Here is a 56,502-nt window from a genome sequence, read left to right on the forward strand (position 1 = left end):
CGCAGTACGGCATCCGGGTGTGCACCATCGCCCCGGGCATCGTGGAGACGCCGATGCTGGCCACCGTGTCGGAGGAGTTCCGCGCCGGGCTCGCGGCCGGGGTGCCCTTCCCGCGCCGGCTGGCCCGGCCCGAGGAGTACGCCCGGCTGGCGCTGTCGATCGTCGACCACGACTACCTCAACGGGGAGACCATCCGGATGGACGGCGCGCTGCGCATGGCGCCGAGGTAGGTCCCGGGGCCCGGACGAGCCCTCAGGGTCTGACCAGCAGCTGGAAGTCGAACGCGTACCGGGACGCGCGGTAGATGTGCGTCCCGTACTCGACCGGCCGGCCGGTGTCGTCGTACGCCGTGCGCTGCATGGTCAGCACGGCCGCCCCCTCCTGCTCCGCGAGCAGGGCGGCCTCCTCGGCGGTGGCGGAGCGGGCGCCGATGGTCTGGCGGGCGCTGTGCAGGGTGATGCCCGCCGCGCGCAGCAGCCGGTACAGGCCGGTCGACTCCAGGCGTTCCGTGTCGAGGTCCAGCAGGGCCGGCGGCAGGTAGTTGCACAGGAACGCCACCGGCTGCCCGTGCGTGGCGCGCAGCCGCTCCAGCACGGTGACCTCGCTGCCCTCCGCGATGCCGAGCGCGGCCGCGACGTCCGCGGTCGCCGGCACCCGTTCGTTGCGCACGACGTCCGTGGTGGGTCCCTGTCCGGCCGCCTCCAGATCGTCGTACAGGCTGCTGAGCTCCAGCGGCCGCTTCACCTGGCTGTGCACGACCTGCGTGCCCACCCCGCGGCGGCGCACCAGCAGGCCCTTGTCGACGAGCGACTGGATCGCCTGGCGGACCGTCGGGCGGGACAGCCCGAGGCGCGTCGACAGGTCGATCTCGTTGCCCAGGAGGTTGCCCGGCGCGAGCGCCCCCTGCTCGATCGCCGCCTCCAACTGCTGGGCGAGCTGGTAGTAGAGCGGCACCGGGCTGGTGCGGTCCAGCGCGAAGTGCAGCGCGTCGAGCGCGGAGCCGGGCACCGCACGGGCACGGCCGCTGGTCCTCGCCATCGGGGCGCCTCCTCGGTTCGGTGGGGTGGGGGAGCGGGCGGCGGGCGTCAGGCGCGGGCGAGGTGCTCCTCGACCTCGGCCTCGCCGGGCATCCCCCGCTCGGGTGCGCGACGGGCGGCGGCGAGGGCGGCGGCCGCGTCGGCATAGCGCAGGATCCGGGTCAACTCCCAGCCGGACAGCAGCCCGTGGACCAGCCCGCCGCCGAACGCCTCACCCGCGCCCACAGCGCCCGCGGCCCCGGTCGGCGTCGCGGCCGGCGCCGCCGCGACCTCGGCGCGCCCGCCGTCCCGGCGCACGGCCAGCACGCCGCCCGCGCGGCCCTGCCGGACGACGGCCAGCTCGACGCCGGCCGCGAGCAACTCCTCGGCGCACGCGCGGGGTTCGCGCACCCCGGTGGCGGTCTCGCACGCGTCGAGGTCGCAGACCGCCACCGTGGAGTGCCGCAGCGCCTCCGCGTAGTAGGGGCGCAGTTCGTGCGGGTCCGGGCGGGCGGCCGGGTGCCGGCCGAGGTCGAAGACCGTGGTGGCCGCCCGGTCGCGGACCTTGAGGGCGGCCAGCATGGCGGAGCGGGTGGGCTCCCCGCCCAGGCCGGCGCCGTCGATCCACAGGAGGCGGGCCGCGCGCAGGGCGAAGAAGTCCAGGTCCTCGGCGCGGGTGACCACGGCGGCGGTGCGGCCGAGGCCGGCCGCCGCGATCGCCACGTCGAGGGCCGGAGCGCCGGAGAACGCGTCGGACGTTTCCGCGCGCGCGAGGGGTACGTCCGTTCGGAGGGGGTAGAGATCGTTCCCGATGTGCCCCATCGTGATCAGGTCCAGTGGCTGGGCCGACTCGGCCATGCGCGACACTCCTCACGGTGGTCGGGGGGTCTGGCGTCTCCCAGGTGTAGGTCCAGGGAGCCCTCAGTGTCAATACTTTGTTCTAACATTCGGACCTGATTGTGAAATGATGTCTTAACAAAGTATTGACAGTGGGCCCGTCAAGGGATTGGATCCCGTCCCAGCAGAGCAGGCCGGGCCCGGGACTCCTGAACAGTCGCGGACCCGGCCCCATGGCCCCAATCTGATGAGAAGCAGGGCCCCGGATCACCGCGATCGCCTTCCCCCCTTCCCCGTCGTCTCCCCCGTAGCACAGTGAGGTGCAGGAAAGATGGACAGCTCTTCCCCCTCCCGCTCGCGCCGCATCGCGCCGGTCGTGGCCATGGCCGCGACGGTGGCCCTGACCCTCGCAGGCTGCTCCAGCAGCTCCGGCGGAAAGAAGTCCGAGGAGAGCGCGGGCGGCGCCTCAGCGGGCAAGGCGAGCACCCCGCAGATGACGGTCGCCCTGGTGACCCATCAGTCGCCCGGCGACACCTTCTGGGACATCGTCCGCAAGGGGGCCGAGGCCGCGGCGGCCAAGGACAACGTCAAGCTGATCTACTCCAACGACCCCAGCGCGGGCGGGCAGGCCAACCTCGTGCAGAACGCGGTCGACCAGAAGGTCGACGGCATCGCGGTCACCCTCGCCAAGCCCGACGCCCTCAAGGACGTCATCGGGCGGGCGACGGCCGCGAAGATACCGGTGGTCGGTCTCAACTCCGGGGTCAGCGAATGGAAGAAGCTCGGCCTGCTGGAGTTCTTCGGCCAGGACGAGACGGTGGCCGGTGAGGCCCTCGGCAACAAGCTGAACTCGCTCGGCTCCAAGAAGGCGATCTGCGTCATCCAGGAGCAGGGCAACATCGGCCTGACCCAGCGGTGCGCCGGCGTGAAGAAGACCTTCTCCGGATCCGTCGAGAACCTGTACGTCAACGGCACCGACATGCCGTCGGTGAAGTCGACCATCACCGCCAAGCTCAGCCAGGACAAGGCCGTCGACCACGTCGTCACGCTCGGCGCCCCCATCGCGCTGACCGCCTCGCAGTCGGTCTCCGAAGCGGGCAGCAAGGCCAAGATCGCCACGTTCGACCTCAACAAGGACCTGACCGGCGCCATCAGCAAGGGCACCGTCGAGCTGGCGGTCGATCAGCAGCCGTACCTGCAGGGCTACCTGGCGATCGACTCGCTCTGGCTCTACAAGAACAACGGCAACTACATGGGCGGCGGGGAGCAGCCGGTGCTGACCGGTCCGGCCTTCGTGGACAAGTCCAACGTCGAAGCGGTGGCCGCGTACGCGGCGAAGGGCACCCGGTGATGAGCATGACCCGGCATGCCGAGCCGGCGGTGGGCACACCGCCGGCCCCCGGCCGCAAGGACAGCGACGGCCGGACCACGCAACGCCCGCTGGCCCTGCGCCTGTTGGCCCGCCCCGAGGTGGGCGTGTTCCTCGGCGCCGTCGCGGTGTACGTCTTCTTCCTGATCTCCGCGCCTCCGGTGCGCGAGGGCAGCTCGATGGCGAACATCCTGTACCAGTCGTCGACCATCGGGATCATGGCGCTGCCGGTGGCGCTACTGATGATCGGCGGCGAGTTCGACCTCTCGTCCGGCGTCGCCGTGATCACCTCGGCGCTCACCGCGAGCATGCTCAGCTACCAGCTCACCATGAACGTGTGGGTGGGCGTGTTCGTCGCGCTCCTGGTCTCCCTCGGGATCGGATTCCTCAACGGCTGGATGGTGGTCAGGACCGGGCTGCCGAGCTTCCTGATCACGCTGGGCACGTTCCTGATCCTGCAGGGCGTCAACCTCGCGGTGACCAAGCTGGTCACCACCAACGTGGCCACCGACGACATCAGCGACATGGACGGCTTCGGCCAGGCGAAGAAGATCTTCGCCTCCTCGTTCGAGGTCGGCGGCGTCCAGGTGAAGATCACGATCGTCTACTGGCTGGTCTTCGCGGCGCTGGCCACCTGGGTGCTGCTGCGCACCAGGTACGGCAACTGGATCTTCGCCGTGGGCGGCAACAAGGAGAGCGCCCGGGCGGTCGGCGTGCCCGTGAACTTCACGAAGATCTCGCTGTTCATGCTGGTCGGCTTCGGCGCCTGGTTCGTCGGCATGCACCAGCTGTTCACCTTCAACACCGTGCAGTCCGGCGAGGGCGTGGGCCAGGAGCTGATCTACATCTCGGCGGCCGTGATCGGCGGCTGTCTGCTGACCGGCGGCGCCGGCTCCGCGATCGGCCCGGTCTTCGGCGCGTTCATGTTCGGCATGGTGCAGCAGGGCATCGTCTACGCCAACTGGAACCCCGACTGGTTCAAGGCCTTCCTCGGCGTGATGCTCCTCGGCGCCGTCCTGATCAATCTGTGGGTCAGCCGCACGGCGACCCGGAGGTGACCCCCATGACATCCAGCAACAACGCCGGCACCCACGGGGCCGTCATCGCCGACACCGCCCCCGACGGCGCGGACGGGGCGATCGTCGAACTGCGCAACGCGGGCAAGTCCTACGGCAACATCCGCGCCCTGCACGGGGTCAGTCTGGCCGTCCACCCGGGCCAGGTGACCTGCGTCCTCGGCGACAACGGCGCCGGCAAGTCCACCCTGATCAAAATCATCTCCGGGCTGCACCAGCACACCGAGGGCGAGTTCCTCGTCGACGGCGCCCCGGTGCGTTTCTCCACCCCGCGCGAGGCCCTCGACAAGGGCATCGCCACCGTCTACCAGGACCTCGCCACGGTCCCGCTGATGCCGGTGTGGCGCAACTTCTTCCTCGGCTCCGAGCTGACCAAGGGCCCCTGGCCGCTGCGCCGGCTCGACATCGAGACGATGAAGAAGACCGCCGACGAGGAACTGCGCGAGATGGGCATCGTCCTCGACGACCTCGAACAGCCCATCGGCACCCTCTCCGGCGGCCAGCGCCAGTGCGTCGCCATCGCCCGCGCCGTCCACTTCGGCGCCCGGGTGCTCATCCTGGACGAGCCGACCGCCGCCCTGGGCGTCAAGCAGTCCGGCGTGGTCCTGAAGTACATCGCCGCCGCCCGCGACCGCGGGCTCGGCGTCATCTTCATCACCCACAACCCCCACCACGCCTACATGGTCGGCGACCATTTCAGCGTCCTGCGCCTGGGCACCATGGAGCTCACCGCCTCCCGCGACCGGGTCAGCCTGGAGGAACTCACCAACCACATGGCCGGCGGCGCCGAACTCGCCGCGCTCAAGCACGAGTTGTCCCAGGTGCGCGGGGTCGACGTCGACGAGCTGCCGGACGAGAAGGACCTCACCGCTCCGGTGTCGACCCCGGGCGAAGGGAAGGCGTGAGATGGCCGACGCGCTGGACCGCATCAGGGTGGGGTCGGCTCCCGACTCCTGGGGCGTGTGGTTCGCCGACGACCCCCGGCAGGTGCCCTGGGAACGCTTCCTGGACGAGGTCGCAGAGGCCGGCTACTCCTGGATCGAACTCGGCCCCTACGGCTACCTGCCGACCGATGCGGCCCGCCTCGCCGACGAGGTGGGCCGGCGCGACCTGAAGGTGTCGGCGGGCACGGTCTTCACCGGCATGCACCGCGGACCGTCCGTCTGGGACGCCACCTGGGCCCATGTGAGCCAGGTGGCCGCGCTCACCCGGGCGATGGGCGCGAGGCACCTCGTGGTCGTCCCGTCCTTCTGGCGGGACGACAGGACGGCCGAGATCCTGGAGCCGCCGGAGCTGACGGGCGAGCAGTGGGCCCACCTCACCAAGGGCATGGAGCGCCTGGGACACGAGGTGAAGGAGACCTACGGCCTGGACCTCGTCGTCCATCCGCACGCCGACACGCACATCGACACCGAGGACCACGTCGAACGCTTCCTGGACTCCACCGACACCGAACTGGTCAACCTCTGCCTGGACACCGGTCACTACGCCTACTGCGGCGGCGACAGCGTCCAGCTGATCGAGACCTACGGCGAACGCATCGGCTACCTGCACCTGAAGCAGGTCGACCCGGGGATCCTCGCCGACGTCGTCAGGGACGAAGTGCCGTTCGGTCCCGCCGTCCAGCGTGGGGTGATGTGCGAACCGCCGTCCGGGGTACCGGAGTTGGAGCCGGTCCTGATCGCCGCCCAGCGGCTCGGCGTCGAACTGTTCGCGATCGTCGAACAGGACATGTACCCGTGCGAGCCGGACAGGCCGCTGCCCGTCGCGGTGCGCACCCGGAAGTTCCTGCGGTCCTGCGGGGCCTGACCGGTCGCCGACCGCGCGCCTCACGCCGTCGCGGACCGGCCCGTGGAACTCGCCGCGAGGTGAGGACGTTCAACGGGACACGGAGTGCGCGGCAGTCGACAGGGAGGGTGAGATGCAGGAGGAAGAGCAGACCGGGTCCGAGGAGTCCCGGCGCAGGGCGCGGTTCGGGTCGCTGCCCGAGCGGGTGCGGTTGCAGGACACGGTGGAGGAGCGGCCGGCCACCCCGCGGGATCCGGCGCGGGACGCCTACGACCCGGACGAGTCGGCGCTGCGCTACGGGCTGTGAAACGGGCCGGGGCGGCCGGGGACCGACGTCCCCGGCCGCCCCGGCCCCGAGCCGGTTCAGCAGGCCCGGGCCTCCGCGATCGTCACCGGCCGGCGCTCGCGCAGCGACAGGGTGCACGCCTCGGCGATCCAGCCCGCCTCCAGAGCGTCCTCGATCGTGCAGGGCGAGGGGCGGGAGCCGGTCACCACCTCGGTGAACGCGGTGAGTTCGGCGCGGTAGGCGGCGGTGAAGCGGTCCATGAAGAAGTCGTGCGGCGTACCGGCCGGGAACGTGACGCCGGGTTCCACCGAGCGCAGCGGAAGCTTGTCCTCCAGGCCCACGGCGATCGAGTCGGCGAACCCGTGCAGCTCCATCCGGACGTCGTACCCACGGGCGTTGTGGCGGGAGTTGGAGACCACCGCGATCGTGCCGTCGTCGAGCGTGAGGATCGCACCGGTGGTGTCCGCGTCGCCCGCCTCCTTGATGTAGTCGGCGCCCCGGTTGCCGCCGACCGCGTACACCTCGGTCACCTCGCGGCCCGTCACCCAGCGGATGATGTCGAAGTCGTGCACGGAACAGTCCCGGAAGATGCCCCCGGACGCGGCGACGTAGGCGGCAGGCGGCGGCGCCGGGTCCAGCGTGGTCGAGCGGACGGTGTGCAGTTTGCCCAGCTCGCCGGCTCGCACGGCCGCCCGCGCGGCGACGAAGCCCGCGTCGAAGCGCCGGTTGTAGCCGATCTGGATGGGCACCGCGCTGCCCTGGACGGCCTTGAGCACCTCGACGCCCTCGGCCATGGTCCTGGCGACGGGCTTCTCGCAGAAGACGGGGACGCCCGCCTCGACGGCGGCGAGGATCAGACCCGGGTGGGCATCGGTCGCCGCGGCGACCACCACCGCGTCCACCCCGGCGGCCAGCACGGCCTCGGGGGAGTCCGCGACCTCCGCGCCGAACCGCTCGGCGGCGTTCTTGGCGGCCTCAGCGAAGGGGTCGGCCACGACGAGCGACTCGACGGCGTCGAGTCCGAAGAGGGTCTCGGCGTGAAAGGCGCCGATGCGGCCGAGGCCGAGGATTCCGATGCGCATGGGGAGTGCAGCTCCTTGAGGGTCTTGCCGGGGCGGGGGAGAGCGGTTTGAAGGTCTAGTCGAGTCCGCCGAGCACGTTCTGGTCCCAGTCGATCACCGAACCGGTGACCACGCCCGACCGCTCGGACAGCAGGAACACGACGAAGTCGGCGATCTCGTCCGGCCGGCCGAGCCTGCCCATCGGCAGCCGTGCGGCGGCCTGCTCGCGCCAGTCGTCGCCGGCGGCGTGGAACGCCCTCTGCGTCGTGTCCTCGCCCTCGGTGTCCGTCCACCCGATGTTCAGGCCGTTGATCCGGATCCGGTCGAAGCGGTGGGCGTGCGCGGCGTTGCGGGTCAGGCCGGCCAGTCCGGCCTTGGCGGCGACGTACGGCGCGAGGAAGGGCTGGCCGCCGTGCGCCGAGGACGTGATGACGTTGACGATCGTGCCGGGCGCTTCACGGGCCAGCATGTCCGCGACCGCCGCCTGCATGGCGAAGAACGGCGCCCTGAGGTTGATCGCGACGTGCTGGTCGAACAGCTCGGGCGTGGTGTCCAGCAGCGTGCCCCGGGAGGTCAGCCCCGCTGAGTTGACCAGGCAGTCCACCCGGCCGTACGCGGCCGCCGTCTCGGTGACCGACCGTCTCGCCTGTTCGGCGTCCGCGAGGTCGGCCCGGACGAACAGCGCCCTGCCGCCCGCGGCGGTCAGCTCCGCCACCAGCGCCTCGCCCGGCTCCGGCCGTCGCCCCGCGACGGCGACGAGCGCGCCCTCGCGGACCGCGGCCCGGGCGACGGCCGCGCCGACGCCCTGGCTTCCGCCGTTGACGAGGACGGCCTTGTCGTCGAGAAGTCCCATGTGCACAGAGCCCTTTCAGCTGGTGCGACGCTCGGCGCCGGCGCGCAGCGCGCAGCGCAGCGCCCGCGGGGTCCACTCCTCGCGCAGCGCCTGGCGCACCAGGTCCGCCTGCGAGGGCGGGGCGAGACCGTCGACCGGCGGGTCGGCGTCGAGGTTGGTGGGGAAGGGGTAGCCCTCGGCGCTCGCGGCCACGACCCGCTCCAGCCACTCCTCGCCCACGCCCTGCGCCCGGCGCCGCAGCAGCACGGGGTAGACCGCGTCCGCCACCGCCTCCCGGTCCACCGTCTCCATCGCCCGCCCGAAGGCCGAGGACACCTGGAGCAGGTTGGCCGTCCGGCGCACGTCGGCGGTGCGGTTGTGGCCGGCGGCGTGCAGGACGGCCGGGTTGAAGAAGACCGCGTCGCCCTTGGACAGCGGCAGTTGCACGTGCCGCTCGTCGAAGTACGCCTGGAACTCGGGCAGTCGCCACGCCAGATAGCCCGGCTCGTACGTCTGCGAGTAGGGCAGGTACAGCGTGGGGCCGGAATCCACCGGCATGTCGCAGTGCGCGACCGCGCCCTGGAGGGTGAGCACGGGGGAGAGCCGGTGGACGTGCGCCGGGTAGGCGGCGGCACGGTCGCCGGAGAGGAACCCGAGGTGGTAGTCGCGGTGCGCGCGCTGCGCGGCGCCGCCCGGGTTGACCACGTTGACCTGGGAGGTCACCTGGTAGCCGGGGCCCAGCCAGGCCCGTGAGGCCAGCGCGAGGACGTCGTTGGCGTAGTAGTCGGCGAACGTCTCCGGGTCGTACAGGGCGGTCTTCTCCAGGGCGTTCCAGACGCGGTCGTTGGCGCCCGGCACGGCGAAGTGGTCACCCGCGGCGGTCCCCGAGGCGCGCTGCTCGGCGATCAGCGCGTCGAACACGGCGGTGGCGCGGTCGACGACCGACGGGTCGGGGAAGGCGCCCCGGAAGACCACCACGCCGGGACCGTCGGCGAAGGCGCGCACCAGCTCGGCCCGCACCGCCCGGCCGGCTCCCGCCGCGCGCAGCCGCTCGCTGTCGTAGACGAGGACGTCGCCCTCGACCGAGGCGGCGTGCGGATAGGCGGCGAGGTCGGTGGTGCGCTCGACGAGGGAGCGCAGGGCGTCGATGTCGCAGTCCTGCTCGGTCAGCCATGCACGGTCTCGGACGGAGGTGAAGGACATCGTCGTCCCTTCGGTGACAGCGGCGGCTCAGTGCTGTCATTGTTGTCAGTACAAACCCGTCGAACAACCAGCAGGCGCCCGTCAAAAACCCCTCAAGCCGACTCCCAGGAGCCTTCCGTGGGTCATCCCTTCCCCCTCCGTGAGATCGCACGTCAGGCCGGTCTGAGCGAGGCCACCGTGGACCGGGTCCTCAACGGAAGGGGCGGTGTGCGGGAGTCCACCGCGCAGGAGGTGCGGCGGGCCATCGTCGATCTGGACCGGCAGCGCACCCAGGTCCGGCTCGTCGGCCGCACCTTCATGATCGACATCGTGATGCAGGCGCCGGAACGGTTCACCACGGCCGTCCGCTCCGCCCTGGAGGCCGAGCTGCCGTCACTGCATCCGGCCGTGCTGCGCTCCCGCTTCCACTTCCGCGAGACCGGACCGGTCCAGGAACTCGTCGCGACCCTGGACCGGACGGCCCGGCGCGGCTCGCAGGGCGTGATCCTCAAGGCGCCGGACGTCCCCGAGGTCACCGCCGCCGTGGGCCGGCTCGTGGCCGCCGGCATCCCCGTCGTCACCCTGGTCACCGACCTGCCCGCCAGCGCCCGTCTCGCGTACGTCGGCATCGACGACCGGGCCGCCGGCGCCACCGCCGCCTACCTCATGGGCCAGTGGCTCGGCGACCGCCCCGGCAACGTGCTCACCAGCCTGAGCAGCGGCTTCTTCCGCAACGAGGAGGAACGCGAGATGGGCTTCCGCGGCCTGATGCGTGCCCGGCACCCCGAGCGCGCGCTCGTCGAGATCGCCGAGGGGCAGGGTCTGGACGCCACCCAGTACGACCTGGTCCGCGCCGCGCTGGAGCGCGACCCGCAGATCCGCGCCGTGTACTCCATCGGCGGCGGCAACATCGCCACCCTGCGCGCCTTCGCCGACCTGGGCCGCGACTGCGCCGTGTTCGTCGCGCACGACCTCGACCACGACAACACCCGGCTGCTGCGCGAGCACCGGCTGTCCGCCGTCCTCCACCACGACCTGCGGCACGACGTGCGCGAGGCCTGCCACACCGTGATGCGGGCGCACGGCGCGCTGCCCCCGGCGGGGCCCCGGCTGCCGTCCGCGATCCAGGTGGTCACCCCGTACAACATGCCGCCCCAGACGGCGGCCGGCTGACGCGGACCACTCCCGGGGCGGGGCGCACGGCGGCCGGGTCGGCTCCGGCCGCCGCGGGCACCTGGTCAGTGGCGCGGTGCGGGTGACGGGCTCACCGGGGCGACGCGGGCCGCGCTGCGGTACGTCGAGACGCCCAGCGCCAGCAGCCAGTAGCTGAGGACGGCTCCCATCAGCGCGGTCGTGCCCCAGCCGTTCGCCGCGTAGAAGAACGCGGGGTCGTTGCCGAAGAACAGCGACGGCACGAAGGCCAGGCCGGCGCCCGCCAGGACGTACGCCGAACGGCCGGTCCAGCGGGGCAGGGCACGGGTGCGGGAGACGGCGTGGCCGAACGCCGCCAGGAACAGCGCCAGCATCAGTCGGGAGATCGACCCGTACAGGATGTAGGTGCCGCTGACGTCGATCGTCGGGTCGATCGGGTGGTCGGCGGCGATGACCGCGCCGGCCTCCAGGCCCATCGAGACCAGGGTGACGGTGGCGTACACCAGGCCGGCGGAGAGGGCCAGGGAGCCGATCCATCCGTGGTCGGGAGCGACGCGGGCGATCAGTTCCCGGAACGCCGTGACGAACACGACCAGGGACGCGAGCGCGACGATCCCGAGCAGCAGCCGGGACAGCACGTTCGCGTCCGGCGGCGGGCCCGAGTAGACGAAGTACAGCGGCACTTCGACGATGAGGGCGATCGCGGCGACGAGGGCGGCGAGGCCGGTCAGGCGACGGGCGGTGGCTTCGGACATGGGGTCCCCCGAGTTCTCGGTGCGGCGGATTCGGCGTCGGCGTGCGTGTGCCGGCCGACCCCTGAAGCCTGCCGTCGCCGGGGCCCGCCGTCCCTGGGCCTGGGCGCCGGATCGGGGGTGGTCCCACCCTCACCCCTACGGGTGGACGTCCGCCCAGGCGCCGCTGTGCGCGGACCGGGTCATCGCCTCCAGCACGCTCGCGCTGTGCACCGCGTCGGCGAGCGTCGTCCCGTGCGGGACGCCCTCGGCGACCGAGCGCAGGAAGCGGTACGCCTCCACGACCTTGAGGTCGTCGTAGCCCATGGCGTTCGCCGCGCCGGGCTGGAAGGCGCCGAACTCGCCGTCGCCCGGTCCCACGTACACCGTGCTGACGGGCTGGTCCTGGTAGGCCGTGCCGCGGCAGACGCCCAGCTCGTTCATCCGCCTGAAGTCCCAGAACACCGCGCCCCTGGTGCCGTGCACCTCGAAGCCGTAGTTGTTCTGCTCGCCGACGGAGACCCGGCAGGCCTCCAGCACGCCCCGCGCCCCGGAGGCGAAGCGCAGCAGGCAGTTGACGTAGTCCTCGTTCTCGACCGGGCCGAGTTCGCCGCCGGCGGCGCGGCTGTGGCCGGCCGTCGCTCCGGTGGGGCGGGCCCGCTCCGGGACGAAGACCGCGGTGTCCGCCGTCAGCGCGGTGATCTCCCCGAGCAGGAACCGGGCCAGGTCGGCGCCGTGCGAGGCCAGGTCGCCCAGCACCCCGCTGCCGCCGCGCTCCCGCTCGTACCGCCAGGTCAGGGCGCCGTCCGGGTGGGCCGCGTAGTCGCTGAAGAGCCGGATGCGGACATGGGTGACCGTGCCGAGCTCGCCGGAGGCGATCAGGTCGCGGGCCGTCTCGACGGCGGGGGCGTTGCGGTAGTTGAAGCCGACCGTGCCCTGCACCCCGGTCCGGGCCACCGCGTCCGCCACCGCGCGGGCGTCCTCGGCCGTGAGGCCCACCGGCTTCTCGATCCAGATGTGCTTGCCGGCCTCGGCCATCGCGACGCCGATCTCGCGGTGCAGGAAGTTCGGCGCGGTGATGCTGACGGCCCGCACCCGCGGGTCGGCGGCCACCTCACGCCAGTCCCGGGTGGTCGTGGCGAAGCCGAACCGGTCGGCGGCCTCCTCGGCCCGGCCGGGGACCTCCTCGGCGACGGCCACCAGCTCCGGACGCAGGGCGAGCCGCGGGTAGTGGTGCCGGACGCGGGCGTACGCCTGGGTGTGCACGCGGCCCATCCAGCCGAACCCGACGACGGCGACACCGAGCGCGTCCACCATGACGGCCCCTCTCAGCCCTCCGCGGTCCTTTTGGACCGGTCCATTTCCTGTCCAGGCCACCCTGGAGGCGGTCGACCGAGGGTGTCAAGGCTTTCGGGACCCTTTGACAACCGGTCAGCCGCATGGAACGGTCCACCCCATGAGACCGCCCACCATCCGTGACGTCGCCGACCGCGCGGGCGTGTCCAAATCCCTGGTCTCCCTCGTGCTGCGCGGCTCCCAGCAGGTGCGCGCGGAGAAGCGGGACGCCGTCCTGCGCGCCGTGCGCGAGCTCGGCTACCGGCCCAACGCGGCGGCCCGCAGCCTCAGCGAGCAACGCACCCGGACCGTCGGCGTCCTCCTGCACGACCTGCGCAACCCCTGGTACGTCGATCTCCTGGACGGCCTCAACTCCCTGTTGCACGCGAGCGGTCTGCACATGCTGCTCGCCGACGCCCGCCTGAACCGCCGCGTCGGCCAAGACCCGGCCGGTCCGTTCCTGGACCTGGGGGCGGACGGGCTGGTGGTCGTCGGCACCCTGCCCGATCCGGCGGCGCTCGGGGCGGTCGCGGAGCGGATCCCGGTCGTCGTCGCGGGCGCCCGGGAGGCCGTCCCGCCGGGGGTCGACGTGGTCGCGGGCGACGACGAGCAGGGCGCTCGGCTGGCCACCGAGCACCTGCTCGGGCTCGGCCACCGCAGGATCGCGCACATCGCGGGCTACGGCGCGGTCGGCGAGCTGCGCCGGCGCAGCTTCGAGGCGGTGATGCGGGCGCACGGCGTGGAGCGGCCCGCGGTCGAGGCCAGCGACATGACCGAGGAGGGCGGCCACCGCGCCGCCGTACGGCTGCTGGGCCGCCCGGACCGGCCCACCGCCGTGTTCGCCGTCAACGACATCGCCTGCGTGGGCGCGCTGTCGGCGGCCGAGGAGCTGGGCCTGCGGGTGCCGGGGGACCTGTCCGTGGTCGGCTACGACAACACGAGCATCTCGCGGCTGCGGCACCTGTGGCTGACCACCGTGGACCACGCCGGCCACGAGGTCGGACGCCGGGCGGCCCGCTGCCTCCTCGACCGGTTCGAGGGGCGCGGGGGAGCGGGGCGGGTGCAGCTGGCCGCGCCGCTGCTGGAGATCCGGGGGACGACGGCGCCCGCGGTCCCGCTCAGCGGTTGATCGCGTAGGCCTTCCGCAGCGTCTCGTGGACCGTCCAGGTCGTGCGGTCGCCCTCGCGCAGCACGGCCATGTCGCCGGGGCCCACCGTCAGCGTGGGTCCGCCCTCGACCTCGATGGTCGCCGACCCGCTGATCACGACGAACAGTTCGTCCGCCTCGGTGTCGGTGACCACGCCCGGGGTGATCTGCCAGATCCCCCGGATCTGCCGGCCGTCCTCGGACTCCCACACCACCCTGCCGCTGACCTCGGGGGCGCCGGAGACGATCTGCGCCGGATCGAGCGGGTCGGGCCGCAGGTCGGCGTCGGGGATGTGCAGGGCGAAGGTGTGGGTCATGCGGCGACCCTAGCGAGGCGGTCCCGTTGTTCGGGGCGGACACCATGTGTGGCGCAGGCCCGGTCGGGGCGGCAGTTCGTCGAGGCCGGCGGCGCCGCCGCGAGGGGCACGGGCGCTGCGGGAGGCGTGTCGACGGCGGCGCCACCTGGCTGCCCACCCCGGTGCACGGCGAGGGCCAGGCGCTCGGTTCCGCCCTGTCCTTCGTGGTCGGCTTCGACTTCGGCGGCATCGTGGACATGCTGGTCGCCGGGCGTCGAACGAGCGCCGCGCGGACGGTTCACCGGCACCAGGGCGGACGCCGCTCGGGGTGCGGCCGGGCGCGGACGGCGGCACGCTCGAGGTATGGGTGAGCGCTGGGAGGTCCGCCGGGCGGGTGCGACGAACGCCTCGTACCGGGTGCTGATGATCCCGGGCGGCCTGTGCACGACCGAGTTCTACGCGGACGTCATGGCCGAACCGGCGGTGGCGGGGCTGGGAATGGTGGCGGTGACCCAGCCGGGGTTCGGCCGCACCGAGGCCCCGGGGGACGTGTCCATGGAGCACTATGCGCGGCTGATGGCGGACTTCGCCGCCGAGGCCGGCTGCGAGGCCGTCGTCGGGCACAGCCTGGGCGCGAACGTGGCGCTCGAGATGGCCGCGCTGGGCCTGTTCAAGGGGCCGGTCGTGCTGCTGTCGCCGACCTTCTCGCGCGGCGACGAGGCCAGGTTCCTGACCGTGCTGGACGCCGTGGGCCGGGTGCCCGGGCTGGGGGGCCTGGCCTGGACGGCCATGCTCCGCCTGCTGCCCCGGGCCCTGAAACGCGAACTGCCGCCGCACCGCGCCGAGGCGCTGGCGGCGGTCATGGCCAGCAACGACCCGACGGCCTGCCGGCGGATCGTGCGGGGCTACTACGCCTACCTGGACCGGTATCCCTCGCTGGCGCCGAGACTGTGCGCGGCCGGGGTCCCCGCCTGGGTGGTGCGCGGCGACCGCGACTCGATCGGGCTGACCGACGGCGAGCGGCGTGACCTGCGGGCCTGCCCGCACGTGCGCATGGTCACCGTCCCCGACGCGGGACATCTCCTCCTCGTCGAACAGCCGGCCGCGGTCGCCGAGATCGTCGCGGAGGCGGCCACGGCGGCGGTGCGCTGACCGCGGGCCCCGGGCGGCGCGGCCCGTCGGCCGGACCGGTCCTCGGCCGCGGCTTCCCGGTCGTCGCGGCTCCTCGGCCGTCGGAGGGCATCCGGGCCTCGGGCGCTCCGGGCGGGCGAGCCCCGGCCGTGGCGACGGCGCCCTGTCAGGAGGCGGCGGGCGTCGTCCCGGCGCCGGTGGCCCGCCTGAGGTGCCGGGCGATGAGCGCGTACACCGCGCGCGCCTTCACCTCGTCCTGGGTGTCGTAGGCGTGGTCGGCTCCGGCGACGTCGTGGTGCTCGACGAGGGCGCCGGCCGCGCCGAGCCGCTCGGCGTAGCGCGTCGCCTCGTTCCTGAGCCGGTCGTACTCGGCCGTGATCACCAGCGCCGGGGCGATGCCCGTCAGGTCGGCGGTGTCCGAGGCGCCGGCGGGGGAGACGAGGCGATGGGCGCGCTCGCGGGCGTCCGGCACGTAGGAGGCGTCGAAGATCTCCCCCATCCACGGCCGCAGCACGGGCTTGCCGATCACGGCCTTCTTGTCCCTGCCGGGGGTCGCGAGGTCCAGCGGGGGATAGTGCAGCACCTGGAGCGCGATCGAGGGGCCGCCCTGCTCGTGGGCCTGGCGGGCCACGGCCGCGGCCAGACCGCCGCCCGCGCTCTGCCCGCCCACGGTGAGGCGCGCGCCGTCCCAGCCGTGTTCCGCGCCGTGTCCGGCGACCCAGCGGACGACGTCGTACGCCTGCGTGGGCGGGGCCGGGAACGGGTGCTGCGGGGCGACGACGTACTTGACGTTGATCACGACGACCCCCGCCTCCACGGCGAGGAACCGGCAGAGGGCGTCGTCGATCTCCGGCATCGACATGACGTAGCCGCCGCCGTGGAAGTTGACGTGCACGGGCGGACGCGTCGCCGTCCCGGCCGGCGGCGCGTACACGGTGACCGGAGCCGGGGCGACGGAGGTGGGGACGGTCAACTCGCGTACGTCGTGCGGGTACTCGGGAAAACGTGCCCGCCAGGAGGCGGTGGACCCGGGGCCGCCGGTCCGGCGGCCCGCCAGCCGGGTGGCGCTCTGCATCGTCTTGGCGGCGAGGGCGGCCACCGCCGGTCTGGCCAGGATGGACATGGGGGTTCCGTTCGTCGAGCCGTGCCGTCGATCGCCAGGATTCCTGATGATGGGAACGGGCGAAAGCTAGCACGACGACACCCGGCCGCGCACCCGTCCGTCAGTCCCGCCGGGCCACGATCCGGTACGCGTTCGACACCCGCAGCCGGTGCGACAGCGGCCGCACCGCGAACCGGTCGAGCAGGGTGCCCGCCACCAGCGCCGGAATCCCGGCGACCAGCAGCGCCCCGCGCAGGGTGCGGCGCAGCCCGCTCGGCGGCTCGGGCAGCCACGGCGCGTCGTCGCGCGGCGCCGCATGGTCCAGTGCCAGCCATACGGCGGCCAGCAGGTCGACCGGGTCGTGCGGCTCGGCGTGCTGCTCGGCCACCACCGTGAAGCCCAGCTCCGTCAGCCGCTGCCGCAGATTGGCCACCGGCACGAAGTGCAGGTGCTGCGGCTGGAGCCACGGCAGCCACCAGCGGCCCAGCAGCCGCGCGTAGCGGCTCTCGGGGTCCGGCACCTCGATGAGCAGATGCCCGCCGGGCCGTACCGTCTCCCGTGCGGCGCGCAGCTCGCGGTCGGGCTCGGTGCTGTGCTCCAGGTAGTGGAACATGCTCACCACGTCGTAGCGGCCGGCCAGTTCGGGTGCGAGGTCGGGGAAGCCGCCCCGGTAGCCGTGCTCCACCCGGCCCTCCCGCTCGGCCAGTTCGACGCCGTCGGTGAAGTCGAGTCCGTCGAACGCGGTGTGGGGCAGCACCTCCCGCGCGGCCGCGCAGAAGTGGCCGTGTCCGGTGCCGACGTCCAGCCAGGTCTTCGGCGTGGGATCGTGCGGCAGCATCGACTCCGCCCGCCCCCGGTACATCTTCGTACGGCCCCCGAAGGTGTCGCCGAGCTTCTTCTCGCCGAGCCCGTCGTAGAAGTCCCGGTAGTAGAACTCCAGGCCCTGCGCGCTCAGCCGGGGGTTCTGGAAGGTGTGCCCGCAGTCCTCGCAGCGGTCGAGGACGAACCGGCCCGGCTTGTGCTGGAGCAGGTCGGTGGTGCGCAGCCGGGTGGTCAGCTCCCGTGAGCCGCACCAGGGGCAGCTGGTGCGGCGCGGCTCGAAGAAGCGCTCCAGGCCGGCGGCGATGTCCGCCTGGTAGGCGGGCCGCAGCCCGGCGATCCGGACTGTGGGCTCGGTCTTGTCGCTCATCTGAACTCCCTGGCCAGTTCGTCGAGTCGGGCCGCGGCGGCACGGGCTCCGCCCGCTGCGCGGAACGCGGTACGGATCCGGTCGGCCGCGGCACGGTGTCCGGGGTCGTCCAGCACGGAGTCGAGCGCCGCGCCCAGCTTCTGGGCGGTGACCCGGCCGAACCGCACCCGCACCCCGGCCCCGGCGTCCACGACCTGTCCGGCCACCACCGGCTGGTCGTCGCGGATCGGGGCCACCACGAGCGGAACCCCGTGCCACAGCGCCTCGCACACGCTGTTGTGCCCGGCATGGCAGACGACCGCGCCGACCCCCCGCTCCAGCAGGGCGAGTTGCGGCACGGACGGCACGATCAGCACATCCTTGTCGTCGGTGCGCGCCGGCAGCGTTCCGCCGGGATCGACGATCACGGCCTGCACCCGGTCGGCCCGCTCCCGCAGCGCTCCGAGGCACACGTCGAGGAAGCGCCCGCCGACGTCGGCGTTCGCGGTGCCCAGCGTGACCAGGACGGTGGTGCGGCCGGGGTCGAGCCACTCCCACGGGAAGCCGGCGGCGGACGGCCGGGCCGTGATCGAAGGACCGACCCAGCAGACCCCCTCATGCGTCCGGCCCGCCAGCTCCGGTGTGCTGAAGGCGAGCACGAGATGCGGGGAGAAGCGGGGGTCGGCCGTGCCCGCCGGATCCCCGACGGCTTCCCGGAGCCCGGCCAGCCGCCCCCGCAGCCACTGGCCGACCTTGGGGAGCCCGGCGAGGGGGTCGGTGAACTCGGCCGACGTGGTCGCCGAGGTCGCCCACGGCAGGCCCAGCCGCTCCGCGACCAGCGCGCCCGCGAAGGCCTGCTGGTCGGCGACGACGACGTCCGGCCGGAACTCCTCGACGGCGGCCCGGACGCCTGGGGCCATCGCCTCGGCCAGCGGCAGCAGGTACCACTCCCACAGGAACTTCAGCGCCTCCGGACCGCGCAGTTCGGCCGGCCGCTCGCCCTGCGGGGCGCCGGCGCACGCCAGGACCGGCCCGGCCCCGGGACCCGTCAGCCGGGCGACCAGCGCAGGATCGGGACACGCCCACGCCGCGGTGTGTCCTCGCGCGACGAGTTCGGCGGCGACGCCCACGGTCGGGTTGATGTGCCCGACCAGCGGCGGCACGACGAACAGGAAGCGGCTCACCCGGCCGCCTCCGCCGCCGCCCGCACGGCCGGCCGGGCGGCCTCGACGAGCGCCAGGATGTGCCCGCCGACCGTCCCGGACGCCTCCACCAGGACCGAGTGCTCGTGCCCCGGGATCACCACGGTGCGGCAGTCCGGCAGCGCCGACTCCAGCCGGGGCGCCAGCTCGGCGAGGTCGGAGTCACCGCCGTACACGCCGAGCACCGGACAGCGCACCGCGGCGATCTGGTCGTCGGTCAGGACCCGGCTGGCGGGGATGTCCCGGCCGAGAGTGGTGTCGCGGGCCAGCCGGGCGGCGCCCTTGGCCAGACGCGCGGTGTGGTGCCCGCGGTTCGCGCTGACCCAGCGGATCGCGTCGGACTCGTTGTGGGCGAGCTGGGTCACGACGCGGTCCAGGATGCCGCCGAGCTTCACCGCCCAGGCGGCGGTGGCCGGTTCGGACTCGACGAGGCTGACGCTCGCCGCCCGCTCGGGGCGCCGGGCCGCGAAGCCGAACGCGATCGTGCCGCCGTAGGAGTTGCCGACCAGATGCACCGGACCGGTCACCGCCAGCCGGTCGAGCAGCGCTTCCAGGTCGTCGATGTTGTCGTCCAGCGTGTAGCCCTCGGCGGGGCGTTCGCTGCGCCCGTGGCCGCGCAGGTCGTACATGACGACGTCGAGACCGGCGGCCGCGAACGCGGGCGCGACGGTGAAGTAGTAGCTGGCCAGGCTGTCGGTGAGCAGACCGTGCACCAGGACCACGGTGGCCGTGGCCGGCCGGCCCGCCCGGGGGCCGATCCGCTGTACGTGCAACCGGACGGCGCCGGTGTCGACCATCGCCATGGCTCAGCTCGCCTCCGTGGCCTTCAGGCTGGTCACGACGTACTCGACCAGCCGTCCGACGGTCAGCTCGATGATCTCGTCGAACTCCATGCCGGCCAGGAACTCGGCGAAGTTGACCCGGTCGCCGTACCGCTCCTGGAGCAGTCCGGCCAGGGTGACCAGGTCGATGCTCTCCAGTTCCAGGTCCCGGTTGAAGGTCGTCCCCATGCCGATCTCGACGTCGTCGAGGCCGTACTCGTCCTCGAGGAGCCGCGCCAGCATGCCGGTGAGGTCGGCGAGGACGGTCTCCTCGTCGGCGGTGACGGGGGTGCGGGGGGTGGGGGATGTCATCGGGCGTCGAACTCCTTAGCGGTGAGGTGTCCCGTCGTCCAGGCCACTGCGTACGCGCGTCCCGGCAGCCGGGGCGGGTTGGCGGCCGGCGCGCAGTGCACGGCGTAGGCGCGTTCCAGGCGGCCCGCGACGGTCAGCCGGTCGCCGGCCGGTGAGGCGTCGAGCACGGCGAAGTCCCGTGGCCGGCCGCCGAACCCGGTGCCCTCCGCCTTGGCGACGGCCTCCTTGGCGGCCCAGAAACGGGTGAACCAGAGCGCCTCGCTCTCGCCGGTGTCGGCCGACCGGCGGTGCAGCAGCCGCAGTTCGTCCCCGCCGAGGGCGGCGGCGAGGGCCTGCGGGGTGCGGTCGGCGACCTCTTCGATGTCGATCCCCGGGCCGGGGCCGGGCCGGTGCGGCCGGACGATCGCGACGGCGGCCTCCGCGCAGTGGGCCAGCGAGACGTCCAGCGCGGGCAGCACCCGCCCGTGGACGCCGGTGACGTACGGCCGCCCGGCCTCGTCGTTGTGCACCCGCAGCTCCGCCGGGAAGACCGGGCCCTCGCCCTGGTCCCACAGCCACTGCCGCACCGCGTCCTTGACCGCGATGCGGCCCAGCAGCCACTGCCGGCGCCCGCGCGGCGCGTGCCGCGCGTACTCCGCGCGCTCCGCTCCGCCCAGGGAGTTGCGCATGATCAGTTCCCGGGACGCCAGGTCCGGCCACCGTTCGTGCAGCAGCCGCCAGCCGCCCGGCCGCGCCTCGGACAGGGTGTTGCGCTCCGGGAAGCGCTCGACGGGCCGGGTCTGCGGGTCGTTGTCGAAGCGGCGGTCCTGCCAGCCGTGCAGCTCCGCCCACACGGTGCCCCCGACCGTCAGCTGGACGTCGGCCTCCAGGAAGGCCTCGGTGAGGGAGGTGACCCGTACCTGGCATTCCACGTCCGTGCCGGGCGCCGGATGCGGCCCGTAGAACCGCATCTCGCGCATCCCGACCGGGAACACGACGGTCCGCTCGGTCCCGGTCGCCATGATCCAGTAGCCGAGGAGCTGGCCGACGTTGTCCAGCAGCGCGCCGGGTGCGGGAGGGGTGGTGAGACGTCCGCGCACATGGCGGTCGCCGATCGCGGTGAGTTCGCCGACGCCCTGGAACGCCGGGCCGTGGAACATCCAGCGCTCCGCGTAGAGCTGGGCGGCGGTGTGGTCGGGGGCGCGCTCGGCGCCCGGGTCGGCCACCCAGGGGGCCGGGGACGGGGCCGGGTACGCGGCGGCGAGCTCCACGGTGGCGCGGGCCCGCGGTCCGAAGGAGACGGCCAGGCGGCCCGGGCCGTCCGGCGTCACGGTCACGGGCACGTCGACGGCCGGGGTGGCGGTGAGCCACTCCTCGAACCGCGCGCCGTGCACGGCGACCGGCACAGTGCCGGGGGCCGCCGCGCCCGCCGCGTCCACGATGTGCTGCACGATCGTCGTCGCCGGGACGACCGGCCACCGGTCGGCGACCTCGGGCCAGCCGGGCCGCTGGGGAAAGAAGCAGTGGTCCAGGAGGTAGGGCATCGTCTCGGGGGAGACGCGGACGGTGGTGTGCCAGGGACCGACGGGCGGGGCCGGCTCGGGCGGGTGCGCAGGCATCGGCGCGGGAGTCGCCGTCCTCGCGGACATGACGGCGGCGGCCGTGTCGGCGGTCTCCCGCAACAGGGCGCTCAGTTCGGCGGCCATCGGGGAGCGTTCGACGAGGGCGTCCAGCGGTGACGGGCCGGCCGGGCCCGGCACACGGGCGGGCGCGCGCAGCTCGGCCCGCAGCTCGGTGAGCCGCTGGGGCGCGAGGGACACCAGGGCGCCGCCCAGGTCCAGCCGCACCGGCGGCCGTTGCGGTGCGGTGGCCGCCCGGGGGGCCGACAGGGAGGGCGCCACCGCCGCACCCGCCGTCCACAGGGCGGTGGCCACCCTGCGCAACTGGGCGAGGCCCGTGCGGTGGGGCGAGTTCGCGGCGATCACCAGGTGGTCGTGACCGCCCAGGGTGTCGCCCACGAGGGAACCGAGCTGACCGGGACCGACCTGGACGAAGACCCGGTGACCGGCCGTGTGCAGGGCCTCGGTCAGCTGCCGGAACCGCACGGGTTCCAGCAGGTGCCGGACGAACAGGGCCCGGATCCCCGCCTCGTCCTTCGGGAAGGGCGCGGCGGTCGTGCCCGACCAGAGCGGGGTGCGCGGCGGATGCAGCCGGAACCGGCGGGCGGCCTCCTCGATCGGTCCGAGATGGGGGCGCAGCATCGGCGTGTGGAAGCCCGACCGGAACGGCAGGACCTGGCTGAGGACGCCCTGCGCGCGACGCGCCCGCACGAAGTCCTCCACCGCCGCCTGCGGACCGCACACCATCGACTGGCCGGGTGCGTTGTCGTGGGAGAGGACCAGGCCCGCCCGGTTCCCGCCCTCGTCGCGCAGCGCGGCCAGGACGCGCTCGGCGGACGCGCCGATCGCGCCGAAGGCCAGACCGGGGACCGTCACCGAGTCGGGGTCGAACGCGGCCATGAACGCGTCGACCTCGTCCCCGGAGTACAGTCCGGCCGCCGCCATCGCCGTCCACTCGCCGACGCTGTGTCCGGCGACCGCGTCCGGCACGATCCCGCTGCGGCGCAGCGCGGCGTCAAGGAGGCGGCCGACGGCGACCACGCCGAAACCGTGCCGGCCCACGTCGCCGGTCCGGTCCCCGTCGACCGAGAGGGGGCGCAGACCGAAATGGGCGGCCACGTCGTCGACCTGCGGGGTGAACTCGCCCTCCAGGCCGGGGAACAGGAACGCGAGTGCGCCGCGGCCGGCGCCCAGCAGCGGGCTCGGCCGGAACCAGACGTCGCTGCGGCCGTGCCAGGCCCGCTGCCGGGCGACCGCGCGGCGGGCCAGGACGAGCCGCTTGGCGGTCGGGTCGACGATGCCGAGGCGGGCGGGGCCCGCGTCCGGGTGCGGGTGGGCGGGGTCGAGTCCGGCGGCCCGTACGGTGTCGTCGTCGGCGTCCAGCAGGGCGGCGAGACGCGCCGGGGAGTCGGCGGCGAGCAGCAGGACGCGCTCGGGCTCGGCGACCTCCGCGACCGGGCGGGCCGGCGCGCTCGCGCGGTTCCCGCGGGCGTCCGGAGCCTCCTCCAGCACCACGTGCGCGTTGATCCCGCCGAACCCGAACGCGTTGACGGCGGCCCGGCGCACCGGCCCCTGCGCGGTGGTCTCCCAGTCGGCGGCCTTCTCCAGGGTGCGGAACCGGGTGCGGGCCAGGGCGGGGTGCGGGTCGTCGCAGTGCAGGGTCGGAAGGAGCGTGCGGTGGTGGACGGCGAGCGCGGCCTTGACCAGGCCGGCGACCCCCGCGGCCGGCATGGTGTGCCCGATCATCGACTTGACCGAGCCCAGCACCGCGTCACCGTCCCCCGGTCCGAACACCTCGGCGAGCGTGGCCAGTTCGGCGCCGTCGCCCGCCGGGGTCGCGGTGCCGTGCGCCTCCAGCAGGCCGACCGAGCCCGGCTCGGCGGGGTCGAGTCCGGCCGCCCGCCACGCCTGCCGCACCGCCTGTGCCTGACCGCCGGGATCGGGGTTCACGAGTCCGGCCGCCCGGCCGTCGCTCGCCACGCCGGTGCCCCGGATCACGGCGTAGATCCGGTCCCCGGCGCGTTCGGCGTCGGCCAGCCGCTTGAGGACGACGACGCCCGTCCCCTCACCGATCAGGATGCCGTCGGCGTCGCGGTGGAAGGGCCGGATGCGCTGGCTGGGGGAGAGGGCCCGCAGCTGGGAGAACACGCTCCACAGCGTGATGTCGTGGCAGTGGTGGACGCCGCCGGCGAGCATCACGTCGCAGCGTCCGGAGGCGAGTTCCCCCACCGCCTGGTCCACGGCGACCAGCGAGGAGGCGCAGGCGGCGTCCACCGTGTACGCGGGACCGCGCAGGTCGAGCCGGTTGGCGACCCGGGACGCGGCGAGATTGGGCACCAGGCCGATCGCGGACTCGGGACTGTCCGGACCGAGCCGCTCGGTGAACGCCGTGCGCACCCGGTCCAGTTGATCCACCGTCAGGTCGGGCATCAACTCGCCGAGCGTGCGGACCAGTTGGCCGGCCGTGCGGACCCGCTGGTCGAGTCGGACCAGGCCGGGCGTGAGATAGCCGCCCCGGCCCAGCACGACGCCGACCCGCCCGCGGTCGGGCAGACGGTCCGCGCCGCCGGCGTCGTCGAGGGCGGCCGAGGCCACGTGCAGGGCGATGAGCTGGTCCGGCTCGGTCCCGGCCACCGAGTTCGGCATGATCCCGAACCGGGTGACCTCCACCTGCGCCAGCCCGTCCACGAACCCGCCCCGGCGGGCGTAGACCCGGTCCGCGACGGCCGGGTCGGGCGCGGTGCCCGGACGGTAGAACTCGGCGTCCCAGCGCCCGTCCGGAACGTCCCCGATCGCGTCCACGCCGTCGCGCAGGTTGCGCCAGTAGGTGTCCAGATCCGCGGCGCCCGGCAGCAGCACCGCCATCCCGACGATGGCGACCGGCACCTGACGTGCAGTCGGCACGCCTGCCCGGTCGCCGTGTTGGGGTGCGGTCACGGTGACCGTCACCAGCCCGAGGCGGTGTAGACGACCGCGGTGGCGGACTCCTCGCCCCAGGCGAGCTCCCGCAGCAGCGCCGCGGTCCCCTCCTCCGGATCGATCAGCCGGATGCCACGGCGGGCGTACTCGCGGGCCAGCTCCGCCCCGACCATGCCGGCGTGATCGGCCGAGGGCGCCCACGGACCCCAGTGCACGGTCACCGCGCGCCGCCCGGTGCGGGCGGCGAAGGACGCGCCGAGGGTCTCCAGCGCGTCGTTGGCGGCCGCGTAGTCCACCTGGCCCCGGTTGCCCAGGACCGCCGAGATCGAGCCGAACAGCACGGTGAACGCGGGCGGCGCGGGCAGCTCCTCCAGCGCGGCGAGCAGGGCGTCGGCGCCGGTCGCCTTCGTGCCGTAGACGCGCCGGAAGGACTCCGCGCTCTTCTCGGCGATGAGCCGGTCCTCGATCACGCCGGCCGCGTGCACCACGCCGTCGAGCCGGCCGTGCTCGGCATGGATCTCCTTCACCGCCTGCAGCACCGCCTCCGGCTCGCGGAAGTCGACCGATCGGTACCGGGGACGGCCGCCCAGCGCGGCGAGTTCGGTCAGGGTGGCGGTGATCTCCCGCTGGGCCAGCAGCAGTTCGGCGACGCGGTTGATCTCGGCCGGCTTCAGTCCGCCGCGGGCGGCGAGCGCCGCGCGCAGCTCGGCGGGGGTGCGGGCGGACGCGGTGTCCGCGTCCTCCGGACCGTCCGGGGCCGCAGTGCGGCCGAGCAGTTCCAGACGGCAGCGGGCGGCCCCGGCGAGCGCGGCGGCGAACTGGGCGGTGATGCCCCGCGCCCCGCCCGCCAGCAGGACCACCGAGTCCTGGTCGAGGCCGAGCGCGGCAGCCTCCGCGGGGCCGGCCCCGGCCGGTCCGGCGCCCGTGCTGCCGAGCGCGCCGAGCGGAGCCGCCACCAGCTCGAACCCGTGGCGGCCGGCCGGCGTCCGCAGCACGACCGGCGTGCGGTCCGGTGCGACGGCTTCGGCGACCACGGCGTGCGCGAGCGCGGACGGCGAGGGGTCGGCGAGCTCGACGACCCTGGCCACCGTCTGCGGGTACTCGCGCGCCACGGTCCGGAACAGACCGCGCAGACCCGCGGTCCTGGGGTCGGGGGCCGCGCCGTCGGCGGGCCGGACGGCCAGCAGCCATCGCGGGCCGCGTGCCAGGGCGGCCTGCAGGACGGGGAACGAGTCGGGCAGCACGGGCGTGTCGTCGGCGCCCGCGAGGGCCCCGAGCCACAGCACCCCGTCCACCGGCCCGTCGGCCTCGGTCAGGACATGGTCCCGGGCGCGTACGTCGACGTCGGCGCCGTGGGACGCCAGGCGGGCGGCGACCTCCGGCGCGTCGCCGAGCAGGATCCAGCGGGCGCCCGCGAGCGCGGACGACGGGTCGGGGTGAGCGCCGGTGCGCTCGTCGAGGAGGACCGGTCGCATCAGACGCCGTCCAGGGGGTTCGCCGGTGACCGCGTCCTGGCGGGGCTCCGGAACCGGGGCGGGGGCCGGGGGCGGGTCGGCCGGGGCGGCGGACTGCTCGGCCGGTGCGTCCATCCGCGCGGTCAGCCAGTCGGTCACCGCGGCGGCCGTCCGTGCCTTCGCCAGCTCCTCCAGCGCGTCGTCGTCCAGCGCGGCGAGGTCGGCGCCGGCTCCGGCGCCCAGGCGGCGGGCGAGTTCGCCCGCGATCTCGGCCCGTTTGATGGAGTCGATGCTGAGGTCCGCCTCCAGGTCGAGGTCGGGTTCGATCATGTCGACGGGATAGCCGGTGCGCTCGCTGATGATCTCCAGGACGACCTGCTGGACGTCGACCGCCCCGGCGGGCTCAACGGCTGCGGGCTCAACGGCTGCGGGCTCCGCGGCGGCCGCAGCGTCCTGGTCCGGGGCCGTCGTCCGCGGCTGTGCCGAGGGGAGCTGCGGCACGGCCTGGAGGACCTGCGGGGGCGAGTCGGGCCGTGCGCCCGGGGTGGAGCCGAGGTAGGTGAGCAGCACGTCCCGTTGGGCGGCGACCATCTCCCGGCTGGTGCGCAGGAATTCGGAGATGAGCGCGTCCCGGTCGGACGGGACGCCGTGCGGGGGGTTCGTCGTCACAGTCGTCGGTGTCCTTTCGACGGGGTCCACGACTCGTCGGGCCGGTGCGAGCGCACCGGGAAGGAGGGCGCCGTCGGCGGTGCGGACCAGATGGCCGTCGACCGTCCAGCCGGGTCGCTTCGGCGCCGGGGTGCGCGCCGCGTCCACCGCGTCGCGGCCGCGCAGCAGCCACCCGGCGCGCACCGGCAGTCCCGCGACGGCGAGTTCGGCGAGGGCGTCGAGCCAGCCGCGCAGGCCGCTGCCGGGCCGGGGTTCGCAGGCCACCGTGCGGTGCGGGCGGTCGCCGAGGATCTGCCCGGCCAGCCGGGTCAGCACCGAGCCGGGGCCGGCCTCGACGAAGACGCGCGCCCCGGCCTCGTACATCGCCTCGATCTGCTCGACGAAGGCGACCGGGGCGCCGATCTGGGCGGCGAGTTCGGCCCGCACCGCGTCGCCGTCGGCGGGGTAGGGGGCGGCCGTGCGGTTGGACCACACCGGGAACTCGGGCGCGTGCACCGGCCTGACGGCGAGCGCCTCGGCGAACCGGTCGGCGGCGCCGGCGACCAGCGGGCTGTGGAAGGCGCAGGCGACGGGGATGCGCTTGGCTCCGTAGCCGGCCTCGCGCAGCAGCCGGACGGCCTCGGCGACGGCGTCGGTCGGACCCGAGATCACCGTCTGCTCGGGCGCGTTGCGGTTGGCGACGACGACGTCGTCCGGCGCGGACGCCGCCTTGAGCGCCTGCGCCACGTCCTCGGCGCCGGCCGAGACCGCGGCCATCGTCCCGGGGTCGGATCCGCCGCTCTCGCCGCCCCCGGCGGACTGCGCGGCCCGCAGGATCGCCGTCGCGCGCTCCGCACTCAGTTCCAGCAGCGTCTCGGGGGTCAGGGCGCCGGCCGCGCACAGGGCGACCAGCTCGCCGTAGCTGTGCCCGGCGGCCATGTCCGGCCGCACCCCGGCCGCGGTGAGGACGGCGTGCGCGGCGAGCCCGGCGACGCCGAGGGCGGGCTGGGCCACGCGGGTGTCCGTCAGCGCGGCCCGCTGCCTCTCGCGCACGGCGTCGTCGAAGGCGGCCGGCGGATACAGCGTGTCGGCATGGGCGCGGGCGAGCTCCAGGTAGGGGCGCAGCTCGGGGAAGGCGACGAACAGGTCGGCGAGCATGCCGGTGCGCTGGCTGCCCTGGCCCGGGAAGAGGAAGGCGACCTTGGCGTCGCCCGGGTCGTCCGCGCCGGCGGGAGCGGCCCGGTGGACGCCGTGCGCCGGAGCGTCCTCGGTGGGGTCGGCGAAGGCCCGTCGCACCTTCTCGACCAGGTCGTCCACGTCCGTCGCCACGATGGCGACCCGGGCCGGATCCCCGCTCGCGTCCGACCGCCGGGCCGCGCTCAGCGCGAGGTCCCGCAGCCGCCACGGCCGGCCCGGCGCCTCGGCGGCCTTCAGCAGCTCCTCCATCGCCCGGCGGACCGCGCTCTCGTCCCGTCCGCGGAAGACGAACAGTTCGGCCGGCCAGGCGTCCAGTCCCCGCACGGGCGGTACGCCGCCCGCGTGAGCGGCCAGCACCACGTGGAAGTTGGTCCCGCCGAAGCCGAACGCGCTCACCCCGGCGACCCGTTCCGCCGCGGGGGCCGCCCAGGGCCGGGCCTCGGCATGGAAGGCGAAGGGGCTGGAGTCCTGCTCCCAGGCCGGGTTGGGCGTCTCGACGTGCAGGGTGGGCGGCCGGACGCCGGTGTGCAGGGCCAGCAGCGTCTTGATCAGCCCGGCGAGTCCGGCGGCGCACTTGGTGTGGCCGATCTGCGACTTCACCGACCCGAGCACGCAGCCGCCCGGTCTCGCCCCGGCCTCGGCGAACACCTCGCTGAGGATGCGCAGTTCGGTGCGGTCGCCGACCACCGTGCCGGTGCCGTGCGCCTCGACGAGCCCGACGTCGGCGGGGGAGACGCCCGCGTTGCGGTAGGCGCGCTCCAGGGCCGAGCGCTGGCCCTCGGGCCGGGGCGCGGTCAGACCGAGGGAGCGGCCGTCGCTGGAGGAGCCCAGTCCCTTGATGACTCCGTAGATCCGGTCGCCGTCCCGCTCGGCGTCCGCGAGCCGCTTGAGCACGACGCAGGCGACGCCCTCGCCGAGCGCGATGCCGTCCGCCGAGCCGTCGAAGGCGCGCGAGCGGCCGGTCGGCGACAGGGCGTGCACGGAGGAGAACAGGACATAGTCGTTGATGCCGTTGTGCAGGTCGGCGCCGCCGCACAGCACCACGTCGGAGGTGCCGGCGACCAGCTCCTTGCAGGCGACGTCCACCGCGGCCAGCGAGGAGGCGCAGGCGGCGTCGACGGTGTAGTTGGCGCCGCCGAGGTCGAGCCGGTTGGCGATCCGGCCCGAGATGACGTTGGCTAGCATGCCGGGGAAGGAGTCCTCGGTGAGCCGCGGGAGCTGTTCGTCCAGACCCGCCGGGACGCGGCCGTAGTACGAGGGCAGCACCGCCCGCAGCGTGGCCGCGTTCGACAGGTCGCTGCCCGCCTCGGCGCCGAACACCACAGAGGTGCGGGAGCGGTCGAACTCCCGTCCCCCGTCGCCGTATCCGGCGTCGTCCAGCGCCCGCCGGGCGGCCTCCAGGGACAGCAGCTGGACCGGTTCGACGCTGCCGAGGGAGGCCGGCGGGATGCCGTAGCGCAGGGGGTCGAAGGGGATGCGGGGCAGGAAACCGCCCCACTTGGACGGGGTGGACTCGCCGTGGTGGACGGCCGGGTCCCAGCGCTCGGCCGGCACCTCGCTCACCGCGTCCACGCCGGCCACCACGTTCGCCCAGAACGCGGGCAGGTCGGGCGCCTGCGGGAACATGCACGCCATGCCGACGACGGCGACGTCGAGCGGAGCGGGCGCGACCGGCTCCCGCACCTCGCTCGCCGGAGCCGACTGCGCGGCCCGCAGGGCGAGATGCTCGGCGGCGCCCGTCGTCACCGAGGCGTGCAGCGCCGCCACGGTCGTGGTGGCCGAGCGCAGCACGGCCACCTCGCCGGCCATGAACATCCCCTCGGCGAGCTGGCGTCGCTCGTCGGCGGGGGTGAGGGCGCCGTCGGCGGACCGGGCGACGCCCTTGCTGGCGATGCGCAGCCGGCCGACGTTGAGCCGCTCCAGCTCCTCCCAGATCCGCCGGTCCGGCACGCCCTCGGCGCGCAGCCGGGCCTCCTGGTCGCGGTATCCGGCGGCGAACGGGCTCGGCACGCAGCGCGTCGCGTGTCCCGGCGCCGACTCCAGCAGCGTGGTGCGCTCGGCGTCCAGGACCTGCCGCTGGAAGAGCGGCCGGATCGCCCCGCGCGACACGGCCTCCTCGGTGAACAGGTACGCGGTGCCCATCAGCACGCCGACGGCCGCGCCGCGCGCGGTCAGCGGCGCGGCGAGCGCGGCGACCATCGCCGCCGACCGCTCGTCGTGCACTCCGCCGGCGAAGAACACCTCGACGTCGTCGGCCTCGCGGCCCTCCAGGAAGTCCTCCAGGACGGCGAGTTGGGCCTCCCAGAGCGCGAAGCTGCCGCGTGGTCCCACATGGCCGCCGCACTCCGAGCCCTCGAACACGAACCGGCGCGCCCCGGCCTGGAGGAACTGCCGCAGCAACCCGGGGGAGGGCACGTGCAGAAACGTCCGGATGCCGTCCTGCTCCAGGGCCTGCGCCTGGGACGGCCGCCCGCCCGCGATGATCGCGTGCGTCGGCCGCACCTCCCGTACGGCCTCCAGCTGGGCCGCGCGCACGTCCTCCGGCGCGAATCCGAGGACGCCCACGCCCCAGGGCCGGCCGGCCACCGCGTCGCGGGTCTCGGTCAGCATCGTCCGCGTCCGTGGGCCGTCCGCCAGCGCCAGGGCGAGGAAGGGCAGCGCCCCGTCGGCGGCCACCGCCGCGGCGAACGCGGGCCCGTCGCTCACCCGCGTCATCGGCCCCTGAGCGACGGGCAGCCGGGTGCCGAGCGCCCGGCTCATCGGCGACCCGGGCCGCAGGGCCCGTGTGGCCGTGTCGTCGCGGACGGCGTCCAGCACCGCGTCCCGCAGGGCGCGCACCGTCCGGCGCACATCGCCCCACCGTTCGGCGAACCGGGCGGCGAGGAAGCCGTCCTGGCCCACCGGCAGCAGCTGAACACGCGGATCCTGCGCGCCCAGCAGCGCCGCCACCTCCTGCGGTCCGGCGCCCTCCGCGACGCGCGGGGCGTCCGGGCCCCGCCGCAGCAGAACACGGTGACCGGCCAGGACGACGGTCTCCGAACCGTCGAGAGTGCGCAGCGCGGCGGCGGCCGGTTCGGGCAGCGACGACTCGGCGAGCAGCGCGAGCTGGCCGTCGAGGACGACTCCGGCGGCCCCGCCGGCCACCGCGGCGGCGGCCGTCCGCGGGCCGATGCCGCCGCACGCCCACACGGGCAGGGTCACCTCGGGCGCGGCCAGGAGCTGCTGGAGCAGGACGAAGGCGTTCAGTTCGCCGATCCGTCCGCCGCACTCGGCGCCGCGAGCGATCAGGCCGTGCGCCCCGGCGCGTAACGCGTCCCGTGCGCCCGCCAGGTCGGTGACCTCGACGAGCACACGAAAGCGCGCCGCGAGCTCGGCGACCGGCCAGGCCGCCCCGGCCGCGGCGCGCGCTTCCCCGGCTGCCGCCCCGGCCGCGAGGACCACGGTGTGGGGACCGTCCGGATCCAGGTCGGCCGGGGTGAGCCGGCAGTGCGCGTCGACCCGGACGCCGAACCCGCCCGGAGCCGCGCGCCGCAGCCGGGAGAGCGCCTCGCGCGTTCTTCGGTCGCCGGGCCCGAGATCGAGCACGCCGAGACCGCCCGCCCGGCCGACCGCCAGGGCGAGTCCGGCGTCGGGCTCGCCGAACGGGGTGATGCCGATGATCATGTCCTCGGAGCGCACAGCGGACGTCATGATTCTCCGAATCAAGGGTGAGACTGCACGGTGGGGGGTTCGGGACAGCAAAGGCGGCTCACCGGCTTCCTGCGGGGAGAGGCCCACCGCGGAACGCCGTTCTAAAGCGCGTGCTCGAAACGGGTTGAAAGGTAGTGGCCTTGTTACTCACTGGTCAACGTTCGAACGATCGGCCGGTAACCAGCCGTATCGATTCGGTCAGTCACGCGTGGAGGACCAGGAGGGAGGAAATCGGATGAATTCCTTTCCGTCTAGGGCTCGTTCACCCCGTAATCACATCGTAGAAACATGAACGACCGTGAGAAATGAGTTCCTTTGGACCGCATGTCCGAAGACGGGGGCGCATTCCCGGCGTTGATCGGATGACGGGGAAAATTCTGCGTGTCGCCCCCGGAGTGACCGGAAGGGTCCCTGCTCGCGACCGCGCCCGCCGTTCACCCTCCGGGACGGGTATTGACGCGGGCCGGGCAGCCGCCAAGACTGACGTGACTTCGCAGTCGGGCCGGTCCTCGGGAGGTCGTCGACCGGCTTGGCTGCGTGGTCCCGGCCCCGGCCTCGGCGGGGGCCGGCGTGCCAGGGCGTCGCGTCGAGGGCGCACGCGCGGATCGGGACCGGCGCTGTGTGACGGCAGCCCCGGGGGGCGGGTTCCGGCCGCAGGCCGTGCCGACTCCTCCGTACGGGTTCCGGGGCGCAGGCGCCCGAGTGTTGGCGTCGGGGCCGTTGTGACGATCGGCCCATAGTGCGCCTATGACGCGTACCCGTACGGCGCTGCTCTGCGCCGCCGCCCTCCTCGCCTCGACCCTCCAGACCGCGGTCGCGACCGGCGTCCCCGACCGCCACGGCCAGGCGTGCACCGCCACCCGCGGCCCCGAGGGCCGGGCGCGCGAGGTCCTCGACGTCGTCCGGCGGGCCCAGCGGGAGCTCGACCTCAAGGCCGCCCTGGTCAAGGTCACGATCGACGGGCATGAGCTGGTCACCGGCGCGGTCGGCGAGTCGCTGACGGGCGTGCCCGCCACCCCCGCCATGCATTTCCGGACCGGATCGGTCGGCATCGCCTTCATGGGCACCGTCCTGCTCCAGCTGGTCGACGAGGGCCGGGTGGACCTGGACGCCCCCGTCTCCCGCTGGCTGCCCGACCTGCCGCACGGCGACGAGATCACCCTGCGCATGCTCGGCGACTCCACCTCGGGCCTGCACGACTACGTCGCCGACCCGGCCTTCCTGAAGAAGCTCTACGCCGACCCGTGGCAGCACTGGACGCCCGAGGAGGTCGTCGGATTCTCGCTGAGCCACCCCCTGTGGTACGAGCCCGGCACCAACTGGAGTTACTCGCACGCCAACTTCGTCCTCCTGGGCCGCGCCCTGGAGAAGATCACCGGCACCCCGCTCGACCGTCTCCTGCGTGAGCGGATCGTCCGGCCGCTCGGTCTGCGCAACACGCGCGACAACGACACCGCGCTCATCCCGCCGCCCGTCCTGCACGCCTACGACGACGAACGCGGCACCTACGAGGAGTCCACGTACTGGAACCCCTCCTGGACCACCGCCCCCGGCGCCGTCCTCACGCAGGACATCTGCGACCTCGCCCGTTCCGGGCAGGCCGTCGGCTCCGGCGAACTGCTCTCACCGGCCGCCTTCCGCACCCAGCTCGACCCGGGCACGGTCGGTCTCGGGCACCCGACGGACGTCTGCCCCGCGACCGTCTGTCTGCCCATGACCGAGGACTTCCACTTCGGCCTCGGCGTCCTGGTCAAGAACGGCTGGGTGGCGCAGAACCCGTCCTTCTTCGGCTACGCGGCCGTGATGGCGTACGAGCCGAGCGAGCGGCTGACCATCGCGGTGTCGACCACTGTGGGCCCGAACGCGCCCGGCGGCAACACCGCCCAGACCGTCACCGAGCGGATCGCGGCTCTGCTCGACCCGGAACACCCGCTCGGGGACTGAACCGAGCCGGCCGGCGGGCCTCCGCGGCCCCGCCCTGCCGGCGCTGCTCCGCCTCGGCCTCGTACGGTAAGGTCGACGTGCGCGTTCCCGCAGCTCACCGCCGCGGAAGCGCGACGGGACGTGGCGCAGCTTGGTAGCGCACTTGACTGGGGGTCAAGGGGTCGCAGGTTCAAATCCTGTCGTCCCGACTCGCGTGGACGCGGGGTCGGTTCATGGGCGCCCGCACAGCCGGCCCCGGCCGGGAGCCCCGGCGGGGCAGCCCGCACCGCCGGACCGCCCGCCCGGACCGCGGCGGTGGCCCGCACCCGCCCGGCAGCGGTCACCGGAACTCGTGGACGACCTCGATCCCGCCCACGATATGGGCGTTGAACTCCTCCAACTCCTCTGCGGGCACCCACAGTTCGAGGATCGTCCGGCCGCCGGCCCGCTGGACCGGGTATCTGCGCAGGAACTCCGAGTCGACCTCGAACCGGGTCACGTAACCGGCGCCGTCGTGCTTGACGTTCCAGTCCCGGGCGATCCTGACCGCGTAGTCCTCGTTGAGGACCGGATAGAAGATCGGCTGCTCGGGGAGGCGGGGCGGCCAGGCGCGCCACGCGAGGTCGCGCACCAGGGCCAGTTCCACCGGGCCGGTGGGTCGCCACAGGGTCGTCGTGGTGCGGTCCTGCGTGGTCACGGTGATCGCCTTCCGGGTGCGGCGACCACGGACCCGGTCGCCTCCGGAACCCGACGGTATCCACCCCTCCGGCGCGCCGGCCAGCGACTTTCGTCCCGTCCGGCCGCCGGTCCGGCGGCACTCACCCGTACCGTGCGACGACCTCGGTGAGATAGCCGCGCAGCATCGCCTTCGCCTCGTCGAGGAGGTCCGTGTCGCCCTCCGGGTTGCGGCGGAAGGCCTCCTGGGCGAGCGCGTCGGCGGCGAGGATCGCGGCGTGGCAGGCCCGCGCCAGCGCCTCGTCGTCGCGGGCCACGTCCAGCGCGAGCAGGACCCGGCGGATCCCGTCGGCCATCCGCCGCTTGTGCTCGCGGTCCGCGGCACGGGTCCGCTCGGTCAGCCCGCTGCCGAACCACAGGGCGCGGAAGCCGTGTTCGGTGCGGTAGACGCCGGAGCAGGTGTCGACGAGGACGCCCACGGGATCGTCCCACCGCTCGTCCGCCGCGGTCCGGGCCAGTTCGTCCATGACGCCCTCGAGGCGGGCGAAGTAGCCCGTCGCGAGCGCGTCGATGATCGCTCCGCGGTCGGGGAGGTACTGGTACAGGGAGCCGACCGACACCTTGGCCTCGGCCGCGACCCGCGTCGTGGTGAGCGCCTCCACTCCCTCGTCCACCAGGATGCGCTCGGCGGCCTGCAGCATCAGGGCCAGACGCGCCTTGCTGCGCGCCTGGCGGGGGGTGCGGCGCAGGGGGGTGGCGCCGTCGGGGCCCGCGGTCGGCTGGACCAAGGAACTGCCTCCAAACGTGAACGTGACTTTGTTTCACGTTTACGCTACCTTCGCGCCCATGACCGCCTCAAGCTCGACGCTGAGTCAGGAGCGGGCCGCCGTGGCGGACGCCTGCCGGCTTCTGGGGGCCGAGGGCCTCCTCATCGGCACGGCCGGCAATGTGAGCGTCCGCGTCGGCGACCGGGTCGCGATCACCGCCACCGGAGCGGTGCTCGCCCGCCTCACCCCGGACCAGGTGACCGTCGTCGACCTCGACGGGAAGGTGGTGGCCGGAGATCTGCGGCCCACCTCGGAACTCGAGCTGCACCTCGGCGTCTACCACCGCTACGGCACCGGGGCGGTCGTTCACACCCACGCCCCGATGGCCACCGCCGTCTCCTGCGTGCTCGACGAACTCCCCTGCGTCCACTACCAGTTGCTCGCCCTCGGCGGCACGGTGCGGGTCGCGCCGTACGCCACCTTCGGCACCCCCGAACTCGCCGAGTCGGTGCTCGCCGCGCTCGACGGCCGCAGCGCCGCCCTGATGGCCAACCACGGCGCGGTCACCCACGCGACGACCCTCGACAAGGCGGTCGGGAACGCGCTGCTCCTCGAATGGGCCTGCGGCGTCTACCAGCGCGCCGCCGCCATGGGCCGGCCGCGCGTCCTCGACGAGCGGCAGCAACTCGCCGTGATCGAGGCCGCGATCGCCCGCGACTACGGCACCACCCACCCCGTTCCCCCCGCGCAGGAGGAAAGCCGATGAACGTCTTCACGATGGGCGTGCACGTACTGGACGTACTGGTGCGGCCGGTGGAGGAGATACCCGAGGGCCAGGGCGCGACGCTCGTCGAGGACATCCGGATGACCGCCGCCGGGACCGCCGGCGGCACCGCCCTCACGCTTGCCAAGCTCGGCGCCGAGGTGCGCAGCGCCGGCGCCGTGGGCTCGGACCCGACCGGCGACATGCTGGTGCAGCTGCTCGACCGGGCGGGCGTCGACACCCGCTTCCTCGTCCGCCGCACCGACACCGCCACCTCCGCGAGCGTGCTGCCGATCCGGCCCAACGGCGACCGGCCCTCGCTGCACCTGCTCGGCGCCAACATCACCTACGGCCTGGACGACGTCCCCTGGGACGCCCTCGCCGAGGCGACGCATCTGCACCTCGGGGGACCGGAGTTGATCGGCGTCGACGTCGCCGCGCGCATCCTGTCCTACGCCAAGGAACACGGCGTCGTCACGTCCGTGGACCTGCTCGCCCCCGGTGTCCTCGGCAGCTTCGAGCAGATCGAGGCGGCCCTGCCCCACATCGACCATCTGCTGCCCAACGAGGACCAGGTCCTCGGCTTCACCGGCGAGAGCGACCTGCTGGCGGGCGCGCGCAAGCTGCTGGCCGCCGGTGCGGGCGTGGTGGCCGCGACCCGCGGCGGGGACGGCGCGCTGGTGGTCACCGCGGACGGCGCGGAACCGGTGCCCGCCTTCGTCGTCGACGTCGTCGACACCACCGGCTGCGGAGACGCCTTCTCGGCGGGCTACCTGCGGGGCGTCAGCCTCGGCCGTACGCCGGGCGACGCCGCGATCCTCGGCAGCGCCGCCGCCGCCCTCGTCGCGCAGGGCCTCGGCAGCGACCACGGCGACTTCGACCTCGCGGCCGCCGACGAGTTCGCGGCGACGAACAAGCCCCGCCAGTGACCCGACCGCCTCCGGCGTGATGTCGGGCGCCGCCGCCGGCGGCACCCGCGTCCACGGTCGTCGGCAAGCCGGGCGGGGTGCCGGCCGATGTCCGCGAGCCGCCCCGCACCGCCTCCTCGGCGGGCCGGCCCGTGCGTGCGGGGCACGCCGTCGACCGTTCTCGCGCCCGTGGCGCTGCCCGTCGTCGGCCCAGCGGCCCGCATCCGCGGCCCCGCCCCGGCGTGCACGCGGCGGGCCGCCCCGTATTCACCTGGTGGACGCCCCCTTGACGGGCGCTCGGGGTGGATCGACACTCGATCCGGGAATCCTAGTGAACGGGTAGGGAAACAATGGGGCGACTGGAGCCGATCACCGGCCGAGCGAGCCGCACGGCCTGGTCCTCGCCCCTTCTCACCTCCCGCCGTCACATCGACCTGCAGCGCGTCTGCAGCGCGATCAGCTCCCAGGGCTGAGCCGGGCCCGTCCCCGCGCCGAACCGCACCGGCGGTGTCCCGCGGGCACGGCCGTACCCGGCACGCGCACACGAGGTCCGCCCCCTTCGCCGTCGCATCCGCCGCGCGCACGCCCTCAGTGCGCCCCGCCCCGGGGAGAGTCATGTCCGTCACACCTCTGGCCGCCGTCCACCCCGCCGCCCGTCCCGCCCCCGCCTTCCGGGGCCGGATCGGCCAGGACGCGCGCAGCGGCCACTACGCCGTGCCGCGCCGCTACCGCCTGCATCTGGCGGCGGCCGATCCCGACTGTCTGCGCATCGCCGTCACCCACAGCCTCCTCGGCCTGGACGAGATCTGCCCGGTCACCTTCCTGCCGGCCGTGCCCGACCGCGCCGACGGCGGCCACTCGGCGCTGCGCCCCCTGTACGAAGCGAGCGCGCACCGCTACACCGGACCGGCCCTCGCTCCGGTGCTCAGCGACGACTGGTCGGGGCGCATCGTCAGCAGCCACGGCCCCGACATCGCCCGGGACCTCGCCCGGCGCTTCGGCGGCGGCCGGCCTGCGCTGTACCCGTGCGGGGCCGAGTCCCAGATCGAGGCCGTCGAGCGGATGTGCGCGCAGGGCATCGAGGCGGCCGCCCAGCGGGCCGGAGCGGCGGACGCCGACGAGGAGGAGCGCGCCGCCGCCCTCGACAGGCTGCTCACGACGCTCGGGGTGCTGGAGCGCGGGCTGGGTGACCACACGTACCTGATCAGTGATCAGATCTCGGCCGCGGACGTCGAGTTGTGGGTCGCGCTGGTCCAGCTCGACACCGTGCACCGGCACCACCTGGACGCGGCCGCCGTGCACCGCATCGCCGACCACCCCGGCCTGTGGGCCTACGCCCGCCGCCTGGCCGCCCACCCGGCCTTCGGCGTCCACCTCGACCTGGACGCCGTCGCCCGCCGCCATCACGCCCGTTGCCAGGGCCTGGAGGCCGCCGGCGCCGCCGTCCAGATCCTGGACTGGGAGAGCTACACCACGGACTGAGCGGCGGTCCGACCGCAGGTCGACCGCCCCCGACCCGGTCCATCCACTGGACCGGCGTTGACATTCGTTCGGGCAACTGCCTTACTTGCGGCCCAGAACGGTCATGAGCGTCAGCGACAAGCCCTGGCTGGCTGACCGGCAACCCTCGCTCCGCGGTGGGGTGCCCCAGGTGACGACCGGACCGACGTCTCAGCGATGACGCATCGGTAAGCGCGAGGCCCCAAGGGGCCGGAACAGTGAAGGTGACGGACATGTACGCAGCTCATCGGACGGCGCCCCGTCGCCCCCGGGGCTGCGTACGGCCGTACCTCGACATCCTGGTCGCCAACCGCGCCGTCGACCTGCTCCGTGTGAACAGCGCACTGTGTACCGCACCGGGCCGTGCCCGCCGCCGGGGCTGAATCCTCGCCTTCGCCCCGCTTCGCGATCCTGACGAACACCGCCCGAGCGGTGTGCCGTCGCCCGCCCCACCCCGGTCTCCGTCACGCATCCGTGCGCCGTGCCCATGCGCTCCCGCAGCGGTCCCCGCCGCCTTGCCCGAGCGCGCCGTGGCCGCCCCACCTGCGCGGTGCCCCGGGGTGCCCGACTCCCACCGGAGCACCGTCATGAGTGAACCCCCGGGCGCCGTGGCCCTCGCCGAGGCCGCACCCGCCGTCGACATCCCGTCGCAGAAGCTCACCGCCCAGCGGGTCCAGCCGCTGCGCCGGCCGGGCCGCTGGATGGCCACCGCCGTGGTACTCGTCCTGGTGGCGCAGTTCGCCCACGGACTGCTCTCCAACCCCTTCTACCAGTGGGACCGTTTCGGCTACTGGTTCCTGCGGCCGGTGATCCTCGACGGACTGCTGATCACCCTGGAAGTGGCCGCCTACAGCGCGGTGCTGGGCCTCCTCGGCGGCATCCTGCTCGCCGTCGCCCGTCTCTCGAAGAGCCCGGTGCTGCGCGCGGTCAGCTGGACCTACGTGTGGGCGCTGCGCTCCATCCCGCTGATCGTGGTGCTGCTCTTCCTGTACAACTTCAGCGCCCTGTACCAGACCCTCAGCGTGGGTGTTCCGTTCGGCCCCGCCTTCTTCCGCTTCGACGAGTCGCGGCTCGCCACGGACATGGTGATCGCCGTCGTCGGTCTCAGCCTCAACGAGGCGGCCTACGCCGCCGAAGTGGTCCGCGGCGGCATCCTCTCCGTCGACCAGGGCCAGCACGAGGCGGCCGCCGCGCTCGGCCTGCCCAGGCGCTACCAGTTCTGGAGGATCGTCTTCCCGCAGGCCCTGCGGTCGATCACCCCGAACTACGTCAACCAGCTGATCGGCCTGGTCAAGTCCACCTCGCTGGTCTTCTACGTGTCCCTGCTGGACCTGTTCGGCACCGCGCAGACCATGGGGGCCACCTACCCCGGCGACATCGTGCCGCTGCTGCTGGTCGTCACCGTCTGGTACCTGATCCTGACCAGCCTCGTGTCCGTCGTCCAGTTCTACGTCGAGCGGTACTACGCCCGGGGCGCCACGCGCTCCCTGCCGCCGACGCCGCTTCAGAAACTGCGGACCGGTCTCACCGACCTGCGGGCCCGCATCCGCCGGGAGGCCGCCGTATGACCACCGGAGCCGCGAAGAAGACCGGGGCCGCGAAGAAGGACGGAGCCGTGAGGAACGCAAGGTCCGCGGAGAACGCAGGAGTTGTGAGGAACACAGGAGCTGTGAGGGACGCCGGGACCGGGACGATCGCCGGGGCCGCCGGGATCGCCGGGGCCGCCGGGATCGCGGAGGTCGCCGGGATAGCGGGGGACGCCGGGATCGCGGGGGACGCGCCCGCCACCGTCGAGGTGCACGGCGTGCACAAGTGGTACGGCGCCCACCGGGTCCTGGACGGGGTGAGTCTGACCGTGCGGCCCGGCGAGGTCACCGTGATCCTCGGCCCGTCCGGCTCCGGCAAGTCCACCCTGCTGCGGGTCATCAACCATCTGGAGAAGCCCGAGATCGGCCATGTCAGCGTCAACGGCGAACCGATCGGCGTCCGCCGGCACCGCGACCGGCTGCGCGAGCTGAGCGAACGGGCCATCCTGGCCCAGCGCGGCCGGATCGGCTTCGTCTTCCAGAACTTCAACCTCTTCCCGCACCTGACCGTGCTGGACAACGTCGCCGCCGCCCCGGTGGCCACGGGGAAGCTCGCCAAGCCCCAGGCCCTGGAACTGGCCCGTGCGCTCCTCGGCCGCGTCGGCCTGGCCGACAAGGCCGCCGCCTATCCGAGGCAGTTGTCCGGCGGACAGCAGCAGCGGGTCGCCATCGCCCGCGCTCTCGCGCTGCGTCCCGGCGTGATCCTCTTCGACGAGCCGACCTCCGCCCTCGACCCCGAGCTCGTCGGCGAGGTCCTGGCCGTCATCAAGGACCTCGCGGCCGGCGGCACCACGCTCGTCATCGTCACCCACGAGATCGGCTTCGCCCGCGAGATCGCGGACGAGGTCGTCTTCCTCGACGGCGGCAGGATCGTCGAGCAGGGCCCGCCGGACGAGGTCCTCGACAACCCCCGGCACGAGCGGACCCGGGACTTCCTCGGCAAGGTGCTCTGACACCGCCGCGCCACGACTTCCCCCCACACCACCACCCCTCCCTCCAGTCACAAAGGACGGCCATGTCTGCCCTCTTCACCCGACGCAGCCTGACGCGCGGCATCACCGCGGCCACCGCGGTCGCCACCCTCGCCACCGGGCTCGCCGCCTGCGGCGGTGACAGCGAGGCCGCGACGAAGACCGACGCCGCCGGCAGCGTGACCATCGGCCGGGTGTCCAACGGAGCCGCCGAGGAGACCGTGCTGAAGGTCTCCGAGGTCAAGTCCATCAGCGCCGAACTGCCCGCCGCCGTGCGCAAGAGCGGCAGGCTGACCATCGGCGTCGGCGCCCTGCCCTCCGGCTTCGCCCCGCTGGCGTACGTCGGCGACGACCAGAAGACCCTCACCGGGGCCGAGCCCGACCTGGGCCGTCTGGTGGCCGCGGTCCTCGGTCTGAAGCCCGAGACGAAGAACTTCACCTGGGAGAACCTCTTCGTCGGCATCGACAGCGGCAAGGTCGACGTCGCCTTCTCGAACGTCACCGACACCGAGGAGCGCAAGAAGAAGTACGAGTTCGCCTCCTACCGCCAGGACAACCTCGGCTGGGAGGTCAGGAAGTCCAGCAAGTGGAACTTCGACGGCGACTACCGCAAGCTCGCGGGCCTGACCGTCACCGTCGGCTCCGGCACCAACCAGGAGAAGATCCTCCTGGAGTGGAAGAAGAAGCTGGAGTCCGAGGGCAAGAAGCTCACCGTCAAGTACTACCCGGACCGCAACGGCGTCTACCTGGCCCTGGGCAGCGGCAAGATCGACGCGTTCTTCGGTCCCAACCCCGGCATCGCCTACAACGTCGCCAAGACCGCGGGCACGGCCAACGCGACGCGCAGCGCGGGCACCTTCTCCGGCGCCGGCGAGTCGCTCCAGGGCCTGATCGCGGCCACCGCCAAGAAGGACAGCGGCCTGGCCAAGCCGGTCGCGGACGCCATCAACCACCTGATCGACAACGGGCAGTACGCCAAGTGGCTGGCGGCCTACCACCTCTCCAACGAGGCCGTCGCCAAGTCCGAGATCAACCCGCCGGGCCTGCCGCTCGACAACTCCTGACGCACCGCCGCCGCGCCGCGCCGCACCGGCCCGGCCCCCGTCGGGAACATCCGGCGGGAGCCGGGCGTTCGGACTCATGACGAGATGTGTGAGGCGCCCGTCGGCGCCCGGACAGAAGGAGGAGCGGACGTGATCCACATACGCCACACCGCCCACCTCCACTCCCGGCCCCACATCGACCTCCAGCGCGTGGCCGGCGCGCTCTGTTGCTCCTGACCCGTTCCCGCCCCGCCCTGTGCCCGCGCATTCCCCGCGCGACGGCCGGCGCTTCCGTACGGACCTCCAGGAAGGCACCCTCGTGTCCTCGACCCCCTCCTCCCCTCTGCATCTCGCCGTCGCTCTGGACGGCACCGGCTGGCATCCCGCCTCCTGGCGCGAGCCCGTCGCCCGACCACGTGAGCTGTTCACCGCCGGATACTGGGCCGACCTGGTCGCCGAGGCCGAGCGCGGGCTGCTCGACTTCGTGACCTTCGAGGACGGCCTCGGCCCGCAGTCCTCCCACTTTCTCGACCCGGACGACCGCACCGACCAGGTCCGCGGCCGCCTCGACGCCGTGCTCGTCGCCTCCCGCGTCGCACCCCTCACCCGCCACATAGGGCTGATCCCGACGGTGGTGGCCACGCACACCGAGCCGTTCCACATCTCCAAGGCGATCGCCACCCTCGACTACGTGAGCGCCGGGCGCGCGGGTCTGCGCGTCCAGATCACCGCCCGCCCCAGCGAGGCCGCCCACTTCGGCCGCCGGACCGTCCCCCGCATCGAGGCCTACGACGACCCGGCCGCCCAGGAGTCGCTGACCGACCTGTTCGACGAGGCCGCCGACCACGTCGAGGTCGTGCGCCGCCTCTGGGACAGCTGGGAGGACGACGCGGAGATCCGGGACGTGGCGACGGGCCGTTTCATCGATCGCGAGAAGCTCCACTACATCGACTTCGAGGGCCGCCACTTCAGCGTCAAGGGCCCCTCGATCACCCCGCGCCCGCCCCAGGGCCAGCCCGTGGTCACCGCCCTCGCCCACGACACGGTCCCCTACCGGCTGGTGGCCCGCGCCGCCGACGTCGGCCATGTCACCCCACGCGACACCGACCATGCCCGAGCGATCGTCGCCGAGATCCGCGCCGAACAGGAGAGCGCGGGGCGAGCCGAGCCGTTGCACGTCTTCGGGGACCTGGTCGTCCTCCTCGACGACGATCCGGCCGCGGCCGCCGCCCGCCGCGACCGCCTCGACACCCTCGCCGGCGAGGAGTACCGCAGCGACGCCCGGATATTCGCCGGCTCGCCCGCCCAACTCGCCGATCTGCTGCAGGAGTTGCAGGCGGCCGGGCTGAGCGGATTCCGGCTGCGGCCGGCCGTCGCCGGTCACGATCTGCCGGCCATCACCCGGGGCCTGGTCCCCGAGCTCCAGCGTCGCGGGGCGTTCCGCCGCGCCTACGAGGCCGACACCCTGCGGGGGCTGCTGGGCCTGTCCCGCCCCGCCAACCGCTATGCCGCCGCGGCCCACGCCTGAGCGGGAGGGAGACCCCACCATGAGCAAGCCCCGCAAACAGATCCACCTCGCCGCCCACTTCCCCGGCGTCAACAACACCACCGTGTGGAGCGACCCACGGGCCGGCAGCCACATCGAGTTCAGCTCCTTCGCCCACTTCGCGCGGACCGCCGAACGCGCCAAGTTCGACTTCCTGTTCCTCGCCGAGGGCCTGCGCCTGCGCGAACAGGGCGGCAGGATCTACGACCTGGACGTGGTGGGCCGCCCGGACACCTTCACGGTCCTGGCGGCGCTCGCCGCCGTCACCGAGCGCCTCGGTCTGACCGGCACCATCAACTCCACCTTCAACGAGCCCTACGAGGTGGCCCGCCAGTTCGCCAGCCTCGACCACCTCTCCGACGGCCGCGCCGCGTGGAACGTCGTCACCTCCTGGGACGCCTTCACCGGCGAGAACTTCCGCCGCGGCGGATTCCTCCCGCAGGAGGAGCGGTACTCCCGGGCCAAGGAGTTCCTCGCCACCGCGGGCGAGCTCTTCGACTCCTGGCAGGGCGACGAGATCCTCGCCGACCAGACCACCGGCGCGTTCCTGAGCGACGCCAAGGCCGGCGCCTTCGTGCACGAGGGGCGGCACTTCGACATCCACGGCCGCTTCAACGTCCCGCGCAGCCCGCAGGGCCGCCCGGTGATCTTCCAGGCCGGCGACTCCGACGAGGGCCGCGAGTTCGCGGCGTCCAGCGCCGACGCGATCTTCAGCAGGTACGCCGCCCTCGACACCGGCCAGGCCTTCTACACCGACGTGAAGTCCCGCCTCGCCAGGTACGGCCGCCGTGCCGACCAACTGCTCATCCTGCCCGCCGCGAGCTTCGTGCTGGGCGACACCGACGCCGAGGCCGCCGAGATCGCCCGTGACGTGCGCCGCAAGCAGGTCAGCGGCGCGACCGCCCTCAAGCACCTCGAGTTCGTCTGGAACAGGGACCTGTCCGGCTACGACCCCGAGGGCCCGCTGCCCGACATCGATCCGGACCCCGGCGAGAACCGCATCGCGCGCGGCCGCGCCCAGGTGCGCATGTACCGGGACCCCCTGGCCACCGCACGCGAGTGGCGGGAGCTCGCCGAGGCCAACGGCTGGTCCATCCGCGACCTGGTCATCGAGACCGGCAACCGCCAGAACTTCGTCGGCTCCCCGGAGACCGTCGCACGGACGATCAACGACTACGTCCAGGCCGACGCCGCCGACGGGTTCATCCTCGTCCCGCACATCACCCCGGGCGGCCTCGACGAGTTCGCCGACAAGGTCGTGCCGCTGCTGCAGGAACAGGGCGTGTTCCGCACGGAGTACGAGGGTGCCACGCTCCGCGACCACCTCGGTCTCGACCACCCGGACGCCCCCGGCGCCCGGCGGGCGGCCTCGTGAGCTCCGCGCCCCCGCCCCCACCCCGAGCGTCCCCGCTCCCGCGGCGCGCGTCCCGGCCCTCACTCCGCGCGTCCCTGCTCCCGCGGCGCGCGTCCCGGCCCTCACTCCGCGCGTCCCTGCTCCCGCGGCGCGCGTCCCGGCCCTCACTCCGCGCGTCCCTGCCCGTTCCCCGCCTTGACCCCCGTCCCTCGACTCGTCGTCGCCCCGACCCCGCGGCCCCGGGGGCTGGTGCTCACCGCCCGTGAGCAGATAGGGCCGGGGACGCGTCACCCGCCCCCGAAGGAGACGCGTCCCCGGCGCTCCCCCCGGCCGCTTCCCCCCGGCGCGCATGACCGCGGCCTCTACGCCGCCGTCCCGAGCCCATGCCTGGGGTCCCGTGTGGGCCGGTCCTGTGCGGCCCGGCCCAGTGGCGCGCGATTCCGTGTGGCTCGGTCTTGTGCGGCCTGCCTCCGTGCGGCCTGGCCGGTCCGGCCCGGTCCCGTGGGCCCGGCCCTGTGCGGCCCGGTCCCGTAGCCGGTTCCCGTGCGGCCCGTCCGCACGCGGACGCTCGTTCACGCCGCTCCGAACGCCGTGAACGCCCAGCCCGTCGCGTGATGGACGGCGTCCCCCGGCAGCGCGGCCCGCGCGTCCCGCAACGACTCCGCCAGGGAAAGGCCGGCGCTGACGCCCTTGTGCAGGGCCAGCATCAGCGGCACGACCGCCGCGTCGTTGACGGGCGCGCTGCTCGCCACCACGCCCGCCGTGCCCAGCGGCAGCAACGCCGTGACCAGTCCGAGGAGTTCGTCCGCGCCCACCGAGGCGAGCCGAGCCGTGTCACAGCTGGAGAGGATGATCCGGTACGGGCTGCGGGCGAGCCGCTCGAAGTCGTGCACGATCAGCGGGCCGTCCGCCATGCGCAGCGACGAGAACATCGGGCTGTCGGCGCGGAACGTGCCGTGCGCGGCGATGTGCGCCAGCGCGGCCCCGTCCAACTCCGCCAGTACCCGCGGCACATGGGCGTCGTCGTGCTCCAGCACGACCGGCCTGCCGTAGCGCCCGGCCACCTCCGGCACCTCCGCGCCGCAGGACGCCAGGCCCGGCCCCCGCACGAGCACCTGCCGGCCGCCCGGGGGCGGTTCGGTCTCCCGCGCGCGCAGCCAGCCGCTCGCCGACGGCGACACGCTGAGCACCCGCTCGCGCAGCGAGGGCAGCAGGGCCCACGGCACCCGGTGCAGCCGTGCGGGCGGCACCACCACGACCGGACCGGAGCCCAGCTGCCGTGCCGCCTCGCCCAGCAGCAGTTGCTCCAGCCGTCGTCCCGCCGCCTCCACCACCGGCAGCCGCGCCTCGGCGCCGGGGTGGGCCAGCCGCCGCAGCCCGGCCTGGACGTGCTCGGCCTCCCGTTCCGCATCGGCCAGCAGTCCGCCCGCGAACCGGCGCACCCGCCCGTCCCCGCACAACAGCACCTGAACCCGGCCGTCCAGGACGGCGAGTTCGACGAGACGCCCCTCGCCGAGCCGCTCCAGAAGGCGGCCCGCGTCGAAGCGGTCACCGCCGAACCGGTCACCGACCCAGGCCGGCCCCCCGCGGATGTGCAGGGTCCGTGAGCGGATCTCCCGCTCCAGACGCCGCTGTTCACGTTCCAGGGCCGGCACCGGTCTGCCCTCCATCCGGGCGGCCTCGGCGCGGGCGGCGATCACCCGGAAGGCGGTCATCCCGCTCAGCAGCGCGGGATCGGTCGGCGGCCGGGTGGGCGGTGTGGACAGTGCCGTGGCCCGCCAGCGTTCGCTCCACACCAGCAACTGCCGTGGCCCGCCCCGCTCCAGGCTCACCTGCTGGGCCAGCGCGGCGAGTTCGGCGCCCTGGGCGGTGGCCCGGGCGCGCAGCTCGGAGGCGCCCAGCGTCATGCGGTGGGCGTCGAGGACGTCCAGTCCGCGCCGGCAGGCCTCCAGCACGCCACGGCCCGAGCCCGTCGCCCGCGCCCACAGGGCCTGCGCCGCCCAGCCCGTCATCCGGGCCAGCGGCGGACCGCTGCGCCGGCTGCGCGCCGCGATCTGGAGATAACGCTCGGCCTCCGTGGTCCACCTCAGGTCCAGTGCGATGCGCCCCGCCAGCAACCAGGCCTCGGGCGCGGCCGGAGCCTGGAAGGCCGCCAGCCGCTCGGCGAGCCGCGCGGCGTCCGCGACCAGCCGGCCGGAGCCGCGCCCGACGGCCACCCGCGCCTCGATCAGCACCAGCCGCGCGTGCGCCTCCCACCAGGTGCGCCGCTGGCCCGCGAAGAGCCGCTCGGCCACGGCCGCGCGCGCGATCGCCGTGCCCGGGTCGCCCGCCAGCCGTGCCGCCTTCGCGGCGGCCAGCAGCAGCTCAGCCTTGCGGGTGGACTGCCCGCCGATGCCGTCCAGGACGCCTATGGCGGCGTCCGCCTCGGCCAGCGCCTCCGGGGCGAGACCGGCCGCCATCAGGACCTCGCAGCGCCGGATGTCGAGCATGAACGTGGGCGTGCCGAGTTTGGCGTACCGCTCCTCCGCCTCGTCCAGGAGCCGCAGCGCGGCGGGAACGTCGCCGGAGCGGAACGCGGCCAGGCCGCGGCTCTCCACCGCGTCCGCCTTGTCGTGCTCCTGGCCGGTGGTGTCCCACAGCGCCTCCGCCGCCGTGAAGTCCGCCTCGGCCCGGTCGACCGCCCCGAGGGCCAGATGCACGGTGGCGCGCAGGGTGAGGGCGCGCGCCGTCCAGATGACGTCGTCCGCCTGGCGCAGGACGGGAATCGCCCGGCGGACGTCCTCCAGCGCCTCGCGGTGACGGCCGAGCACCCACAGGGAGTAGGCCCGCCGGTAGAGCACGCGCGCGCGGGTGTGGCCCGATCCGCGCTCGACGCCCCGCTCGAACGCCTCCAGCCCCCGCCGCGTGCGGCCCGCGTGCACCAGCGCCACGCCGAGGGTGCCGAGGACGTCCGCCTCCCGCTCGGCCGAGTCCGCGCGGGCCGCGAGGTCGCGGGCGCGTCGCAGATGGTCCAGGGCGAGACGCATGTCGCCCCAGTCGCGCTGCCAGATGCCGATCACCTGGTGGGCGACCGAGGCGTGCAACGGCGTCGGATCGGTGTCGAGCACTTCTTCCGCCCGGGACAACGCGTCGCCCGGGGCGGCGAACACCATAGGCAGCAGTTCGAGAACCGAGTCGTTTCCCGCTGTCACTTTACGGATGGTAGTGCTCCGGCTTGCGGGCCACACCGTTTCGGCACCGTATCCACCAGTAACAATTGGACGTCGTGTCAACGGACTTGCCGAGAAGAGGGCGCGGGGGCGGCGCGACGGGGGCGCCGAGGGCGGTGGGGACGGGGGCGCGAGGGGGTGCGAGGGCCCCGCGGCGTCCGCGGCGGGGGCCTGACGAAGGGGCGTGCGGGCGCAACCGCACGCCCCTCATATGTCGTCGCACCACCTGTATCAGACGACCGCCTCGCGGGTCTTGCTGACGAGCACCGGTCGTAGGGGGAGGACACGCCATGGCGCCACAGCGATTCCACGAGCAGTTCGAGCAGATCCAACGTTCCCTGCCCGACGTCCCGTTGGCGATGGGACCGGACGACTCCGCCGAGTTCATCTACGAGAGGGGCGTCGTCCTCGCCCGCGACGGCGAGGAGGCCCAGGTCGTCGAGGACGCCGTCCGCTCGCACTTCACCGCGACCGACGGTCTGGTGCCGGACCACGTGCGCCGCGCGGGCCCGCGGACCAACCGCTCCGGCATCACCCGTATCCGGGTCGGCGACCCCGGCGAGGGCGGTCGCGACGCCGACCACGCCGTGGCGGGAGCGCTGCGCGCACTGCGCGAGACGGAGGGACGCGCGGGCCGCCGGCTCATCAGCCGCAACCACGTGGTGTCCATCGCCGTCAACGCCTGCCCCGGCGACGAGCCGGTCCCCGTCCCGCGCAGCGAGCGGCCCAACCCCGCCGCCGCGCAGGCGGACCACGACGCCGACCGCACCGTCGGCGTCCTCGTCATCGACACCGGCCTGACCCACGACTACCGCTCCTACCCGCTGCTCGCGCACACCGAGGGCGACGTCCAGAGCAGGGAGACCGACGAGGACGGCATCCTCCAGCAGTACGTCGGCCACGGCACGTTCATCGCGGGACTCGTCGCGGCCGTCGCGCCCGGCACGGACGTCACCGTGCGCGGCACCCTCAACGACGCCGGCGCGATCCTCGAGTCCGAGTTCGGCGAGCGGCTCTTCGACGCCGTCGAGGACGGCTGGCCCGACATCCTCAGCCTCTCCGCCGGCACCTCCAACGGCCGTCTGGACGGCCTGCTCGGCGCCGCCGCGTTCATGGAGGAACTCCGCGCGCAGCGCACCCTGTTGGTCGCCGCGGCGGGCAACAACGCCAGCGCCGCGCCCTTCTGGCCCGCCGCCTACGCCGCGCTGCCCGACTACGCCGACGCGGTGCTGTCGGTGGGCGCGCTGCGCGGGGACGGCGAGTTCGGCGCCTGCTTCAGCAACCACGGTCCCTGGGTGAAGGCCTACGCCCCCGGCGAGCGGCTCGTCAGCGCCCTCACCGGCTTCGACACCCCCGTCCCGTACGTGTACCAGCACTCCACGTACGAGACCTGCCGCTACGGCTTCGCCTACTCCTGCACCTGCCGGTCCCCGCGCCACACCGGCGTGTTGAGCGAGACGCAGCAGACCACCTCGGGCAAGCCGGACCAGGTGATGTTCGAGGGGCTGGCGTCCTGGAGCGGGACCTCGTTCGCGACGCCGGTCGTGGCCGGACTCGTCGCCGCCCACATGACCGAGCACCAGGTGACCGACCCACGTGCCGCCGCCCGCCGGCTGCTCGCCGCGAACACGGAGTTCGCCGAAGTGCGCGGAGCGCACGTGCCGGCCCTGCTCCCGCCCACCTGGCGCCCGGTCCCGGTCGGCCCGGCGTGAGGCCCGCATGAGGTCCGGGACAAGCCCCGCCACGGCGTACGATGACAGGCCGTACACGAGGGGTGGGACCGTGGACCGTAGTGATGTCGGCGCGCTCGTCCAGTCCGCCGTCGACGGTGACACGGCGGCCTGGAAGGCGCTGGTGGACGGGCTGAGCCCACTGGTGTGGTCGGTCGTGCGCGCACACCGGCTCTCGGACGCCGACGGGCACGAGGTGTACCAGACCGTCTGGTTCCGTTTCGCCCAGCACCTGGGCCGGATCCGTGAGCCGCACAAGGCGGGTGCGTGGCTGGCGAGCACCGCGCGCAACGAGTGCCTGAAGGTGATCAAGGGCCTGAAGCGGCTGACGCCGACCGACGATCCCCAGCTGCTCGACCGGGCCAGTGAGGACCGCACGCCGGAGCAGTGGGTACTGGACTCGGAGGAGGCGGCCGCGCAGAGCGAGCGCGTCCGGTACCTGTGGCAGGAGTTCGAGGCGCTCGGCGAGCGCTGCCGGCAGCTGCTGCGGGTGCTGATCGCCTCGCCGCCGCCCAGCTATCAGGAGGTGTCGGCCGCTCTGGGCATCGCCGTCGGCAGCATCGGACCGATGCGCCAGCGGTGCCTGCGCCGCCTGCGCGCCCGACTCGACGCACGGGGAGCACTGTGAGCGACATGAACGACGACGAACTTGACGACGTCTTCCGCGAAGCCCCCTTCGTGGACGAGGAGTTCGACCACGACGGGCTCGAGGAGGAACTGCGCGGGGCCACCGCCATCCTGGACCCGGTCCCGGCCGAGCTGCGGCGGGCCGCCATCGAGGCCTACGCCCTGCACGATCTGGACGCGCGCATCGCCGAGCTGACGTTCGACTCGCTGGTCGACGCCATCCCGGTGCGGGGCGCGGTGGACGTGCCGCGGATGCTGACCTTCCACACGGGCGGGCTGACGGTGGACGTCGAGGTGACCGGCGACGGGCTGCTGGGACAGCTGCTGCCGCCCCAGTCGGCCGCGATCGAGGTCCTGCACGGCCCCCGGGCGACCGCCGTGCTCACCACCGACGACATGGGCCGCTTCGCCTGCGACGCACCGCCCGCCGGCCCGTTCGCCCTGCGCCTGCGCACCGGCGCAGAGGTGGTCGTCACGGAGTGGCTGCGCGCCTGAGGACACGGGCCCGCCCGGCACCGCGAGCCGTCGCAGGCCGTGCGGCGCGGCCGCCTCGCGTCCCGTACGCCTCGGCGGCCGCGGTCGAGCGCACGGTGGTCGCCGCGTCCGCCCGCGCCCCGCGCGGCGGCGGCAGCGGCCTCGACCCGGTCCGGCGCCGCCGTCCTGTGCGCCGTCGGTGCCGGCCGCAGCCCGGTCCGGGGCCCTCCCGGGGGCGCGCCGCCGCTGCGGCGGCGGGTCAGCCGCCCACCGCGCTCACCAGGTCCGCGAGCGCCGAGGCGAGCCGGGTGAGCCCCGGACCGGCCGGGCCGCCCGGCTCGGTCATGTACGTGTCCCGGCGGATCTCCACCATCAGAGCACTCACCCTGGAGTCCTTGCCGTAGTACTCCAGGGGTACGTACGTCCCGGCGAACGGGCTGTCGAGCCCGGTCTCCCCGAGCACCCCGAACGCCTCGCGCGCGGCGGCGAGCAGCTCGGGCGGGGTGTGGAAGGCGTCCGTGCCCAGGCACACCGGCGGGCGCGGGCCCGTGCCGTGCAGCTCGTAGGGCAGCGCCTCGGCCGGGTAGGAGTGCACGTCGATGACGACGGCGCGTCCGACGGCCGCCAGGCGGTCGGCGACGGCGTCCGTCATGGCCTGCGCGTACGGCCGGAAGTAGCGGGCGACGAGCGGCTCGGGGTCGGTGTCGTCCGGCCGCAGCGGTTCGCGGTGCGTGGTCCGCGTGTACACCGCTCCCATGCCCACGGACCGCATCTCCTCCCGCTCGTCCGGGAACCGCTCCGGGTCGACGACCAGCCGCGACAGCCGGTTCACGAACCGCCACGGGGTCACCGGCGCCGACCGGGCGGCCAGCGCCGCGAGCTGCGCGGTGTGCGAGTCGGTGATGTGGTCGAGCTCCCGCTCCAGCGCCGTGTCGTCCAGCACGATGCCGGCCCGCACGTCGGCCGGTATCTCCCGGGCCGAGTGCGGCACATGCAGGACGACCGGAGAGCCCGCGGCGCCCGGCAGGAACTCGAAGGACGGTGCGGCGGGGGTCATCGGGCTGCTCCAGGGGCGTTGTCAGTGGCGTGGTGCATGATCGGAGATGCCATCACAGCACGACGGGGAACAGGGCGGGGAAGCGGCATGACGGCGACGAACGAGCAGGTGACAGGGCACGCGTTCCTGAAGGCGCTGTACGTGGACGGCTATTTCCCGGATCACCTGGTGGATCGGGGCAGGGAGATCCTGCTGCGCCTGTGCGAGCGCGTCGAGGCCGAGCGGCCCGCCGGTCTCGACGCGCTGTACCTCCTCACCCAGGCCGCCGCCGAGGAGTTCAACGCCCTGCAGGACGCCTTCTGGGAGGCAGACAGCGACATCGAGACGGTGGCCCGCGAGGAGATAGCCGCGGACTTCCTGTTCGTCGCCCGGGCCTACGGCTTCGAGGACGCGGACGTGGAGGAGCTCATCGCCACCCGGGACTGGTGAGCGTCCGGCCGAGCGGGGTGCCGTGACACGCGCCGCGCCCCGGCCGGGCGATGCCGGTCGGGGCGCGGTCACGACGGGGGAGCGGCTCGCGGCCGCCCGCGTCAGCTCAGGGAGGCGAGGGCCTCGTTCCAGGTGGCCGACGGGCGCATGACCGCCGCCGCCTTGGCCGGGTCGGGCTGGTAGTAGCCGCCGATGTCGGCCGGCTTGCCCTGGGCGGCGATCAGCTCGCCGACGATGGTCTGCTCGTTCGTGGCGAGCGTCTCGGCGAGCGGGGCGAAGGCCTTCGCCAGCTCGGCGTCGTCGGTCTGCCGGGCCAGCTCCTGCGCCCAGTACAGCGACAGGTAGAAGTGGCTGCCGCGGTTGTCGATGCCGCCGACGCGACGGGTCGGGGACTTGTCCTCGTTGAGGAAGGTCGCCGTCGCGCGGTCCAGGGTGTCGGCGAGGACCTTGGCGCGGGAGTTGCCGGTGGCCGTGGCGAGCTGCTCGAAGGACGGCACCAGGGCGAAGAACTCGCCCAGCGAGTCCCAGCGCAGGTAGTTCTCCTTGACCAGCTGCTGGACGTGCTTCGGGGCGGAGCCGCCGGCGCCCGTCTCGAACAGGCCGCCGCCCGCCATCAGCGGGACGACCGACAGCATCTTGGCGCTGGTGCCCAGCTCCAGGATGGGGAAGAGGTCGGTGAGGTAGTCGCGCAGGACGTTGCCGGTCACCGAGATGGTGTTCTCGCCGCGCCGGATGCGCTCCACCGAGAACTTGGTGGCCTCGACCGGGGCGAGGATGCGGATGTCCAGGCCCTCGGTGTCGTGCTCCGGCAGGTAGGCGTTGATCTTGGTGATCAGCTGCGCGTCGTGCGCACGGGTCTCGTCCAGCCAGAACACGGCCGGGTCGCCGGTGGCGCGGGCGCGGGTGACGGCCAGCTTGACCCAGTCGCGGATCGGCGCGTCCTTGGTCTGGCAGGCGCGGAAGATGTCGCCCTCGGCGACCTCCTGCTCGATGACCACGTTGCCGGCCTGGTCGACCAGGCGGACCGTGCCGGCGGCCTTGATCTCGAAGGTCTTGTCGTGGGAGCCGTACTCCTCGGCCTTCTGCGCCATCAGACCGACGTTCGGGACGGAGCCCATCGTCGACGGGTCGTAGGCGCCGTGGGCGCGGCAGTCCTCGACCACGGCCTGGTAGACGCCGGAGTAGGAGGAGTCCGGCAGGACGGCGAGGGTGTCGGCCTCCTGGCCGTCCGGGCCCCACATGTGGCCGGAGGTGCGGATCATGGCCGGCATCGAGGCGTCCACGATGACGTCGGACGGCACGTGCAGGTTGGTGATGCCCTTGTCGGAGTCGACCATCGCCAGGGCCGGGCCCTCGGCGAGCTCGGCCTCGAAGGACGCCTTGATCGCGTCGCCCTCGGGGAGGCCCTCCAGGCCCTTGAGGATGCCGCCGAGACCGTCGTTGGGGGAGAGACCGGCCGCGGCCAGCGTCGCGCCGTACTGCTCGAAGGTCTTCGGGAAGAACGCGCGGACCACGTGACCGAAGATGATCGGGTCGGAGACCTTCATCATCGTGGCCTTGAGGTGCACCGAGAACAGGACGCCCTCGGCCTTGGCGCGGGCGATCTGCGCGGTGAGGAACTGCCGCAGCGCCGCCACGTGCAGCACGGAGGCGTCGACGACCTCGTCCTTCTGGACCGGTACGGACTCGCGCAGGACGGTGGTGGCGCCGTCCGCGGCGACGAGCTCGATGCGCAGCGAGCCCGCCTCGGAGATCACGGCCGACTTCTCGGTGGAGCGGAAGTCGTTCTCGCCCATGGTGGCGACGTTGGTCTTGGAGTCCGGGGACCAGGCGCCCATGCGGTGCGGGTGGGTCTTGGCGTAGTTCTTGACCGACGCGGGGGCGCGGCGGTCGGAGTTGCCCTCGCGCAGGACCGGGTTCACGGCGGAGCCCTTGACCTTGTCGTAGCGGGCCTGGATGTCCCGCTCCTCGTCGGTCTTCGGGTCGTCCGGGTAGGCCGGCAGCGCGTAGCCCTGCGCCTGCAGCTCGGCGACCGCGGCCTTGAGCTGCGGGATCGACGCCGAGATGTTCGGCAGCTTGATGATGTTGGCCGCGGGCGTCTTGGCCAGCTCGCCGAGCTCGGTCAGCGCGTCCGGGATCCGCTGGTCCTCGGTCAGGTACTCCGGGAACACGGCGATGATGCGTCCGGCCAGCGAGATGTCCCGCGTCTCCACGGCGACACCCGCCTGCGAGGCGTACGCCTGGACCACCGGCAGGAAGGAATACGTTGCCAGGGCCGGGGCCTCGTCAGTGTGCGTATAGATGATGGTCGAGTCAGTCACCGGGTGCTCCGCTCCACGTCTGCAACATTGCTCGACATCAAGATATCTCGTGCCCGGGGTCGGCTCGACAGGGGTCCGCTCACAGTCGCGACGGCCGCCGCGTCCGTCCGGGCAACCGAATCGGCGGAAGTCGTGGTCAGGCAGGTAGATCGTCGACCTGACCCGACGGCCGGATTGATCACCCGGCCGCCCGAGCGAGAGCGGACCATGAGATATCGCAGCAGAGTGACGGCCTCGGCGGCCGTCCTGATCGGCACGGCAGCGGCTCTGGCCGGGGCAGACACGGCGTACGCGGCCGGAAGGACCGACGACGCCCCGGACGCCCCCGCCCCCGAGACCCTCGGGGACCCCGTCTTCCCGAACCTCGGCAACGACGGCTACCGCATCGACGCCTACCACCTCGACCTCTCCTACGACGCCGGCACCGCCCTCGTCGACGCCACGGCGACGCTGGAGCTGCGCACCACCCGGGCCCTCAGCCGCCTCTCGCTCGACTCGCTCGGCCTGGAGATACGCACGGTCCACGTCGACGGCCGCCCGGCCGGCTTCGAGCAGGCGGAGGAGAAGCTGCGGATCACGCCCGCCCGGATCCTGCCCGACCGGGCCCGGGCGACCGTGCGCGTGACGTACACGGCGGACCCGCGCCGCTCACTCGCGCACACCGCCTGGGTGCCCACGCCGGACGGGTTCGCGGTCTGTCCCCAGCCGGACTCGGCGCACACCGTCTTCCCCTGCAACGACCACCCGTCGGACAAGGCCGACCTCACCGTCCGCGTCACCGTCCCCGCCACGCTGCGCGCCGTCGCGAGCGGCTCGCTGGTGTGCACCGAGGACCTGGCGGGCGACCGGACCGCGTACACCTACCGCTCGCGCTCGCCGATCGCCACCGAGCTGGTGCAGATCACGGTCGGCGACTACGTCGTCAAACAGCGCCGGGGCCCGCACGGGCTGCCGCTGCGCGACGTCGTCCCGACCGCGCGGGCCGAGGCCCTGGAGCCCGCCCTCGCGCTCACCCCGGGCCTGGTCGAGTGGATCGAGGAACGCCTCGGCGCGTACCCCTTCGAGACGTACGGACTGCTGCCCTGCAACTCCGACGACCCGAACGCCTTCGACTTCACCGGCCTGGAGACCCAGACCCTCACCCTCTACAAGCCGAACTACCTGCTCCAGCCGGAGCCGAAGATCGGCTCGCACATGATGCACGAGCTGGTCCACTCCTACTTCGGCAACAGCGTCAGCCCCGCCACCTGGGCCGACCTGTGGCTCAACGAGGGCCACGCCGACTTCTACGGGCTGCTGTACCGCTACGAGCGGGGCTGGCCGGACTCCCTGGGCCTGACCAGCTTCGAGGCCCGGATGAAGGACACCTACGCGCGCGGCGACCAGTGGCGCAGGACCTCCGGCCCGGTCGCCGCGCCGACCGCGGCCGACCTCTTCGACAGCCAGCGCTACCTGGGCGGCGTCCTCGTCCTGTACGCACTGCGCCAGCTCATCGGCGAGGACGCCTTCCACGCGGTCGAGCGGGCCTTCCTCGCCCGCCACCGCAACTCCTCGGCGTCGACCGAGGACTACATCGCCGTCGCCTCGCAGACCGCCGGACAGGACGTGTCCGGCTTCCTGCGGGACTGGCTGTACGGCACGACGACCCCGAGGATGCCGGGCCATCCGGACTGGACCGTCACCCCGGTGACGCCCGCCCTCGCCGCCCCGCGCCGGCAGACGGGCGCGCGCCGGCACGACAACTCGGCCACACTCTGAGCCGAGCGGCCGCCGTCAGTCGTGCAGGGCGGGCCGCTCGCCCTGCACGACCCCGTCGCCCGTGCGCTGCTGCGGGATGACGACCGCGCCCTGCTGCAAAGCCACCGTGCGGGCGGGCGCCGGGATCCGGATGCCCTCCTCGCGGTAGCGGCGGTGCAGGCGCTTGATGAACTCGTGCTTGATCCGGTACTGGTCGCTGAACTCGCCGACGCCCAGGATCACCGTGAAGCCGATCCGCGAGTCGCCGAAGGTGTGGAAGCGGATGGCGGGTTCATGGTCCGGCAGGGCGCCCTCGACACCCGTCATGACCTCCGCGATGACCTCCGTGGTCACCCGCTCCACGTGCTCCAGGTCGCTGTCGTAGGCCACGCCCACCTGGACCAGGATCGTCAACTGCTGCTCGGGACGCATGTAGTTGGTCATGTTCGTCTTCGCGAGCTCCCCGTTGGGGATGACGACCAGGTTGTTGGACAGCGCGCGCACGGTCGTCTGACGCCAGTTGATGTCCTCGA

At 73.7% G+C, this 56,502-nt stretch carries 47 protein-coding genes, 1 tRNA gene and 1 riboswitch (2 of these 49 cut by a window edge); of the genes, 27 read left to right on the forward strand and 21 right to left on the reverse strand.

What is annotated here, in order from left to right:
- On the forward strand, nt 1-230 hold the 3' portion of the coding sequence (locus ACZ7DE_RS08885) for an SDR family NAD(P)-dependent oxidoreductase (protein WP_470759051.1). It extends 529 nt beyond the left edge of the window; only the last 230 of its 759 coding nucleotides appear in the window; its start codon lies beyond the left edge, outside the window; it ends in the stop codon at nt 228-230.
- 22 nt (nt 231-252) lie between these two features.
- Here the strand turns inward: ACZ7DE_RS08885 and ACZ7DE_RS08890 are convergent, their stop codons facing one another.
- On the reverse strand, nt 253-1,038 hold the full coding sequence (locus tag ACZ7DE_RS08890) for a GntR family transcriptional regulator (RefSeq protein ID WP_470759052.1): 786 nt from the start codon (nt 1,036-1,038) through the stop codon (nt 253-255).
- 47 nt (nt 1,039-1,085) lie between these two features.
- Nucleotides 1,086-1,874: a PfkB family carbohydrate kinase gene (locus ACZ7DE_RS08895; protein ID WP_470759053.1), complete on the reverse strand. Its 789-nt coding sequence runs from the start codon at nt 1,872-1,874 to the stop codon at nt 1,086-1,088.
- Between the two features lie 310 nt (nt 1,875-2,184).
- Between ACZ7DE_RS08895 and ACZ7DE_RS08900 the strand changes: the two genes are divergently transcribed.
- The 5 genes from ACZ7DE_RS08900 (at nt 2,185) to ACZ7DE_RS08920 (ending at nt 6,393) form a co-directional block, all read left to right on the forward strand.
- Complete coding sequence (locus tag ACZ7DE_RS08900; protein WP_470759054.1) at nt 2,185-3,204, forward strand: substrate-binding domain-containing protein; 1,020 nt, start codon at nt 2,185-2,187, stop codon at nt 3,202-3,204.
- Nucleotides 3,204-4,280, forward strand: coding sequence for an ABC transporter permease (locus ACZ7DE_RS08905; protein ID WP_470759055.1), 1,077 nt, complete (start codon nt 3,204-3,206; stop codon nt 4,278-4,280). The genes ACZ7DE_RS08900 and ACZ7DE_RS08905 overlap by 1 nt, the downstream gene beginning before the upstream one ends.
- A 5-nt stretch (nt 4,281-4,285) precedes the next feature.
- Entirely contained in the window at nt 4,286-5,203 is a 918-nt protein-coding gene (locus ACZ7DE_RS08910) for an ATP-binding cassette domain-containing protein (protein ID WP_470759056.1), read from the forward strand.
- A gap of 1 nt (nt 5,204) precedes the next feature.
- Nucleotides 5,205-6,107: a sugar phosphate isomerase/epimerase family protein gene (locus ACZ7DE_RS08915; protein WP_470759057.1), complete on the forward strand. Its 903-nt coding sequence runs from the start codon at nt 5,205-5,207 to the stop codon at nt 6,105-6,107.
- Between the two features lie 112 nt (nt 6,108-6,219).
- Nucleotides 6,220-6,393: a hypothetical protein gene (locus tag ACZ7DE_RS08920; RefSeq protein WP_470759058.1), complete on the forward strand. Its 174-nt coding sequence runs from the start codon at nt 6,220-6,222 to the stop codon at nt 6,391-6,393.
- Between the two features lie 56 nt (nt 6,394-6,449).
- On the opposite strand, the gene ACZ7DE_RS08925 is transcribed toward ACZ7DE_RS08920, so the two are convergent.
- From ACZ7DE_RS08925 to ACZ7DE_RS08935, 3 genes are read right to left on the reverse strand one after another with little or no spacing between them, the layout of a single operon-like run.
- Nucleotides 6,450-7,454: a Gfo/Idh/MocA family protein gene (locus ACZ7DE_RS08925; protein ID WP_470759059.1), complete on the reverse strand. Its 1,005-nt coding sequence runs from the start codon at nt 7,452-7,454 to the stop codon at nt 6,450-6,452.
- A gap of 55 nt (nt 7,455-7,509) precedes the next feature.
- On the reverse strand, nt 7,510-8,286 hold the full coding sequence (locus tag ACZ7DE_RS08930) for an SDR family oxidoreductase (RefSeq protein WP_470759060.1): 777 nt from the start codon (nt 8,284-8,286) through the stop codon (nt 7,510-7,512).
- A 15-nt stretch (nt 8,287-8,301) separates the two neighbouring features.
- Nucleotides 8,302-9,468: a phytanoyl-CoA dioxygenase family protein gene (locus tag ACZ7DE_RS08935; protein WP_470759061.1), complete on the reverse strand. Its 1,167-nt coding sequence runs from the start codon at nt 9,466-9,468 to the stop codon at nt 8,302-8,304.
- Between the two features lie 117 nt (nt 9,469-9,585).
- Here ACZ7DE_RS08935 and ACZ7DE_RS08940 point away from each other — a divergent pair, with 117 nt between their 5' ends.
- Nucleotides 9,586-10,620, forward strand: a complete 1,035-nt coding sequence (locus ACZ7DE_RS08940; protein WP_470759062.1) for a LacI family DNA-binding transcriptional regulator — start codon at nt 9,586-9,588, stop codon at nt 10,618-10,620.
- A 65-nt stretch (nt 10,621-10,685) separates the two neighbouring features.
- Here the strand turns inward: ACZ7DE_RS08940 and ACZ7DE_RS08945 are convergent, their stop codons facing one another.
- Nucleotides 10,686-11,354, reverse strand: coding sequence for a hypothetical protein (locus ACZ7DE_RS08945; RefSeq protein WP_470759063.1), 669 nt, complete (start codon nt 11,352-11,354; stop codon nt 10,686-10,688).
- A gap of 135 nt (nt 11,355-11,489) precedes the next feature.
- Nucleotides 11,490-12,647, reverse strand: a complete 1,158-nt coding sequence (locus ACZ7DE_RS08950) for a Gfo/Idh/MocA family protein (RefSeq protein WP_470759064.1) — start codon at nt 12,645-12,647, stop codon at nt 11,490-11,492.
- A gap of 139 nt (nt 12,648-12,786) precedes the next feature.
- On the opposite strand from ACZ7DE_RS08950, the gene ACZ7DE_RS08955 reads away from it, so the two are divergent.
- Entirely contained in the window at nt 12,787-13,794 is a 1,008-nt protein-coding gene (locus ACZ7DE_RS08955; RefSeq protein ID WP_470759065.1) for a LacI family DNA-binding transcriptional regulator, read from the forward strand.
- Here the strand turns inward: ACZ7DE_RS08955 and ACZ7DE_RS08960 are convergent.
- Nucleotides 13,784-14,128 carry a cupin domain-containing protein gene (locus tag ACZ7DE_RS08960; protein WP_470759066.1) on the reverse strand — a complete coding sequence of 115 codons (345 nt, stop codon included), beginning with the start codon at nt 14,126-14,128 and terminating at the stop codon, nt 13,784-13,786. The two genes, ACZ7DE_RS08955 and ACZ7DE_RS08960, sit on opposite strands and share 11 nt — an antisense overlap.
- Nucleotides 14,129-14,470: 342 nt before the next feature.
- Here ACZ7DE_RS08960 and ACZ7DE_RS08965 point away from each other — a divergent pair, with 342 nt between their 5' ends.
- Nucleotides 14,471-15,259 carry an alpha/beta fold hydrolase gene (locus ACZ7DE_RS08965; RefSeq protein WP_470759067.1) on the forward strand — a complete coding sequence of 263 codons (789 nt, stop codon included), beginning with the start codon at nt 14,471-14,473 and terminating at the stop codon, nt 15,257-15,259.
- A gap of 145 nt (nt 15,260-15,404) precedes the next feature.
- Here the strand turns inward: ACZ7DE_RS08965 and ACZ7DE_RS08970 are convergent, their stop codons facing one another.
- From ACZ7DE_RS08970 to ACZ7DE_RS09000, 7 genes are all read right to left on the reverse strand, one after another.
- Nucleotides 15,405-16,361 (reverse strand): alpha/beta hydrolase fold domain-containing protein, encoded by a 957-nt coding sequence (locus ACZ7DE_RS08970; protein WP_470759068.1) that lies wholly within the window; start codon nt 16,359-16,361, stop codon nt 15,405-15,407.
- A gap of 100 nt (nt 16,362-16,461) precedes the next feature.
- Complete coding sequence (locus ACZ7DE_RS08975; RefSeq protein ID WP_470759069.1) at nt 16,462-17,529, reverse strand: class I SAM-dependent methyltransferase; 1,068 nt, start codon at nt 17,527-17,529, stop codon at nt 16,462-16,464.
- Nucleotides 17,526-18,692, reverse strand: coding sequence for a glycosyltransferase (locus ACZ7DE_RS08980; RefSeq protein WP_470759070.1), 1,167 nt, complete (start codon nt 18,690-18,692; stop codon nt 17,526-17,528). Before ACZ7DE_RS08980 ends, ACZ7DE_RS08975 begins: the two co-directional genes overlap by 4 nt.
- A complete protein-coding gene (locus ACZ7DE_RS08985) occupies nt 18,689-19,513 on the reverse strand; it encodes an alpha/beta fold hydrolase (RefSeq protein ID WP_470759071.1) in 825 nt (274 codons plus the stop codon). Before ACZ7DE_RS08985 ends, ACZ7DE_RS08980 begins: the two co-directional genes overlap by 4 nt.
- Before the next feature lie 3 nt (nt 19,514-19,516).
- The gene (locus ACZ7DE_RS08990; RefSeq protein WP_470759072.1) at nt 19,517-19,843 is read right to left on the reverse strand and encodes an acyl carrier protein; all 327 of its coding nucleotides are present in this window, start codon (nt 19,841-19,843) and stop codon (nt 19,517-19,519) included.
- Nucleotides 19,840-24,345: a beta-ketoacyl synthase N-terminal-like domain-containing protein gene (locus tag ACZ7DE_RS08995; protein WP_470759073.1), complete on the reverse strand. Its 4,506-nt coding sequence runs from the start codon at nt 24,343-24,345 to the stop codon at nt 19,840-19,842. The genes ACZ7DE_RS08990 and ACZ7DE_RS08995 overlap by 4 nt, the downstream gene beginning before the upstream one ends.
- A gap of 41 nt (nt 24,346-24,386) precedes the next feature.
- The gene (locus ACZ7DE_RS09000; protein ID WP_470759074.1) at nt 24,387-31,349 is read right to left on the reverse strand and encodes an SDR family oxidoreductase; all 6,963 of its coding nucleotides are present in this window, start codon (nt 31,347-31,349) and stop codon (nt 24,387-24,389) included.
- A gap of 747 nt (nt 31,350-32,096) precedes the next feature.
- Between ACZ7DE_RS09000 and ACZ7DE_RS09005 the strand changes: the two genes are divergently transcribed.
- Together ACZ7DE_RS09005 and ACZ7DE_RS09010 are read left to right on the forward strand one after the other, a co-directional pair.
- The gene (locus ACZ7DE_RS09005; protein WP_470759075.1) at nt 32,097-33,293 is read left to right on the forward strand and encodes a serine hydrolase domain-containing protein; all 1,197 of its coding nucleotides are present in this window, start codon (nt 32,097-32,099) and stop codon (nt 33,291-33,293) included.
- A 114-nt stretch (nt 33,294-33,407) separates the two neighbouring features.
- Nucleotides 33,408-33,481 (forward strand) — tRNA-Pro (locus ACZ7DE_RS09010).
- Between the two features lie 131 nt (nt 33,482-33,612).
- Here ACZ7DE_RS09010 and ACZ7DE_RS09015 read toward each other — a convergent pair.
- Both ACZ7DE_RS09015 and ACZ7DE_RS09020 read right to left on the reverse strand, forming a co-directional pair.
- Nucleotides 33,613-33,969 carry a hypothetical protein gene (locus ACZ7DE_RS09015; protein WP_470759076.1) on the reverse strand — a complete coding sequence of 119 codons (357 nt, stop codon included), beginning with the start codon at nt 33,967-33,969 and terminating at the stop codon, nt 33,613-33,615.
- A 121-nt stretch (nt 33,970-34,090) separates the two neighbouring features.
- A complete protein-coding gene (locus tag ACZ7DE_RS09020) occupies nt 34,091-34,735 on the reverse strand; it encodes a TetR/AcrR family transcriptional regulator (RefSeq protein WP_470759077.1) in 645 nt (214 codons plus the stop codon).
- 58 nt (nt 34,736-34,793) lie between these two features.
- Between ACZ7DE_RS09020 and ACZ7DE_RS09025 the strand changes: the two genes are divergently transcribed.
- From ACZ7DE_RS09025 to ACZ7DE_RS09075, 11 genes are all read left to right on the forward strand, one after another.
- Entirely contained in the window at nt 34,794-35,480 is a 687-nt protein-coding gene (locus ACZ7DE_RS09025) for a class II aldolase/adducin family protein (RefSeq protein ID WP_470759078.1), read from the forward strand.
- Nucleotides 35,477-36,406, forward strand: coding sequence for a carbohydrate kinase family protein (locus ACZ7DE_RS09030; RefSeq protein WP_470759079.1), 930 nt, complete (start codon nt 35,477-35,479; stop codon nt 36,404-36,406). Before ACZ7DE_RS09025 ends, ACZ7DE_RS09030 begins: the two co-directional genes overlap by 4 nt.
- Before the next feature lie 329 nt (nt 36,407-36,735).
- Nucleotides 36,736-36,858, forward strand: coding sequence for a putative leader peptide (locus tag ACZ7DE_RS09035; protein WP_470759080.1), 123 nt, complete (start codon nt 36,736-36,738; stop codon nt 36,856-36,858).
- A 142-nt stretch (nt 36,859-37,000) separates the two neighbouring features.
- Entirely contained in the window at nt 37,001-37,867 is an 867-nt protein-coding gene (locus ACZ7DE_RS09040; protein WP_470759081.1) for a glutathione S-transferase C-terminal domain-containing protein, read from the forward strand.
- Nucleotides 37,868-37,966: 99 nt separating this feature from the next.
- Nucleotides 37,967-38,086, forward strand: a riboswitch (SAM riboswitch).
- A 32-nt stretch (nt 38,087-38,118) separates the two neighbouring features.
- On the forward strand, nt 38,119-38,268 hold the full coding sequence (locus ACZ7DE_RS09045) for a hypothetical protein (protein ID WP_470759082.1): 150 nt from the start codon (nt 38,119-38,121) through the stop codon (nt 38,266-38,268).
- A 204-nt stretch (nt 38,269-38,472) separates the two neighbouring features.
- Nucleotides 38,473-39,453: an amino acid ABC transporter permease gene (locus ACZ7DE_RS09050; RefSeq protein WP_470759083.1), complete on the forward strand. Its 981-nt coding sequence runs from the start codon at nt 38,473-38,475 to the stop codon at nt 39,451-39,453.
- A 101-nt stretch (nt 39,454-39,554) separates the two neighbouring features.
- Nucleotides 39,555-40,424: an amino acid ABC transporter ATP-binding protein gene (locus ACZ7DE_RS09055; protein WP_470759084.1), complete on the forward strand. Its 870-nt coding sequence runs from the start codon at nt 39,555-39,557 to the stop codon at nt 40,422-40,424.
- 62 nt (nt 40,425-40,486) lie between these two features.
- Nucleotides 40,487-41,506, forward strand: coding sequence for an ABC transporter substrate-binding protein (locus tag ACZ7DE_RS09060; protein ID WP_470759085.1), 1,020 nt, complete (start codon nt 40,487-40,489; stop codon nt 41,504-41,506).
- Between the two features lie 84 nt (nt 41,507-41,590).
- Entirely contained in the window at nt 41,591-41,722 is a 132-nt protein-coding gene (locus ACZ7DE_RS09065) for a putative leader peptide (protein WP_470759086.1), read from the forward strand.
- Between the two features lie 82 nt (nt 41,723-41,804).
- Entirely contained in the window at nt 41,805-43,013 is a 1,209-nt protein-coding gene (locus ACZ7DE_RS09070; RefSeq protein WP_470759087.1) for an LLM class flavin-dependent oxidoreductase, read from the forward strand.
- Nucleotides 43,014-43,032: 19 nt separating this feature from the next.
- A complete protein-coding gene (locus ACZ7DE_RS09075) occupies nt 43,033-44,406 on the forward strand; it encodes an NtaA/DmoA family FMN-dependent monooxygenase (protein ID WP_470759088.1) in 1,374 nt (457 codons plus the stop codon).
- A 551-nt stretch (nt 44,407-44,957) separates the two neighbouring features.
- On the opposite strand, the gene ACZ7DE_RS09080 is transcribed toward ACZ7DE_RS09075, so the two are convergent.
- A complete protein-coding gene (locus ACZ7DE_RS09080; RefSeq protein WP_470760059.1) occupies nt 44,958-47,537 on the reverse strand; it encodes a CHAT domain-containing protein in 2,580 nt (859 codons plus the stop codon).
- A 347-nt stretch (nt 47,538-47,884) separates the two neighbouring features.
- Between ACZ7DE_RS09080 and ACZ7DE_RS09085 the strand changes: the two genes are divergently transcribed.
- From ACZ7DE_RS09085 to ACZ7DE_RS09095, 3 genes are read left to right on the forward strand one after another with little or no spacing between them, the layout of a single operon-like run.
- Nucleotides 47,885-49,306, forward strand: coding sequence for a S8/S53 family peptidase (locus tag ACZ7DE_RS09085; protein WP_470759089.1), 1,422 nt, complete (start codon nt 47,885-47,887; stop codon nt 49,304-49,306).
- Nucleotides 49,307-49,313: 7 nt separating this feature from the next.
- Nucleotides 49,314-49,952, forward strand: coding sequence for an RNA polymerase sigma factor (locus ACZ7DE_RS09090; RefSeq protein WP_470759090.1), 639 nt, complete (start codon nt 49,314-49,316; stop codon nt 49,950-49,952).
- Nucleotides 49,953-49,957: 5 nt separating this feature from the next.
- On the forward strand, nt 49,958-50,446 hold the full coding sequence (locus ACZ7DE_RS09095; RefSeq protein ID WP_470759091.1) for a hypothetical protein: 489 nt from the start codon (nt 49,958-49,960) through the stop codon (nt 50,444-50,446).
- Between the two features lie 238 nt (nt 50,447-50,684).
- Here ACZ7DE_RS09095 and ACZ7DE_RS09100 read toward each other — a convergent pair whose 3' ends face one another.
- On the reverse strand, nt 50,685-51,482 hold the full coding sequence (locus ACZ7DE_RS09100; RefSeq protein ID WP_470759092.1) for an N-formylglutamate amidohydrolase: 798 nt from the start codon (nt 51,480-51,482) through the stop codon (nt 50,685-50,687).
- Nucleotides 51,483-51,569: 87 nt separating this feature from the next.
- On the opposite strand from ACZ7DE_RS09100, the gene ACZ7DE_RS09105 reads away from it, so the two are divergent.
- A complete protein-coding gene (locus ACZ7DE_RS09105) occupies nt 51,570-51,911 on the forward strand; it encodes a DUF5713 family protein (RefSeq protein ID WP_470759093.1) in 342 nt (113 codons plus the stop codon).
- A 101-nt stretch (nt 51,912-52,012) separates the two neighbouring features.
- Here the strand turns inward: ACZ7DE_RS09105 and ACZ7DE_RS09110 are convergent, their stop codons facing one another.
- Entirely contained in the window at nt 52,013-54,232 is a 2,220-nt protein-coding gene (locus ACZ7DE_RS09110) for an NADP-dependent isocitrate dehydrogenase (protein ID WP_470759094.1), read from the reverse strand.
- 207 nt (nt 54,233-54,439) lie between these two features.
- On the opposite strand from ACZ7DE_RS09110, the gene ACZ7DE_RS09115 reads away from it, so the two are divergent.
- On the forward strand, nt 54,440-55,990 hold the full coding sequence (locus tag ACZ7DE_RS09115) for a M1 family metallopeptidase (protein ID WP_470759095.1): 1,551 nt from the start codon (nt 54,440-54,442) through the stop codon (nt 55,988-55,990).
- Between the two features lie 15 nt (nt 55,991-56,005).
- Here the strand turns inward: ACZ7DE_RS09115 and ACZ7DE_RS09120 are convergent, their stop codons facing one another.
- On the reverse strand, nt 56,006-56,502 hold the final stretch of the coding sequence (locus ACZ7DE_RS09120) for a mechanosensitive ion channel family protein (RefSeq protein WP_470759096.1). The gene runs 601 nt beyond the window's last position; only the last 497 of its 1,098 coding nucleotides appear in the window; the start codon falls outside the window, past its right edge; its stop codon occupies nt 56,006-56,008.

This window comes from Streptomyces sp. NPDC037083 (assembly GCF_055606485.1).

What these genes read in the sequence shown, in the direction of transcription:
- ACZ7DE_RS08895 (WP_470759053.1), bottom strand. Translation starts at nt 1,874, where the DNA reads ATGGCCGAGTCGGCCCAGCCACTGGACCTGATCACGATGGGGCACATC.
- ACZ7DE_RS09030 (WP_470759079.1), top strand. Translation starts at nt 35,477, where the DNA reads ATGAACGTCTTCACGATGGGCGTGCACGTACTGGACGTACTGGTGCGG.
- ACZ7DE_RS09090 (WP_470759090.1), top strand. Translation starts at nt 49,314, where the DNA reads ATGAGGTCCGGGACAAGCCCCGCCACGGCGTACGATGACAGGCCGTAC.
- ACZ7DE_RS08920 (WP_470759058.1), top strand. Translation starts at nt 6,220, where the DNA reads ATGCAGGAGGAAGAGCAGACCGGGTCCGAGGAGTCCCGGCGCAGGGCG.
- ACZ7DE_RS09005 (WP_470759075.1), top strand. Translation starts at nt 32,097, where the DNA reads ATGACGCGTACCCGTACGGCGCTGCTCTGCGCCGCCGCCCTCCTCGCC.
- ACZ7DE_RS08990 (WP_470759072.1), bottom strand. Translation starts at nt 19,843, where the DNA reads ATGACATCCCCCACCCCCCGCACCCCCGTCACCGCCGACGAGGAGACC.
- ACZ7DE_RS08950 (WP_470759064.1), bottom strand. Translation starts at nt 12,647, where the DNA reads ATGGTGGACGCGCTCGGTGTCGCCGTCGTCGGGTTCGGCTGGATGGGC.
- ACZ7DE_RS08965 (WP_470759067.1), top strand. Translation starts at nt 14,471, where the DNA reads ATGGGTGAGCGCTGGGAGGTCCGCCGGGCGGGTGCGACGAACGCCTCG.
- ACZ7DE_RS08915 (WP_470759057.1), top strand. Translation starts at nt 5,205, where the DNA reads ATGGCCGACGCGCTGGACCGCATCAGGGTGGGGTCGGCTCCCGACTCC.
- ACZ7DE_RS09095 (WP_470759091.1), top strand. Translation starts at nt 49,958, where the DNA reads ATGAACGACGACGAACTTGACGACGTCTTCCGCGAAGCCCCCTTCGTG.
- ACZ7DE_RS08955 (WP_470759065.1), top strand. Translation starts at nt 12,787, where the DNA reads ATGAGACCGCCCACCATCCGTGACGTCGCCGACCGCGCGGGCGTGTCC.
- ACZ7DE_RS08890 (WP_470759052.1), bottom strand. Translation starts at nt 1,038, where the DNA reads ATGGCGAGGACCAGCGGCCGTGCCCGTGCGGTGCCCGGCTCCGCGCTC.
- ACZ7DE_RS09085 (WP_470759089.1), top strand. Translation starts at nt 47,885, where the DNA reads ATGGCGCCACAGCGATTCCACGAGCAGTTCGAGCAGATCCAACGTTCC.
- ACZ7DE_RS08945 (WP_470759063.1), bottom strand. Translation starts at nt 11,354, where the DNA reads ATGTCCGAAGCCACCGCCCGTCGCCTGACCGGCCTCGCCGCCCTCGTC.
- ACZ7DE_RS08960 (WP_470759066.1), bottom strand. Translation starts at nt 14,128, where the DNA reads ATGACCCACACCTTCGCCCTGCACATCCCCGACGCCGACCTGCGGCCC.
- ACZ7DE_RS09115 (WP_470759095.1), top strand. Translation starts at nt 54,440, where the DNA reads ATGAGATATCGCAGCAGAGTGACGGCCTCGGCGGCCGTCCTGATCGGC.
- ACZ7DE_RS08970 (WP_470759068.1), bottom strand. Translation starts at nt 16,361, where the DNA reads ATGTCCATCCTGGCCAGACCGGCGGTGGCCGCCCTCGCCGCCAAGACG.
- ACZ7DE_RS09035 (WP_470759080.1), top strand. Translation starts at nt 36,736, where the DNA reads ATGGGGCGACTGGAGCCGATCACCGGCCGAGCGAGCCGCACGGCCTGG.
- ACZ7DE_RS09075 (WP_470759088.1), top strand. Translation starts at nt 43,033, where the DNA reads ATGAGCAAGCCCCGCAAACAGATCCACCTCGCCGCCCACTTCCCCGGC.
- ACZ7DE_RS09080 (WP_470760059.1), bottom strand. Translation starts at nt 47,537, where the DNA reads ATGGTGTTCGCCGCCCCGGGCGACGCGTTGTCCCGGGCGGAAGAAGTG.
- ACZ7DE_RS08975 (WP_470759069.1), bottom strand. Translation starts at nt 17,529, where the DNA reads ATGAGCGACAAGACCGAGCCCACAGTCCGGATCGCCGGGCTGCGGCCC.
- ACZ7DE_RS08905 (WP_470759055.1), top strand. Translation starts at nt 3,204, where the DNA reads ATGAGCATGACCCGGCATGCCGAGCCGGCGGTGGGCACACCGCCGGCC.
- ACZ7DE_RS08985 (WP_470759071.1), bottom strand. Translation starts at nt 19,513, where the DNA reads ATGGCGATGGTCGACACCGGCGCCGTCCGGTTGCACGTACAGCGGATC.
- ACZ7DE_RS08935 (WP_470759061.1), bottom strand. Translation starts at nt 9,468, where the DNA reads ATGTCCTTCACCTCCGTCCGAGACCGTGCATGGCTGACCGAGCAGGAC.
- ACZ7DE_RS09060 (WP_470759085.1), top strand. Translation starts at nt 40,487, where the DNA reads ATGTCTGCCCTCTTCACCCGACGCAGCCTGACGCGCGGCATCACCGCG.
- ACZ7DE_RS09040 (WP_470759081.1), top strand. Translation starts at nt 37,001, where the DNA reads ATGTCCGTCACACCTCTGGCCGCCGTCCACCCCGCCGCCCGTCCCGCC.
- ACZ7DE_RS08925 (WP_470759059.1), bottom strand. Translation starts at nt 7,454, where the DNA reads ATGCGCATCGGAATCCTCGGCCTCGGCCGCATCGGCGCCTTTCACGCC.
- ACZ7DE_RS09065 (WP_470759086.1), top strand. Translation starts at nt 41,591, where the DNA reads ATGTGTGAGGCGCCCGTCGGCGCCCGGACAGAAGGAGGAGCGGACGTG.
- ACZ7DE_RS09105 (WP_470759093.1), top strand. Translation starts at nt 51,570, where the DNA reads ATGACGGCGACGAACGAGCAGGTGACAGGGCACGCGTTCCTGAAGGCG.
- ACZ7DE_RS08900 (WP_470759054.1), top strand. Translation starts at nt 2,185, where the DNA reads ATGGACAGCTCTTCCCCCTCCCGCTCGCGCCGCATCGCGCCGGTCGTG.
- ACZ7DE_RS09045 (WP_470759082.1), top strand. Translation starts at nt 38,119, where the DNA reads ATGTACGCAGCTCATCGGACGGCGCCCCGTCGCCCCCGGGGCTGCGTA.
- ACZ7DE_RS08910 (WP_470759056.1), top strand. Translation starts at nt 4,286, where the DNA reads ATGACATCCAGCAACAACGCCGGCACCCACGGGGCCGTCATCGCCGAC.
- ACZ7DE_RS09050 (WP_470759083.1), top strand. Translation starts at nt 38,473, where the DNA reads ATGAGTGAACCCCCGGGCGCCGTGGCCCTCGCCGAGGCCGCACCCGCC.
- ACZ7DE_RS09025 (WP_470759078.1), top strand. Translation starts at nt 34,794, where the DNA reads ATGACCGCCTCAAGCTCGACGCTGAGTCAGGAGCGGGCCGCCGTGGCG.
- ACZ7DE_RS08930 (WP_470759060.1), bottom strand. Translation starts at nt 8,286, where the DNA reads ATGGGACTTCTCGACGACAAGGCCGTCCTCGTCAACGGCGGAAGCCAG.
- ACZ7DE_RS09000 (WP_470759074.1), bottom strand. Translation starts at nt 31,349, where the DNA reads ATGACGTCCGCTGTGCGCTCCGAGGACATGATCATCGGCATCACCCCG.
- ACZ7DE_RS09100 (WP_470759092.1), bottom strand. Translation starts at nt 51,482, where the DNA reads ATGACCCCCGCCGCACCGTCCTTCGAGTTCCTGCCGGGCGCCGCGGGC.